General features: G+C 72.5%; 49 protein-coding genes and 1 pseudogene. 20 read left to right on the top strand and 30 right to left on the bottom strand.

Annotated features, from left to right (window positions below):
* Positions 1–1,230: 1,230 nt before the first annotated feature.
* The 3 genes from ABZW10_RS31380 to ABZW10_RS31370 are packed head-to-tail and all read right to left on the bottom strand — an operon-like array spanning position 1,231 to position 3,532.
* Positions 1,231–1,605 (bottom strand): hypothetical protein, encoded by a 375-nt coding sequence (locus tag ABZW10_RS31380; RefSeq protein ID WP_355372668.1) that lies wholly within the window; start codon positions 1,603–1,605, stop codon positions 1,231–1,233.
* Positions 1,606–1,634: 29 nt separating this feature from the next.
* Entirely contained in the window at positions 1,635–3,245 is a 1,611-nt protein-coding gene (locus ABZW10_RS31375) for a restriction endonuclease fold toxin-2 domain-containing protein (protein WP_355372666.1), read from the bottom strand.
* On the bottom strand, positions 3,242–3,532 hold the full coding sequence (locus ABZW10_RS31370; protein ID WP_355372663.1) for a trypco2 family protein: 291 nt from the start codon (positions 3,530–3,532) through the stop codon (positions 3,242–3,244). Before ABZW10_RS31370 ends, ABZW10_RS31375 begins: the two co-directional genes overlap by 4 nt.
* A 943-nt stretch (positions 3,533–4,475) precedes the next feature.
* On the opposite strand from ABZW10_RS31370, the gene ABZW10_RS31365 reads away from it, so the two are divergent.
* On the top strand, positions 4,476–4,628 hold the full coding sequence (locus tag ABZW10_RS31365; protein WP_355372660.1) for a hypothetical protein: 153 nt from the start codon (positions 4,476–4,478) through the stop codon (positions 4,626–4,628).
* Positions 4,629–5,040: 412 nt separating this feature from the next.
* Here ABZW10_RS31365 and ABZW10_RS31360 read toward each other — a convergent pair.
* From ABZW10_RS31360 to ABZW10_RS31305, 12 genes and pseudogenes are all read right to left on the bottom strand, one after another.
* A pseudogene (locus ABZW10_RS31360) lies at positions 5,041–5,316 on the bottom strand (HNH endonuclease); the annotation flags it as partial.
* 82 nt (positions 5,317–5,398) lie between these two features.
* The gene (locus tag ABZW10_RS31355; RefSeq protein ID WP_355372657.1) at positions 5,399–8,752 is read right to left on the bottom strand and encodes a hypothetical protein; all 3,354 of its coding nucleotides are present in this window, start codon (positions 8,750–8,752) and stop codon (positions 5,399–5,401) included.
* A gap of 563 nt (positions 8,753–9,315) precedes the next feature.
* Positions 9,316–9,648, bottom strand: a complete 333-nt coding sequence (locus tag ABZW10_RS31350) for a trypco2 family protein (protein WP_355372654.1) — start codon at positions 9,646–9,648, stop codon at positions 9,316–9,318.
* A 147-nt stretch (positions 9,649–9,795) separates the two neighbouring features.
* On the bottom strand, positions 9,796–10,479 hold the full coding sequence (locus ABZW10_RS31345; RefSeq protein WP_355372651.1) for an HNH endonuclease family protein: 684 nt from the start codon (positions 10,477–10,479) through the stop codon (positions 9,796–9,798).
* Between the two features lie 42 nt (positions 10,480–10,521).
* Complete coding sequence (locus tag ABZW10_RS31340; RefSeq protein ID WP_355372649.1) at positions 10,522–12,534, bottom strand: hypothetical protein; 2,013 nt, start codon at positions 12,532–12,534, stop codon at positions 10,522–10,524.
* The gene (locus ABZW10_RS31335) at positions 12,531–12,866 is read right to left on the bottom strand and encodes a helix-turn-helix transcriptional regulator (RefSeq protein ID WP_355372646.1); all 336 of its coding nucleotides are present in this window, start codon (positions 12,864–12,866) and stop codon (positions 12,531–12,533) included. Before ABZW10_RS31335 ends, ABZW10_RS31340 begins: the two co-directional genes overlap by 4 nt.
* Positions 12,863–13,990 (bottom strand): site-specific integrase, encoded by a 1,128-nt coding sequence (locus tag ABZW10_RS31330; RefSeq protein ID WP_355372643.1) that lies wholly within the window; start codon positions 13,988–13,990, stop codon positions 12,863–12,865. Before ABZW10_RS31330 ends, ABZW10_RS31335 begins: the two co-directional genes overlap by 4 nt.
* Positions 13,991–14,154: 164 nt before the next feature.
* On the bottom strand, positions 14,155–14,598 hold the full coding sequence (locus ABZW10_RS31325) for a hypothetical protein (protein WP_355372639.1): 444 nt from the start codon (positions 14,596–14,598) through the stop codon (positions 14,155–14,157).
* Positions 14,599–15,144: 546 nt separating this feature from the next.
* The gene (locus ABZW10_RS31320) at positions 15,145–16,008 is read right to left on the bottom strand and encodes a Ku protein (protein ID WP_355372636.1); all 864 of its coding nucleotides are present in this window, start codon (positions 16,006–16,008) and stop codon (positions 15,145–15,147) included.
* Entirely contained in the window at positions 15,992–16,225 is a 234-nt protein-coding gene (locus ABZW10_RS31315; protein ID WP_355372633.1) for a Ku protein, read from the bottom strand. The genes ABZW10_RS31320 and ABZW10_RS31315 overlap by 17 nt, the downstream gene beginning before the upstream one ends.
* Positions 16,225–16,944, bottom strand: a complete 720-nt coding sequence (locus tag ABZW10_RS31310) for a hypothetical protein (protein WP_355372631.1) — start codon at positions 16,942–16,944, stop codon at positions 16,225–16,227. Before ABZW10_RS31310 ends, ABZW10_RS31315 begins: the two co-directional genes overlap by 1 nt.
* A gap of 229 nt (positions 16,945–17,173) precedes the next feature.
* Positions 17,174–17,437, bottom strand: a complete 264-nt coding sequence (locus ABZW10_RS31305) for a hypothetical protein (protein ID WP_355372628.1) — start codon at positions 17,435–17,437, stop codon at positions 17,174–17,176.
* A 318-nt stretch (positions 17,438–17,755) separates the two neighbouring features.
* Here ABZW10_RS31305 and ABZW10_RS31300 point away from each other — a divergent pair, with 318 nt between their 5' ends.
* Both ABZW10_RS31300 and ABZW10_RS31295 read left to right on the top strand, forming a co-directional pair.
* Positions 17,756–17,995, top strand: coding sequence for a DUF397 domain-containing protein (locus ABZW10_RS31300; protein WP_355372625.1), 240 nt, complete (start codon positions 17,756–17,758; stop codon positions 17,993–17,995).
* A gap of 182 nt (positions 17,996–18,177) precedes the next feature.
* The gene (locus ABZW10_RS31295; RefSeq protein ID WP_355372622.1) at positions 18,178–19,047 is read left to right on the top strand and encodes a helix-turn-helix transcriptional regulator; all 870 of its coding nucleotides are present in this window, start codon (positions 18,178–18,180) and stop codon (positions 19,045–19,047) included.
* A 13-nt stretch (positions 19,048–19,060) separates the two neighbouring features.
* On the opposite strand, the gene ABZW10_RS31290 is transcribed toward ABZW10_RS31295, so the two are convergent.
* From ABZW10_RS31290 to ABZW10_RS31280, 3 genes are all read right to left on the bottom strand, one after another.
* The gene (locus ABZW10_RS31290; protein WP_355372620.1) at positions 19,061–19,888 is read right to left on the bottom strand and encodes an SAM-dependent methyltransferase; all 828 of its coding nucleotides are present in this window, start codon (positions 19,886–19,888) and stop codon (positions 19,061–19,063) included.
* Positions 19,889–20,082: 194 nt separating this feature from the next.
* Positions 20,083–20,547 (bottom strand): hypothetical protein, encoded by a 465-nt coding sequence (locus tag ABZW10_RS31285; RefSeq protein ID WP_355372617.1) that lies wholly within the window; start codon positions 20,545–20,547, stop codon positions 20,083–20,085.
* 869 nt (positions 20,548–21,416) lie between these two features.
* Positions 21,417–22,220 carry an exodeoxyribonuclease III gene (locus ABZW10_RS31280; protein WP_355372615.1) on the bottom strand — a complete coding sequence of 268 codons (804 nt, stop codon included), beginning with the start codon at positions 22,218–22,220 and terminating at the stop codon, positions 21,417–21,419.
* A gap of 275 nt (positions 22,221–22,495) precedes the next feature.
* On the opposite strand from ABZW10_RS31280, the gene ABZW10_RS31275 reads away from it, so the two are divergent.
* From ABZW10_RS31275 to ABZW10_RS31260, 4 genes are all read left to right on the top strand, one after another.
* Positions 22,496–23,269 carry a GntR family transcriptional regulator gene (locus ABZW10_RS31275; protein WP_355372612.1) on the top strand — a complete coding sequence of 258 codons (774 nt, stop codon included), beginning with the start codon at positions 22,496–22,498 and terminating at the stop codon, positions 23,267–23,269.
* 218 nt (positions 23,270–23,487) lie between these two features.
* Positions 23,488–31,059: an RHS repeat-associated core domain-containing protein gene (locus ABZW10_RS31270; protein WP_355372609.1), complete on the top strand. Its 7,572-nt coding sequence runs from the start codon at positions 23,488–23,490 to the stop codon at positions 31,057–31,059.
* A 2-nt stretch (positions 31,060–31,061) separates the two neighbouring features.
* Positions 31,062–31,496: a hypothetical protein gene (locus ABZW10_RS31265; RefSeq protein WP_355372606.1), complete on the top strand. Its 435-nt coding sequence runs from the start codon at positions 31,062–31,064 to the stop codon at positions 31,494–31,496.
* A complete protein-coding gene (locus tag ABZW10_RS31260; RefSeq protein WP_355372603.1) occupies positions 31,493–31,852 on the top strand; it encodes a hypothetical protein in 360 nt (119 codons plus the stop codon). The genes ABZW10_RS31265 and ABZW10_RS31260 overlap by 4 nt, the downstream gene beginning before the upstream one ends.
* A 40-nt stretch (positions 31,853–31,892) precedes the next feature.
* Here ABZW10_RS31260 and ABZW10_RS31255 read toward each other — a convergent pair whose 3' ends face one another.
* Positions 31,893–33,074, bottom strand: a complete 1,182-nt coding sequence (locus ABZW10_RS31255; RefSeq protein WP_355372600.1) for an ROK family protein — start codon at positions 33,072–33,074, stop codon at positions 31,893–31,895.
* A 333-nt stretch (positions 33,075–33,407) separates the two neighbouring features.
* Complete coding sequence (locus tag ABZW10_RS31250; protein ID WP_355372598.1) at positions 33,408–34,184, bottom strand: SDR family oxidoreductase; 777 nt, start codon at positions 34,182–34,184, stop codon at positions 33,408–33,410.
* Between the two features lie 278 nt (positions 34,185–34,462).
* Here ABZW10_RS31250 and ABZW10_RS31245 point away from each other — a divergent pair, with 278 nt between their 5' ends.
* The 8 genes from ABZW10_RS31245 to ABZW10_RS31210 all read left to right on the top strand — a co-directional run bounded on the left by ABZW10_RS31245 (position 34,463) and on the right by ABZW10_RS31210 (position 41,111).
* Positions 34,463–35,164, top strand: a complete 702-nt coding sequence (locus tag ABZW10_RS31245; RefSeq protein ID WP_355372595.1) for a 50S ribosomal protein L11 methyltransferase — start codon at positions 34,463–34,465, stop codon at positions 35,162–35,164.
* 43 nt (positions 35,165–35,207) lie between these two features.
* Positions 35,208–35,687 (top strand): GNAT family N-acetyltransferase, encoded by a 480-nt coding sequence (locus ABZW10_RS31240; RefSeq protein WP_355372592.1) that lies wholly within the window; start codon positions 35,208–35,210, stop codon positions 35,685–35,687.
* Between the two features lie 298 nt (positions 35,688–35,985).
* Positions 35,986–36,531: a hypothetical protein gene (locus ABZW10_RS31235; protein WP_355372589.1), complete on the top strand. Its 546-nt coding sequence runs from the start codon at positions 35,986–35,988 to the stop codon at positions 36,529–36,531.
* Between the two features lie 113 nt (positions 36,532–36,644).
* Positions 36,645–38,051: a pyridoxal phosphate-dependent aminotransferase gene (locus ABZW10_RS31230; protein WP_355372587.1), complete on the top strand. Its 1,407-nt coding sequence runs from the start codon at positions 36,645–36,647 to the stop codon at positions 38,049–38,051.
* A gap of 198 nt (positions 38,052–38,249) precedes the next feature.
* Positions 38,250–38,771: a hypothetical protein gene (locus tag ABZW10_RS31225; protein ID WP_355372585.1), complete on the top strand. Its 522-nt coding sequence runs from the start codon at positions 38,250–38,252 to the stop codon at positions 38,769–38,771.
* A gap of 22 nt (positions 38,772–38,793) precedes the next feature.
* Positions 38,794–39,573: a class I SAM-dependent methyltransferase gene (locus ABZW10_RS31220; protein WP_355372582.1), complete on the top strand. Its 780-nt coding sequence runs from the start codon at positions 38,794–38,796 to the stop codon at positions 39,571–39,573.
* Positions 39,574–39,698: 125 nt separating this feature from the next.
* Entirely contained in the window at positions 39,699–40,247 is a 549-nt protein-coding gene (locus ABZW10_RS31215) for a histidine phosphatase family protein (protein ID WP_355372580.1), read from the top strand.
* Between the two features lie 90 nt (positions 40,248–40,337).
* Positions 40,338–41,111, top strand: coding sequence for a maleylpyruvate isomerase family mycothiol-dependent enzyme (locus ABZW10_RS31210; RefSeq protein WP_355372577.1), 774 nt, complete (start codon positions 40,338–40,340; stop codon positions 41,109–41,111).
* An 84-nt stretch (positions 41,112–41,195) separates the two neighbouring features.
* Here ABZW10_RS31210 and ABZW10_RS31205 read toward each other — a convergent pair whose 3' ends face one another.
* Positions 41,196–42,005, bottom strand: a complete 810-nt coding sequence (locus ABZW10_RS31205) for a thioesterase family protein (RefSeq protein ID WP_355372574.1) — start codon at positions 42,003–42,005, stop codon at positions 41,196–41,198.
* Between the two features lie 141 nt (positions 42,006–42,146).
* Here ABZW10_RS31205 and ABZW10_RS31200 point away from each other — a divergent pair, with 141 nt between their 5' ends.
* Both ABZW10_RS31200 and ABZW10_RS31195 read left to right on the top strand, forming a co-directional pair.
* Entirely contained in the window at positions 42,147–42,500 is a 354-nt protein-coding gene (locus ABZW10_RS31200) for a deoxyxylulose-5-phosphate synthase (RefSeq protein ID WP_355372571.1), read from the top strand.
* Positions 42,501–42,709: 209 nt separating this feature from the next.
* Entirely contained in the window at positions 42,710–43,615 is a 906-nt protein-coding gene (locus ABZW10_RS31195) for a helix-turn-helix domain-containing protein (protein WP_355372568.1), read from the top strand.
* Between the two features lie 25 nt (positions 43,616–43,640).
* On the opposite strand, the gene ABZW10_RS31190 is transcribed toward ABZW10_RS31195, so the two are convergent.
* Positions 43,641–43,784, bottom strand: a complete 144-nt coding sequence (locus ABZW10_RS31190; protein ID WP_355372565.1) for a MerR family DNA-binding transcriptional regulator — start codon at positions 43,782–43,784, stop codon at positions 43,641–43,643.
* Between the two features lie 59 nt (positions 43,785–43,843).
* Between ABZW10_RS31190 and ABZW10_RS31185 the strand changes: the two genes are divergently transcribed.
* Together ABZW10_RS31185 and ABZW10_RS31180 are read left to right on the top strand one after the other, a co-directional pair.
* Positions 43,844–45,253, top strand: coding sequence for an MFS transporter (locus ABZW10_RS31185; protein WP_355372562.1), 1,410 nt, complete (start codon positions 43,844–43,846; stop codon positions 45,251–45,253).
* Positions 45,250–46,188 (top strand): aldo/keto reductase, encoded by a 939-nt coding sequence (locus ABZW10_RS31180; protein WP_355372559.1) that lies wholly within the window; start codon positions 45,250–45,252, stop codon positions 46,186–46,188. Before ABZW10_RS31185 ends, ABZW10_RS31180 begins: the two co-directional genes overlap by 4 nt.
* Before the next feature lie 22 nt (positions 46,189–46,210).
* On the opposite strand, the gene ABZW10_RS31175 is transcribed toward ABZW10_RS31180, so the two are convergent.
* The 5 genes from ABZW10_RS31175 to bioB all read right to left on the bottom strand — a co-directional run bounded on the left by ABZW10_RS31175 (position 46,211) and on the right by bioB (position 50,955).
* Positions 46,211–46,861 (bottom strand): hypothetical protein, encoded by a 651-nt coding sequence (locus ABZW10_RS31175; protein ID WP_355372556.1) that lies wholly within the window; start codon positions 46,859–46,861, stop codon positions 46,211–46,213.
* A gap of 36 nt (positions 46,862–46,897) precedes the next feature.
* Positions 46,898–47,344, bottom strand: a complete 447-nt coding sequence (locus tag ABZW10_RS31170; RefSeq protein ID WP_355372554.1) for a hypothetical protein — start codon at positions 47,342–47,344, stop codon at positions 46,898–46,900.
* A 129-nt stretch (positions 47,345–47,473) separates the two neighbouring features.
* Positions 47,474–48,265 carry a dethiobiotin synthase gene (gene bioD / locus ABZW10_RS31165; protein WP_355372552.1) on the bottom strand — a complete coding sequence of 264 codons (792 nt, stop codon included), beginning with the start codon at positions 48,263–48,265 and terminating at the stop codon, positions 47,474–47,476.
* Complete coding sequence (locus ABZW10_RS31160) at positions 48,262–49,566, bottom strand: adenosylmethionine--8-amino-7-oxononanoate transaminase (protein ID WP_355372549.1); 1,305 nt, start codon at positions 49,564–49,566, stop codon at positions 48,262–48,264. Before ABZW10_RS31160 ends, bioD begins: the two co-directional genes overlap by 4 nt.
* A 123-nt stretch (positions 49,567–49,689) precedes the next feature.
* On the bottom strand, positions 49,690–50,955 hold the full coding sequence (gene bioB / locus ABZW10_RS31155) for a biotin synthase BioB (protein WP_355372546.1): 1,266 nt from the start codon (positions 50,953–50,955) through the stop codon (positions 49,690–49,692).
* 326 nt (positions 50,956–51,281) lie between these two features.
* On the opposite strand from bioB, the gene ABZW10_RS31150 reads away from it, so the two are divergent.
* Positions 51,282–52,046: a hypothetical protein gene (locus ABZW10_RS31150; RefSeq protein ID WP_355372543.1), complete on the top strand. Its 765-nt coding sequence runs from the start codon at positions 51,282–51,284 to the stop codon at positions 52,044–52,046.
* Positions 52,047–52,108: 62 nt separating this feature from the next.
* Here ABZW10_RS31150 and ABZW10_RS31145 read toward each other — a convergent pair whose 3' ends face one another.
* The 3 genes from ABZW10_RS31145 to ABZW10_RS31135 form a co-directional block, all read right to left on the bottom strand.
* The gene (locus ABZW10_RS31145; RefSeq protein WP_355372691.1) at positions 52,109–54,601 is read right to left on the bottom strand and encodes a DUF3516 domain-containing protein; all 2,493 of its coding nucleotides are present in this window, start codon (positions 54,599–54,601) and stop codon (positions 52,109–52,111) included.
* Between the two features lie 67 nt (positions 54,602–54,668).
* Entirely contained in the window at positions 54,669–55,283 is a 615-nt protein-coding gene (locus ABZW10_RS31140) for a hypothetical protein (protein WP_355372541.1), read from the bottom strand.
* Positions 55,284–55,287: 4 nt separating this feature from the next.
* The gene (locus tag ABZW10_RS31135) at positions 55,288–57,564 is read right to left on the bottom strand and encodes a hypothetical protein (protein WP_355372538.1); all 2,277 of its coding nucleotides are present in this window, start codon (positions 57,562–57,564) and stop codon (positions 55,288–55,290) included.
* Positions 57,565–57,671 lie beyond the last annotated feature (107 nt).

The following is a 57,671-nucleotide window of genomic DNA, read 5'->3' as shown; positions in this document are numbered from 1 at the left end:
CTCACCGTACTCACCGCAGTCCATGCACCTGCTGGGCCACGGGTCGTTCACCCGGCTGAAGAGTGCGACAGGCCACCTTCTCTTCTCGATCATCCGCGCCTTAGCGAGGGCTGGATCGATCCGTCGTCCCACGTGCTGACTCCCCTCGATCTTTGACTGCCGGCGTGTCAGATGGCCAGCGGGCCACACATATTAGATCGCTTGTCTGGCGATTGGCTCATCGTGCAGCTCAGAGACGCAGTTCGCGATCAAGCGTTCGAGATGCCTCTGTCGACCGGCCGCAAGATCATCCCGTCATGACACCGGAGATCCACTTCGTTCGATCACACGCTCACGTGATCTTGGTAGCCAATCTGCTGCTCTCGGCAACGTACCCGTGCGGAGCCACGCCACATTTGGTTTCCCGCACTGCCATCCCCGGGCCAATCTGAAGGTTGAGCCATCGGGCGGCGCGAGCGTAGTTGGCGGCCATCCCGGCGGTGACAGCCAGGCTCTCGGTCGCGTGGGTGGCAGGGTCAGAAGCGCTCTGGCGCTGAACAGCTCTGCCGTTGCTCTGCGTTACCTGCTGAGTCTCCTGGCGCTTTCGGGACCCAGGGATTCAGTCCCGACCACAGTCATTCGTGGTCGGACGGAGCCTGCCCTGGTTGCCCGTCAGTCCGACCACCCTGTTCTAGGGAGCGTCGACCCGGTGGATTCCACCATCATCCTTTCTGTGCTTGCTGGTGCCGGCGTGCGGAGCATCCTCCTCTTCGCCGTCAAGGGCGTGCTGGACCAGGTACCGAGCGTGGTGGAGTCCTGGAGCACCGTTCGCCGTGCCTGGCGGCGCGCGAACGAGGACGATCAGGAGTAGATGACGGCCGTGGGCCGGGTAGGCGGAAAACCTACCCGCCTGCGAAGACTCCGTCGCCGCCGGGCGACGGGCGTACCGAAACTCCTCCAGGATCTCCGCGACCCTGTCGGCGTGAGAGGGCGCCTCCTCCAGGACATCCAAGCCGAAACGAGGCGAATCCCCGTCGTCGGTCCTGGTCAGAGCGATCCCCAGCGACAGCACCGCGTACCGCAGCTCGCTCATGGTACCCACGGCTTGGCGCAGGTCCACGAGTCGCTGGGTTCGCCCTGGGCGGCATGGGAGGCCGGTCGCTCGACGTTGGTCTCCATGCAGGGCGACCGCAATTTGCTGATCGACCGCCAGAGGGCTGATCTGCCAAAAGATTGATTGTCAGACAGGCCTTAGGCCGGGAAGCTCGCGATAAACGCGTCGAGACCTCCGGCCAGGTCGAGGGGTTGGAGATCCACGTCGTAGTCGACCCACCACGCGACAGGCACCTGCGGTGCGAGGTCGTTCAGCACCGTGTAGATGACGGTCAGGGGCCCGACGGGCGATCCTCGGTCCTCGAACCCGAACACGCCGTGGCGGAGATTGAACGACAGCTCCGCCGGCCGCCCGGGATCGACATCTGCCACGATCTCCAGAAAGCCCTCGAACGCGTTGCTCACCGTGGCGTCCGGCCAGTGCCGCCGGACGCTGTCCGTCACCTGGTCGCCGGTGAAGGTCCATGGCCCGACCTTCTCGCGGTCGGCGCTGATGTAGAAGCTGGATCCCACGGGGTGCTCATTTCTCTGATTGGTGCGGGTCAGGGTTCGATGCGGACGCGGCCGGTGACCCCATGGGTCGTCATGAGGGCCTGGAAGTAGGCGGAGGCCTTGGGGTCGTTCGTGATGAGTTCGAGGTGGTTGACCTTGTTCCGGGGGTCCTTCAGCGCCGATGCGTACTTCTCCAGCTTCTTGGACTCTCCTTCCATGGTGTTCTCGTAGGCGAACTCGAAGACCCCGTCGGCGTTGTCCAGCCGGAACGGGGACTTGCAGCTGTTCTGCTGTCCGATGTACTTGGCGTCGATCGCGGCACCGTCCTCCGGGCGGACACCGTCGGCGTCCATGCCCAGCTCGCGCCCGGTCGCAGGGTCCTCCACGTCGGTGTACAGCCGGTACTCCGTCGAGCCCGCGACCCTGACCTGGTATGCGCGCCTCGCGTTGATCTTGGGGTCGGGCTTGTCTGGTGGCTTGGGCGCATGGGGCCCGTTCGCCTGGAACGTGCGGCCGTCCTGCTGCATCTGCGCCATCCACGCCCGGATCGCGGCCTGTTGGTGCGGGGGCAGTACCGGGAACGGGCTGGTCGGGTCGTGCGGCAGCGGCGGCATGCCCGGGGTGACTGTGAACGGCGGGGGCTTGGGCGCGGGTGCCGCCGCGGCGTCGCCCGCACCGGCCAGGACGACGGCCGCGGTCGTCATGGCCAGGGCCCCTGCTCCCACTGGGATCAGGCTCGCCGCCGCGCCGTCGACCACGGCCGCGGCCTCGGCCAGCACGGCAAGTTCGGCGCTGCCCTCCACCGCCGCGGCCATCGCGACCGCCGCGGTACCGGCCTCGGCGGCGATCGCGGCCTCTCCGCCGGCTGCCGCGAGGTCGGAGCCGCCGAGGGTGAAGACCGTCAGCACGAGCCCGGCGCCCGCGACGATGCCCGCGGCGATGGCGAGGGTCTCCAGGGTGTCTCGCAGGTCCTCGACCTCCTTGGCGTACGCCTCGCAGGCCTGACCCAGCTTGAAAGCCGTGTTGGTGATGCTGTTCAGCAGCGGGCCCTGCGTGGCGCAGCTGTCGTGCATCTTCGCCCAGTTCTGGGCGAAGCCCGTGACGGCGCTGGAGGTGCTCGACGCGGTGACCCGCTGCACCCTCTTGTCACCTTCGACGCCGAGTCGGCTGACGAGGCCCGCGAAGTTCTTCCAGGCCGCCGCGGCCCGGCGGAGCTTGCCCGGGTCGCCTTGGGGCCAGAACTGCTTGAGGAGGTCGTGGATCGCGCTGCCGCCGTTGTGGCCGACAGCGGAGTGGAGCTTCGCTTTGGCGACCTCCTCGTCGCACTCCGGACTGGTGGACGCTGGCAGCTTCTGTGGAGCCATCAGCGAGGCCGCGATGTCGGCATCAGTCTGAATGTAGGCGACCGCCATGGTGTACAAGCCATTGGCGGTACCGCCAAGTTGGCCGACGGCCGCCGCCATCGCGTCGACGATCTTCTGCGAGGCGGGGTTGTACTTGGCGGCGAACTTCTTGCCAGCGTCGTCGTCACCGGCCATACCCGCGACATCGTCCAGGGCGAGGACGAGGCCACGGTAGATCTGCGCGGCAGTGTTATGCAGGTCGGTGAACCCGGCGGAGGAGAGGATCATGTCCGCTGGCTTGACGTGGAAACTGGTCATCGAGCCCCCCGTTGTCCGTCCCCCTGCACGGTAGCAAGGGACGGGCGCTGCCGGCCCGGGAACACGCAGCCGACAGCAAGCGACCTCAGGTACGGCCCGGCGCTGTCCTGGAACCAACCTACGAAGCCTGGCCGACGGCCGGCGCGCAGTTCGACCTCGAACTCCATCTCCACCGGCCCGACTGCGAACACCATCTGCGGGTCGTCACCCGCCCGCGCGGCGGCTTCGAGCAGTTCGTCGCGTACTGCCGCGACGGCGTCCGCCAGCGGAACATCCATCAGATCCATCCCTTCGAGCACCCGACCCTGTGGTCCTGCCGATGCGGACACCGTAGAGCCCGCGCGGCGGCCTGCTCAGGAACGGCGACTTCGGCCGAACCAGCCCGCCGGCCAACCGGGCGCGGCGGGTAGGTCCGCCGCCGGCTACGCGCACGTGTCGAGCATCTCGACCAGAGCGGCCTTCTCCGGCTCGGTGACGGACAGGCCGTAGAGGTGTGATGTCGGTCCAGGCGCGGGAGTAGGTGCACCAGTACGATCGCGTCCTTGATCGGGTCGTCGATTATTGCCAAGTGGGCGCCCTTGCCGGTGAGGCCGCCGCCGACACCGGCCGCGAACAGGCCGCCTTCCTTCGAGAGGATGTCGAACCGGTTCGCGGCCTTCGAGTCGGGGTGGAGGTGCAGGCCAAGCTGTTCGTCCCACGTCGTGATCGCGTCCCTGGTCCACCAGCCGTGGTCGCCGGCCAGGTCGGAGGAGTAGGAGGCGACATCACTCGGTGGTCCGGCCGCTGGAGCGGGTACCAGAGCGGCGCCCAGCGCGCGGCCCGCGGGACTTGCCGTGCCGCGGCGGCATCGTCAGCAGCAGGCGGATCGTTTCTCCTGCCGCGATCCGGCGGAACGCCTGGTCGATGAGGTCTAGGTGTGCGGCCTGCATCTCCCGGCCGTCCGTGAGCAGCCGGCCCGACCGGACGCAATGCACGCTGCCCCGGGCATCAACCAGCGGGCAAAGACCGCCGTAGCGGTCAAAGTGCTCATCTCATCGAGCGTCATCGCCGGGCTGGTCGACGTCGCGCGCACCGAGTACCCCCGCCTGCCGATCCGAGATCGTCGACACGATCGACCGCTCAGATTGGCTGCGTGGCCGCCAAGGTCCTGGCGACGACTACCTCGGGTGGGGGGATGTCCGGCGTGCGGATACAGCGGAACGGCGAACGGCGAGCGGGAACCTCACCGCCGTGCCCTGCGAGTGCTGCGACACGGACTGCGAGCACCCGGGCCACCAACTCGATGTCGGTGTCGCCGAGTCTTTCTCCTGCCTGTTCTGCGGGTTGGCTCTCACGGACAGCGAGGAGGTCGCCCTCGCCGGAGTCGCCCACCGGGACGTCTGACCAGGTCAGCCCAACAACGCCCAGGAGGAGCGGCCCGCCCGATGGGTGTGCGAGCCGCCCTCCCCCGCGCGGGTCGGCGCTCCGCCCGGCCGGACCTCCGACCGGGCGTGTGGAGCCTGTGAGTGCCTTGGGGAAGCAGGCACTCGCCTGCTCAACGAAGGCGCCTCGTCCGGGGCACGGCGGGTTGCTCTGTCCGGGGGGGCGTGGCCTCGACGTCGAGCGGTCGGTTCGCTTTCCTCCGCGGCTAGGCCGGTGCCAACTCGGCCGATGACTCCGGATAGCCTTGACGCGGTGCCCGCCGGTACCGCGAGACGCACAATCTTGAGGGCCATCACCGGCGGGTACCTTCGAACTCTCCCGGCAGCTCTCACCCCGGGAAGAGCGCGGGAGCTGCGAGGTCAGCGCCAGCCGCCTACGCGGCGGGTTCGTACTCTACAGTCGTTGTTGGGCACCGCTGGGCGATGCCCGCGAGCGCGCCGGCCTCGGCCGGGTCGGCCGCCAGGCTCCAGCGGAGCTTCGTGGAGACCCACTCGGCGGCGTAGCGGCAGTGGACAGCGGCGAGCGGCGGGAGCCATTCGAACGGGTCCTTGTCCGCTTTCGATCGGTTCGACTTCGCGGTGACCGCGACGAGCGTCAGCGGGCCGCCCTGGTCGTTGGCGTAGGCTTCACGACGTCCGGCATTCCACGCATATCCGCCGACTGGCAGGGAGCGTCATTCCGAACGTGCCATATTCCTTGTGCCGGAGTGTCGGTGGTGGCTGCCGTGCTGCCTACGGTTCGAGTCCTTCGAGCCAGGCGGTCAGGTTCATTGACTGCTGTAGGGGTTCCCCGAAGAGGTCGGGGCTCGCCTGGGCGAGGGGGCGGAGGATGGCGACGGTTTCTTTCACGGTGGTCAGCCCCTCCGCTCTCCGGCCGGCTCCACCGAGGTCGATGGAGACTTTGAAGAGGGCCATGGCGAGGTTGGGCAGGTAGGCGTCGGGGTTGGCTTCGGCCAGGGTGCGGTAGTAGCCGACGGATTCCTCAGAGGCGGCCAGGCCCTCCGCGCGCCGGCCCAACTCACTCTGCCGACTGGAGAGGTTGGCGAGGGCCATGGCGAGGTTGGGCAGGTAGGCGTCGGGGTTGGCTTCGGCCAGGGTGCGGTAGTAGCCGACGGATTCCTCAGAGGCGGCCAGTCTCTCCGCGCGCCGGCCCACCTCACCCAGCCGAGTGGAGAGGTTGGCGAGGGCATCGGCGAGCTTGGGCAGGTGGGCGTCGGGGTTGGCTTCGGCCAGGGTGCGGTAGTAGCCGACGGATTCCTCAGAGGCGGCCAGGCCCTCCCCGCTCCGGCCCGCCTCACCCAGCCAATTGGAGAGGTTGTTGAGGACCGTGGCGAGCTTGGGCAGGTGGGCGTTGGGGTTGGCTTCGGCCAGGGTGCGGTAGTGGCCGGCAGATTCCTCGGCCGCGGTCAGGCCCTCCGTGCTCCGGCCCACGGCGCCCAACCGGACGGAGAGGTTGTTGAGGGCCATGGCGAGGGTGGGCAGGTGGGCGTCGGGGTTGGTTTCGGCCAGGGTGCGGAGGATGGAGACGGATTCCTCGGCGGCGGCCAGGCCCTCCCCGCTCCGGCCCGCCTCACCCAGCCAACTGGAGAGGTTGTTGAGGACCGTGGCGAGCTTGGGCAGGTGGGCGTTGGGGTTGGCTTCGGCCAGGGTGCGGTAGTGGCCGGCAGATTCCTCGGCCGCGGTGAGGCCCTCCGCGCTCCGGCCCACGGCGCCCAACCGGACGGAGAGGTTGTTGAGGGCCATGGCGAGGGTGGGCAGGTGGGCGTCGGGGTTGGTTTCGGCCAGGGTGCGGTAGTGGCCGGCAGATTCCTCGGCGGCGGCCAGGCCCTCCGCCAGCCGCCTCACGGCGCCCAGCCGGTTGGAGAGGTTGTTGAGGGCGTCGGCGAGGGTGGGCAGGTGGGCGTCCGGGTTGGCTTCGGCCAGGGTGCGGAGGATGGAGACGGATTCCTCGGCCGCGGTCAGGCCCTCCCCGCTCCGGCCCACCTCACCCAGCTGGCCGGAGAGTCTGTAGAGGGCCATGGCGAGGTCGGGCAGGTGGGCGTCCGGGTTGGCTTCGGCCAGGGTGCGGTAGTGGCCGACGGATTCCTCGGCCGCGGCCAGGCTCTCCGCGTTCCGGCCCACCTCACCCAGCTGGGCGGAGAGGGTGAGGCGGGCGCCGACGAGGGTGGGCAGGTAGGCGTCGGGGTCGGCTTCGGCCAGGGGACGGAGGATGGAGAGGGCTTCCTCGGCGGCGGTCAGGCCCTCCGCGCTCCGGCCCATGGTGCCCAGCCGGACGGAGAGGTTGAGGAGAGCCACGGCGAGGTTGGGCAGGTGGGCGTCGGGGTTGGCTTTGGCCAGGATGCGGCGGATGGAGGCGGCTGCCTCGGCGGCGGTCAGGCCCTCCGCCAGCCGCCCCACCTCACCCAGCCGGCCGGAGAGGTCGTTGAGGGCCGAGGCGAAGTCGGGCAGGTGGGCGTCCGGGTCCGCCACGGCCAGGGGGTGGTAGCGCCACGCGATGGTGGCGGCGAGGCGGGCTGCGGTGGTGGCGAGGCGGTGGCTCGTGTGGGGGAGCCGGTCGTGGAGTTCGGTGAGGGTGTCGAGGGGGATGTCGGGGTCGGTGGTGAGGGTGTCGAGGGCGGTGATGAGTGGGGTCGGGTGGTCGGTGCGGGTGGCGGTGGTGATGATGTGCGCGGCCAATGCCTCATGGTGGCGGAGGCAGAGGTCGGTGAGCCGACCGTCGAGGCGGTTTTGGAAGACGGGGTGGGCGGCGGCGCGGCTGTAGACGGTGAGGAGTTGCTCGGCCTGGGCGTCGTCGGCGCCGTCGAGGAGGCGGTCGGCGAGGGCGGGGTCGGTGTCGAGGATGCGTCCGATGTGGCGTTCGGCGAGGCGGTCCGGCTGGAGCGCACCCCAGGGTGAGCCTGGGGCTGTGGTGGGGTAGAGGGCGGTGAGCCAGGCGGTGATCCGGTCACGTCGGTCGCGTGATTGGTCCGCGAGCGCGGGCAGGCGCCGCCAGAGCTGGTCGGCATGATCGCGGTCGGTGGCACCGGTGAGGTGGGCTGCGGCGAGCGTGGTCCTCAGGGTGTCCAGGCTCAGGCCAGGGGTGAGGCCGCAGGCGGTGGCCGTGTCGCGCCAGTAGCGGGCTTCGTGGCCGAGGAGCCGGTCCTCGACGTCCCGCGCGTCCGCGTGCCCGGCGCGGTCCGCGGGTTCGGTGCGTGCGGTGTCGAGGAGGTCGGCGAGGGCGGTCATGTGGAGGGTGAGCGCGTTGCCGTAGGCGTCGTCCAGGCCGAGTCGTGGAGGCGGTCGCAGGCTCGTGGCGTCCTGGGCCCAGTCGTGCCCGGCGAGGCCCTCGACGAACGGAAGCACGGCCGCGAGGGCGTGGGCGGCGTCGAGGTAGAGGCCCACGCGCCGGCCCGGGTGGTCCTCCAGCGCGGTGAGGTGGTGGGTGCGGGCGGTGGTGAGGTGGTCCTCGGCCTGCCGGCTGGCTTGGCGGGCCTGCTGCCACCAGTCGCCGGCGGTGCGGGCCAGCAGCAGGAGTTTGAACGGGCTGGTCCCGGGGTGTTCGGCGGCAGCGTCGACGATCGCGCCGAGTTGTTCGGGGCGGGTCTCGGCGTAGTCGAGGACCACCAGCAGCGGCTTCGCCGCGCGCCGCAGTTCGCGCAGTTGCTCGGGCCCGGCGCCGGAGCGGGGCCACAGCACGGTCCAGCCCCGGCCGGCGAGCCTGCGGCCGAGGTGGTGGGCGAGGCGGGTCTTGCCCTGCCCGGCCGGGCCGTGCAGCAGCCATGCCCCGAACCCGTCCAGCCGGCACCACGCCTCCAGCTCGGCGAGCAGGTCCTCGCGGCCGTGGAAGGGGACGATCTGCCGCCCGGCCTCCAGCAGGGCCGCCGGTGTCACCGGGGCGCGCCGTACCGCGGTGATGGTGGGGTCGGCGATGTCCTGGAACTCGACCGCCTCCAGCCCGCCCGCAGGGCTTCCGCTGTGCTCGGTGAGGGCGGTGCGGAAGGCGGGGTCGTGGTGGAGGACGTAGGAGGGGACGACGTTGAGCCGGCCGTGGGCGGAGTTCGCGCGGTCGGCGGCGACGATGCCGGTGAGGTAGCGGTCGCAGAACACCGCCGCTCCCGACAGTCCCCCCCCACGGCGACGTCCCGTCGCCCGGCCACCCGGAACCCGGGGTGCGCAGGTCCATGACGTACTGGTTGCCGACGAAGCCGCTGCCCGGGTTGATCTCGCCGTGCAGGTGTGCGGCCTCGACCGCCTGCCCCTCGCGCTGGGCCTCGTCGGGGAAGCCCCACGTCTCACACGGGGCGGCGGGGCGGGTGGTGTCCGGACGCCCCCACCGGACCGGAGTGGTGGGTGGCTGCCAGTGCGGGGAGTCGTCGACGAGCACGAGCGCCGCGTCGTCGCGTCCGCCCGGGGCACCGGCCCACACGACCCGGCCTTCCGCCGTGCCGGTGCCGGCCGGGTGGAAGACCGTCACCCCGGTGCCGGCCGGTCCGGTGACGTGGGCGGAGGTAAGGATCAGGCGTCCACCGACCGCGTACCCCGACCCTCGCCCGCCCGGACCGTTCACCCCGGCAAGCCTTACCCGCTCCACCCCAGCCCCCTACCCTCCGGTCCTGTGTACTTCTGCGTGGCCGCAGCCGGGCCAAGGGGCGCCGGCCGCCGTCCCGGTTTCAGTCGGCGATGCGCCCGGACGCGTCGCCGGGGCCCTCCCGGTCCGGGGCAGCCGAGCTGACGAGCAGGTCGCCGCCGTCAGGGCGCTTCGGGGTGAGGGTGAAGGCGACGCGGTGGGTGCGGGCGCGCGAGAGGCCGGCCTCGGTCTCCGCGCCGACCGCGAACAGCTTGAAGCCGGCCTTCGCCTTCGCGTCGGCGCGCAACTCGACCTCGAACTCCATCTCCACCGGCCCCACCGCGAATACCACCTGCGGATCGTCACCCGCCCGCGCCGCGGCCTCCAGCAGCTCGTCGCGTACTGCCGCGACCGCGTCCGCCAGCGGAACATCCATCAGACCCACCCCTTCAAGCACCTGACCGCGTCGTCATGCCGATGCGGACACCGTAGAGCCCGCGCGGAGGCCTGCGCAGGGGAAAGGCGACTTCGACCCGACCAACCCGCCGGCCAGCCCGGGGCAGGCGGGCGGGCCCACCGCCGGCTACGCGCAGGTGTCGAGCATCTCGACCAGGGCGGCCTTCTCCGGCTCGGTGACGGAGAGGCCGTAGACGTGCTTGGTGTCGGTCCAGGCGCGGGAGTAGGTGCACCAGTAGCCGATCGCCGGCGGGCGCCAGGAGTCCGGCGACTTGTCGCCCTTGCTCCGGTTGGAGGCCGCCGACACCGCGATCAGCTGCGAGTGCTGCAGGTCGTTGGCGAAGGCGCGGCGCTTGGTGGTGGTCCAGCCATCGGCTCCGGAGCGCCAGGCGGCGGCGAGCGGTACGACGTGGTCGATGTCGAGGGCCTTGGCGTCGGTGAAGGTCTTGTCGTCGTAGGGGCTCACCCAGGTGCCGGAGACGGCGCGGCACAGCTCGTCCTGGACGACATTCTCACCGTCGCGAGCGAGGACGGTCTCGCGGGTGTCGCACTCTCCGGAGATCTTGATCCAGTGAGGAAACTTCTCCCGGCTGTAGCCGTCCATGGAGTGCGGGGCTTGGACAGTGAGCCCGTCGAGTTCGGCGCGCACGACGTCGACGGGCGGCGGCTCGGGGAGTTCTCGGCGCGCCGGCACCGTGCTGGCGGGCGGGGTGGTCGCCACGGCGGCGGCCGGGACGGCGCTGGGCAGGAGGACCGCGGCGAGCGCGGCCAGGACGGTGGCGCCGCGGCGCCACCCGGTCGTGGTGATCATGAGCTCACGTCTACCGGCGGCGCTGCGGCACCGGGCGGTTGGTCACCCGGTCGGCGGCGAGCCCGGAATGGAGTTGACGGCGGGTTGCCGGTTCCTGGGGCTGCTGGAGCGGCGGGCTTGAAGGTAGGCGGTCCAATCGGTGGCCGCGCGGCGGCGCCATTGCTGGGCGGTGATGACGTGCAGGCCGAGCATGGGGGCGAGGATGGCGGGCGGTAGGTCCTGGGCGAGTTGGACCAGGGCGGTGGTGCGGGCCGCGCGGATGGGGATGTGGTGGGCGGTCAGGCGCCGGCACAGGGCGGTGGCGGAGATGTGCCGGCCGGCCCGGATGCCGGGAAAGAGCCAGCGGCGGGGGGAGTTGGCCGCCCAGCCGGACGGCGGTGGCCGGTCGGCGAGGTCGGCGAGGAGCCGGCCGAGGGGTTCGGGCAGCCGGATCGGGGTCCGGTCGAGGACGAGCACGGGATGGCCGTCGACCGTGTCCAGCGCGTCGGTGGGCAGGGCGGCGATGCGGGTGGCGTGCTGGCCGAACAGGAGCAGGAGGGCGCCTGCGGCGCGGACCTCCAAGGGCATCGCGGTGTCGGTGAGGCACTGCTGGAGGAGTTCCCAGTGGGAGTCCTCGTCGAGGCCCGCGGGTTCGGCCTTGGGCCGGTGGGGGACGAGCAGGGGCCGGCTGTGGCCGCGGCGGGCGGCCCAGACCGCGAAGTCGCGGACCTCGTAGCGGGTTGCGGGGCCGTCGGCGAGCCAGGCGTCGACCTCGTGCTGGGTGACGTCGGCGAGAACGAGGCCGTGCTCGCTCATGGCGGTGAGGAAGGCCGCGGCGAGGTTGATGCGGGTGTAGGCCCAGCGGATGCGGTGCTTGAACCCGTCCCGGCGCCCCGCGGCCCGGCGGGCCCGGGGCAGCAGCGACCAGCGGACGTACGGGCGAAGGAGCAGGGCGTGCTCGGGGTGGCGTGCCATGACGCGGGCGAGGTGCCGCTCGATCCGGGCGGCAAGCTCGTCGCGTTCGGGCAGGGCCTCGTAGGTGACGAGGACGCCGCGCAGGTAGTCGACGCTCTGCGCGCCGCCGCGGCCCCCGGCGAGGGCCAGGCGGTCCAGGTCCTCGTGGGTCAGCGGCCGGCCGGCGGCGACCAGGCGGGTCAGGAGCCGGGAGGAGTGCGCGCTGCGGATCCAGGTCAGGACCGTCCTCGGCTGCTCGCACGCGGCCAGCGCCGCGCGCATCCGCGCGTACTGGTCGCCCGGCGAGGCCTCGGCGGGGCCGAGAACGGCGTCGAGCTCGTCGTGGAGGGTGCAGCGGTCGCACAGCCCGCGGACCTTGTAGGAGCGCGGGTTCGCGCAGCGCGGGCACGCGTACGGGTCCGGGTGGCCGGCGCACGGGCCGCAGACCCGGTGGCCGTCTGCGCGGGCGATCAGCACCCGGGACTTCCGGCAGGCCGGGCAGGTGCCGGGACGGGTTCGGGCCTCGCGGTAGCAGGGCTTGCAGACCGGGCCGAGCGGCCAGCGGGCGCAAACGGGCGCGGTCGTCGGGCACAGCGCGCACGGCTCGGCCGGGCGCGGCCGGCAGCTCGAGCACGGGTCGATCGGGGCGGGCCTGCCGCACGTCGAGCACGACCTGGTCGACGAGAGGTGGGCGCGCTGGCAGCTCGCGCACCGCTGGTGGGAGGGCCGGGGCCGGGTCTTGCCGCACGTGGTGCAGGGGCCGACGTTGCCGCGGATGGCGAGGACGCCCTCGCACCCGAGGCAGACCCGCCCGCCGGGCACCGCGCGCCGTAGGGTGCGCACGCGTCCGCAGCGCAGGCAGGCCGGCGCCCTCACCCCGGAGATGCCGGCGCCGGCCAGCTCGGTGATCAGGCGCTGGACCGAGCGCGGGGCGTCGGAGGCCCCGCTGACCAGGGCGTCCGGGTACCGGCGGAGGTGGTCGCGGATCCGGGTGCGGGCGGGCGGCGTCATGTCGGCGACGATCCGGGCCGCCTCGTCGGCCGGCAGCTCGGGGAGGAACGCGGTGAGGCGGCCGGCGAGTTCCACCCACGCGGGCGGCGGGACGGCCGCATTGCTGGTCACAGGCCCTGCGGACGCTGGATCCGCACCCGCCGGGCCGGCGGCACACTCGCCGGCGAGGCGGTGTCGCCCGTCGCGGTGGGCTTGGCGACCTGCCGGCGCACCTCCTTCACCGTGATCAGGTCCGCCGGCGAGCACTCCAGGATCCCGCACAGCGCGGCGAGCGTGTCCATCGACAGCCGCTGCGGCGGCTGGGTGACCAGCCGGAACACTTGCTCGCGAGACAGGTTCACCCCGTACTCGGCCAGCCTCGGTACCAGGTCCGTCGTCTGGAACATGCCCCGCTCGGCCATCAGCAGGCGAAGGTTCCACTCGACACCCATGCGCTTCATCACCGCGGCCCCCTCCCCTTCCCACCCGCGCGTTCCAGCTGCCGGGCGAGCGCCGCCTCCAGCAGCCGGTTGCGGTACTCGTCCGACACCCACGTGTACAGCGCCGTCGTCGATGCGTAGGCGTGGCCGACCTGCTCCTGGACGAACCGCTCCGGATACCCGAACTCGACCAGGTGCGTGATGTAGGTGTGGCGCAGGCAGTGCAGCTCCAGCTCGTCCGGCAGGCCGGCGTGCTCGCGGACCCGGGCGAACACCTCGTCCAGACGTCGCACCCCGACCCGCCCGCACCGCTCGGTCATCCACAGCGCCGGATGCGCGCCCGGCGAGAACCCGGGCCGGACCTCGTCCACCCACTCTTCGAGGACCGGGACGATCCAGTCGACCTCCGGCACCGTGAGCACCGTGCGCCGCTTGGGCGGGCTGCCCCGCGAGGCCTTGCCGAACCGCACCTCCAGCGCGCCGAACCGCCCGTACGCCTTGGCCCGGGGGTTGTGCCGCAGGTCCGCCAGGTCCAGCATCGACGTCTCGCGCCGCCGGGTCCCGTACGCGTAGACCTGCTTGATCATCACCGCGTCCCGCCACGCGGCCAGCACACCCTTGCGGCGGCGCTTGCGCTTCAGCTCGACCAGGTCGTCGGCGGCGTCGAAAAGGGTCTGCAACTCGTCGTAGGTCAGCGCCCGCCGTCCGGGCCGGCCCTCGAACTCGGCGACATGGTCGGCGGTGTTCCAGTCGTGGCAGACCTGCACCGGGACCTGCCCGAACGCCTCCTCGCAGGCCAAGGCCCAGCCGTAGCGGCCGTCCGTGACGAACGCGCAGAACATCTGCAGGTCGCCCTGCTGCCCGCGCACCGTCGAGTGCGCCAGCGGCGAGGTGCCCGACATCTGGTGGGCGAAGTACGCCTCGACGTCCTCCGGCGTCCACTCCCACGGATACGTCCCCGTGTACAGCGCGAACCGCCGCACCAGCCCCAGCCGGTCGGCGATCGTCTTCTTCGTCAGCAGCCGGCTCTGCTGCTGTTGCTCCCACCCGCGCAGCATCGCCTCGAACATCGCCGGCGCCGGGTCCAGAGCCCGCACATTCCCCGGCACGACCAGCCGGAACGCCCCCGGCACACCACCACTACGCACGCCCACTCCACGGTTGCATGTGATGCAACATCGTGGCGTTCGATGGGTTCCGTTCGAGGTCGGAAGCCTTAACGAGACCCCAACAGGCAACTACTCACCGGCGTTCGACCAGGCCACCCCCGTGCCGGACCGATGCGGCATTGATGCAGCCGCCACAACTCCGCCTACTTCGAATCGTGCACCTCCGCAAGTGGAACAATATGGTCAACGTCCAGGGCAGAGGCGGAAGCTACGGTCACACCGTCGTAGTAGGAGTACCACTCGCCACCGATCAGCTTGCAGCCCGACGCGACCTGCGGCGCGACGACGGCCTCGGAGAGGATGACCTCCGCCCGGGTGTTGCAGCCGTCGGTGAGGTCCTTGCCGCGGTTCCAGTGCCGGTAGAGGCTGCGGTCGTAGCCGTCGCGGTGCTCGTCGGCGATCGGCAGGGAGGCGACCGCGTCGGCCAGGGACAGCGGACCTGCAACGCGCGCGGCACCGGCGGAGGCTTCCCCAGCCGGGGCTGGGGCCGGGGTCTCGAGCGCGCCGGCGGGGATAGCGCCGCCCAGCAAGGGCAGCGTGGCGAGGGCGAGCACGGCCAGGCCACGCAGCCGAAGGTATTTGATCATGAGGCGGCTATAGCGACCCCCTGCCCCCGTCCGGCCCCTATCCGGCAAGAGATCACCGGGCCGGGTGTCGCGCCCGCCCCTCGGTGGACCGCCCGGCTGCCACAGGTCCTGCACTGCGGCATGCCGGACCCGGCCGGTGCAGAACCGGAGCTACGCCGACCGGGTGTAGGAACTTATCCACACCCCGGAGTTGTCCACAGGGGTTGGGGGATTTCCCCACAGGCGTGACCTGTTCGGCGAGCATCCGTGCCGGCGGCCTTGACCAGGAGGCCCAGTACCGAAAGGCGGTCCGCGATGGCACGAGGTGGATCAGCAGTGCGGCGCACCGGCAGGCCCAGAAGGCCGTCCGATCGCCGACGCAGGACGGTCGCGCAGCCGGAAGCACCGGAGACGCGGATGCTGGCGGCGGCCCGGGTCGGGGCCCGGTTGCTCGGAGAGCTCATCGGCGGAATCCTCGGCACGTGACGGTGACTGCGACAGCAGGCCGAGCCTCTGCTTCGCGCGCTCGACGAACCGGCGATCTGGTCCCCGCCGGGCCCACCCCGGTCAGGACGCGGACTTGAGATGCCGACCGCGCGCGACCTTCTCCACGGCCTTCTGCAACTCGTCTCGGTTCATGGTCGAGCGGTGCGCGATCTCGTAGCGGCTTGCCCGCTCGTACAGCTGCGCCTTGGTGAGCGTCGACAGGTCCTCGCCGGTCTTCTTCTTCGCCGTCGGCTTCCCGGTGGTCGAGCGGGAGCCGGCGGTGGTCTTCTTCCCGCCGGCCGCCTTCGGTGTCCGGGTGCTCTTGGGCGCAGAGCGGCCACCGCGCGCCGCTCCGGCCGCCTGTTCCTTGCCGGTACTGGAGGCGGCGTCGAGGCTGGCGCGCAGCGAGTCCATGAGGTCGATGACGTTGGTGGTCTCCGGCGGGGCACCCTGGGAGACGGCGATCTCCTTGCCCTTGGCCTTGGCCTCGACGAGGTCGCGGACCTGCTGCTCGAAGGTGTCCTGGTAGTCCTCGGGCTTCCAGTCGGTGGTCAGCATGTCGATCAGCTGCTCGGCCGTGGCCACCTCCTGCCCCTGGAACGGCGCCTTGCTGTCGGGAAGTTCGGGGATCTCGGCGTGGGGGTCGCGGACTTCGTCGCTCCAGTGCATGGTGTGCAGCTGCAGCATCCCGGCGACGGAGCTGAGCGCGGTCAGGTACTCCTTGCCCCGCATGCTGAACACGGCCAGGCCCGCCCTGCGGGTGCGGTCGAGGGCCTGGGTGAGCAGCTGGTAGATCTTCGCGGTCGCCTTGTCCGCCGGGGCGACGTAGTAGGTCTTGGCGAAGTAGATCGGCGGGATGGCGTCGAGGTCGACGAAGCCGGTGATCTCGATCGTGCGGCTGCGGCCGGGCGCGATCTCCTCCAGCTCTTCAGGCTCGACGACCACGTACTGCCCCCCCCGACAGCTCGTAGCCCTTCACGATGTCCTCGAACGCCACCTCCTCGCCGGTGCGCTCGTTCACGCGGCGCAGGCGTACCCGGTCGCCGGTGCCGCGCTCGATCTGATGGAAGTGCACCGTGTGGTCGTCGGTCGCGCTGTACAGGGCCACGGGCAGCGACACCAGCCCGAAGGTGATCACCCCCTTCCACAACGGTCTGGCCATCACCGCTCTCCTTCCTGCTCGGCGGCCCGGCGCGCCGCCGCGTACTCCTCGCGGGCCCGCACTGCGGCCGCGTGGGCGCCGGCGGCCTCGGCGGTGGCAAGGTCAAGGTCGCCACGGCGTTCGGTGAGCGCGGCGGCCGCGCCCTCCGCCTCGTCGTGGGCGCGCCGCAGGGCCGCCTGGGCGCGGTCGACGCCGTCCTGTGCCTGCTCGTGCCGGGCGGCCAGGTCCTCGACCTGCGCCGCGAGCCGGTCGCGCTGCTCGGCCGTCGTCAGCTCGCGGCGGGCCTCGGCGACCCGCCGCCGGGCTTCCTGCCGGGCGGCTTCCCGCACCGCGCCCGGTTCACGCCCTTCCTCGCACTCCTCCTTCCCGCCGCGCGCCCCCGGCCGCGGGGCCACCGCTGCCTTGTCGGCCTTCTTCACCGGGCCGCCCGCTGCGGCCGCCGGCAGCATGGTGGGCTCCTGGAGCGCGGCCGACAGCCGCCCGGCCGCCACCTCGGCCGCCGCCTGCGGCGAGGCCAGCGCCGCGCGCAGCGTCTGCTCCACCTCCCGCAGATGCCCCTCGCTCAGCCGTACTCCGGCCTCGGCCGCCGTGGCGCGGGCCCGGGCGGTGAGCGCGGCCACCAGCCGGTGCCGCCGGGCAGACAGCTCCCGAAGCGCAGGCCCGGCCAGCCCCTCCTGGGCCTGGCGCAGCGCCCGGCCCAGCTCCAGCAGCTCCCCCACCTCGTCGGGCTGGGTGCGGGCGAGGCGGTTGACGGCGAACGCCGCGGTGGTCGGGCGGCGCAGGGCCTTGATGCGCGCCGCTCCCGCGCGGTCGCCCGCCGCGCGGGCGCGGGCGGCGGCCTCGTTGCGGGCCTTGGTGAAGCGCCGGGCGCCAGGACGAACAGCGCGTCGCCCTCGGCGAGGTCGTCCGGCCGCAGCTGGGTCGGCCTCCCGCCGTCGCTGGCCGCGTTCACGAGGTCCGCAGCGCGCGCTCGCACTCCCGGCACCGGAAGTCGGCCAGCGCGGGCGGGTACCAGGGCTCGCCGTAGGCGGGCTGGTAGTGGGAGTGCTCCATCCCTGCGGTGTCGCGCCCGCACAGGGTGCTCGCCTGCGGGTCCTCCGGCACGTCGGGGTCCGCCCCGGCGGCGTGCACAGCGACGACCGCAAGCTCGGCCCGGTCGGGGTCGAGCACCTTGCCGGGGTGCAGTTCGAAGAGGACGACGATCGAGGCCATGCCCTGAGGATCTGGCACCCGGCCGACCGGCACACCCCGGGAGCGGCCGTTCGGCCCGCGCGGCCACCGCCGCCGACACAAGCGCCGCCGGGGCGGCGCGGGGACGAACCCCGCCAGCGGAAATTTCACGGTCCATCTCATGCTATTTTCTGTCTTTTCCGTTCACTCGCACGGACCATGCGCTGTTCGAATTCGCAGGGGTAGGCTTCCGGTGGTTCTGCAATTGCAGTTTTAATTGCAGAACTCGGTGCGGCCTGCATCTTCGTGCGGGTCGGCGCCGGATCCGGCGCATCGGGAAGAGCAGAAGGCGGAACCTTGATGAGCGATTTCTGGAACGGCATGCCGGCGCAGGCGATCGGCGGCGTGGCGTGGGTGAAGTCGGAGGCCAGCAACGTGACAGGGCAGTGTGTCGAGGCGGCCGCGCTGCCGGGCGGCGAGGTGGCGGTCCGCAACAGCCGGGACCCGCAAGGCCCGGCGCTCGTCTTCTCCCCGGGCGAGATGCGGGCTTTCCTGGACGGCGCGCGAAACGGTGAATTCGATCACCTGATCTACGCCTGACCTGTTCGGGCGATAATTCGATAGGCGACACGCGAGGGCGCGCGCCCTTACTCTATGGAAGACTGGTAAACGTCTTCCCATTAAGGAGGGGGCGCGTGCCTTTCGCATGCGACGATTCAGACGGCCAGGTATACGCGTTTCCGCGGCCGGCCGCCGATCCCGCCCGGAACCCGACCGCGGCGATGATGCTGGTCGGGGTCCAGCTGAAGACCCTGCGGGGAAGCCTGACGCTGGCGGCGGCCGCCCGCAAGGCGGGCTTCTCGGCGGCCAAGCTCAGCCGCCTGGAGAACGGCCTGCAGGCGCCCAAACCGGCCGACATTGCCAAGCTGCTGCGCGCCTACCGGGCCAGCCCTGAGGTGGCCGACGCGATCGGCGAACTGGTGGAGTACGCGCGGGCCGCGCGCTCGCACTGGCTGTACGCTTTCCGGGACCTGGTGGACGGCGACGTGCACCGCCTGATCGCCCTGGAGACCGCCGCGGCGCTGCTGGTCACCTACGAGGCCAAGATCGTGCCGGGCCTGATCCAGACCCCGGCCTACTACCGGGCGCTGTTCGAGGCCGAGCTGCGGCCCCGGCAGGCGGACGAGCTGACGCGGCGCATCGCGCTGCGCGAGCGCCGCCAAGAGCTGTTCTTCGAGAACCCCGCCCGCTGCGTCTTCTACCTGGAGGAGTCCAGCCTCTACCGGCAGGTCGGCTCGCCGCGCGTGATGGTCGAGCAGTTGGAGCAGCTGTACGCGCTGACGTGCCGCAAGGGCTTCGGCATCCGCATCATCGGCATGGACCACCTGTTCGCGAGTTCGATCTCCTCGCTGACGCAGCTCGACTTCGGCAGCAGCGCCCTGCGGGAGCTGATCTACAACGAGACGCTCACCGGCGGCGAGTACTTCACCCACGGCCCCGACGAGCCGCCGGCCCGGGGCCAGCGGTGCAAGCTGTCCGAGATGGAGCAGTACAAGGAGCAGCTGCTGCGGCTGATGCAGATCAGCGCCGGCCGCTTGGACAGCCGCTTCCTGATTCTCAAGGCCTTGCAGCACTGGCAGCGGCGGCTGTGAGGCGCGCCGACGGCTACGCGGTGCCGGGCGCCGGCGGGACGAGGGCGAGGCCGCCGTACTCGGTCCACTCCTGGGTGCGCTGGCGCGGCAGGACCTCGTGGTCGGGCCGCCACAGGCTCACGTCGCCGAGTCCCGGCGGCTGCACGTCCAGGCCCTCGAAGTAGGCGTCGACCTCGCGCGCGGTGCGCACCCGGCCCCACTGTCCGTGGGTCTGCTCGTCCATGAGGGCGGTGACCTTGCGCCGGACCTCCGGGTCGTCGCTGACCAGCTGGCAGATCACCACCACGCTGCCAGGCGCCAGGCGCCAGAGCGTCTCGCGGACCATCGCGGCGGCCTTCTCGTCGTCCACGCAGTGCAGGACGGAGACGAACAACGCCGCGACCGGGCGCTTCAGGTCGATCAGCATCCGCAACCGGCGGTCGGTGAGCAGCCGGTCGGTGTCGGCCATGTCGGCGTCGATCACCGCGACGTTCTCGTTCTCGTCCAGCAGTGCCCGGGCGTGGGTGAGCACCACCGGGTCGTTGTCGACGTAGGCGACCCGACAGTTCGCGTTGACGCGCTGCGCGACCTGGTGGACGTTGTCCTGGGTGGGAAGGCCCGAGCCGTGGTCGATGATCTGGTCGATGCCGTACTCGGCGACGATCGTGCGCACGACGCGCCGCAGGAACGCGCGGTTGTTCACCGCCAACTCCCGCGAGTTCGGTGCGGTCACCAGCAGTTCCTCGACGGCGAGCCGGTCGCTGGCGAAGTTGCTGTTGCCGCCCAGCAGGAAGTCGTACATCCTCGCCGCGCTGGGAACCGTCACGTCGATCGGCCTCTGCGCTGGTGCGGACTCGCTCACGGTGCCCTCCGTGTCCGACAACCCCGGCTCTCCCCAGGGCAGATGATCGCCTCATGGTAGAGGGGCAGCCCGAAGCGCACCACGACGCTAAGGGGCCCGTCACCCCCCAGGGTGACGAAAGATGCGACGTGGCGCTCGGGTGGCGAACGCCGTGGCGGATGGTGGTCGGTCACCCGCCCGCCACGGCGCGCGGCTCAGCGGTCCTGGATCGGGTTCTCCTTCGGGTCGGCGACGGCCAGCCTGCGGCGGGCCATCAGCAGGTCAGCGGCCGTCTCGGCCGTCTCGCGGCCCATCAGGCGCGCGCTCTGCGCCACCGACAGGCCAAGGCGGTGGAGCAGTTCCACGTCCGCCAGGCCGGCCGGCAGAAGCTGGTTCAGCCGGTCGGCGGTGGGATTGGGAGCGTGGAGGCAGGCCACGCTCACAACCTCCCGCAGGGTGCGCCAGGCGCACGCCACGGGGCGGCGCTGGAGCAGCACGCCACCCCACTGCCCGGCGGTGCGCCGCAGGGCGAGCCGGACCGCGTCCTCGCTCAGGCCCGGGTCACCCAGGCGCGCGAGCGCGTACAGGTCGTAGCCGGGCTTCTGCATGAGGACGAAGGCGCTGAAGCCACTCAGATAGGGCTGGGCCGCCGGCGCGGCCCGGTCGCTCTCCGCTGCCACGGGCCTCCTTCGAACGGATGTGGTCGCCTCGGACGGTACGGCCACGCACGCGGCGACCGCCCCTCGCGCGCCGCCCGACCGCCCGGCGATCAGTTCCCGCTCCGGCGCGAGCACCGGCGCCCGAGCAACGGCACCAGCCGCGGCAGGACGTTCAGCACCGCCTCAACGGCCCGCGCACGGTCCGCGTCCATCGGAAGCACCGACACCAGCAGCAGCGGCAGAGACGTCAACACGGCGACCCAGGAAGCGGTCTCGCGCGTGACAACATCGCGCCTCTTCCGCTGGGAGCCTCCGGCACTGCTAGCTTGGACCTTCCCCGCCGAGCTTCGGGCGCGCGCGGGAAAGGGCCGAGAGCGCATGTTCATACATGTTCCTCATGAGCCCTGGACGCCCCGGGAGTACACCACTACTGCCCGGGGCAACTCCTCGACGAGGAGCCGTTGCTCACGGTAGCCGCCCTGCGGCGCTCCACCGGCCTCCAAGCAGCCCGATGCAAATCCATTTTTCCGACGACCCTTTGGTCTACGACATGCCGCTCAGAAGCTGTCCCGGATCACTCTCGCAGTGACGGAACCGGTCCTTCCCGGACAGCTTTGCAGCTTTGTCCGCGGCATTGGGCTCTCCGGCAGGCCAGACGCCTCCGACGGTCGACACCGGGCGCCCGGTGGTCCTCGCGGTCGGCCCGACGATCCGTCCGCGGGTCCGTCCAGGCGCTCGCCGGAACTGACGGCTGATACACGCCTGGGGCCCGCCGCTGCGTTCCCCCAGCCAGGGATAGCGCTACGTCGCCCCCACACCCGATCCGTGACGGACATGACATCTGGTCAGGGCTCCCCAGTCTTCTGAGGAGCCCTGACCATGGAGAGCGGTCAGAACCGGTGGTCGAACACTACGGTCACTGGTGCGTGGTCGCTCCAGCGTTCGGCGTGGGATGCGGCGCGTTCGACGTAGGCCTTGATGGCCTCGTCGGCCAGGTCTTTTGTACAAACACTTAGGTCTACTCTCCAGCCGGAGTCGTTGTCGAAGGCGCGGCCGCGGTAGGACCACCAGGAGTAGGGGCCGGTGCGGTCGGGGTGGAGGTGGCGGACGACGTCGACGTAGCCGGCTTCGTCGTAGACGCGGGAGAGCCAGGCGCGCTCCTCGGGGAGGAAGCCGGCGGACTTCTGGTTGGCCTTCCAGTTCTTGAGGTCCTCGGGGCGGTGGGCGATGTTCCAGTCGCCGCAGACCACGACCTCGCGGCCGTCGGCGGCGGCGCGGGTGCGGAGCTTGTGGAGGTGGACGAGGAACTCCGCCATGAAGCGTTCCTTCTCGTCCTGGCGCTCAGTGCCGACCTCGCCGGAGGGGAGGTAGAGGCTGGCGACGGTGAGGCCCGGCAGGTCGATTTCGACGTACCTGCCCGAATTGTCGAATTCCGCCGACTCGAAGCCGATGGCCGTGCGGCTCGGCTCCGTCCGGGAGAGGATCGCCACGCCGGCCCGGCCCTTGGCGGCGGCGGGGGCCCACACCGTGTGCCAGCCCTCCAGGTCGCGCAGCTCGACGGGGAGCTGCTCGGGCTCGGAGCGCACCTCCTGCAGGCAGACCACGTCCGCCTCGGTGGCGGCCAGCCACTCGATGAACCCCTTCTTGGCCGCCGCCCGGATTCCGTTCACGTTCACACTCGTCACCACGATCACCCGGAGAGCCTACCCACTGCCGGGTGCGGGGCCGCGCCGCGACGCGTCCGCTTGCGGAGCTGACGTGAACGCACCATGAAACTCCGCGGCAGTCCCGCCGGGCCGCGCCATTGGTCTTGACCATCTCCCGATCCAGCCCCTAGGGTCACTTACTGCAAGGTCCTTTAATAAAGAAGGACGGAAAAAGCCCGCTCTCCCACCTGCCGCAACAGCGGGCAGCGGGCCGGGATCCGCCCTCCTTCAGCAGGGCGGAAGACATCAGGGTGGAGGACACGGTGGGAACGACGGGACAGCTCACGGCGGTACCGGAACCGAAGTACTGGCACCTGCGCACGGTGCTGCTCCGCGCCATCGACACGGAGTTCTCCACCGGCCAGATCCTGCCGAACGAGCGCGAGCTCGCCGCCCGCTTCGGTGTCGCCCGGGCCACCCTGCGGCAGGCGCTCGACCAGCTGGAGCTGGAGGGCCGCCTGGTCCGCCGACGGGGGATCGGCACCCTCATCGCCGCCCCCCGGGTCGGCGTCCCGGTGAACCGGCAGGAGGAGGGCTGGCCCGGCGCCGCCCGCAGCCAGGCCTGGCGCACCGTGGACTGCACCACCGCCCCGGCCACCCTGCGGCTGGCGACGGCGCTCGGCGTCGCCGAGGGCGCGTCGGTGCACACCGTGCGCCGGGTGCGGCTCGTGCAGGGCCGGGCCATGGCCACCGAGTCGCTGCACGTGCCCGCCGCCGCGCTGCCGCACCTGCCCGGCTTCCGCGCCGAGAGCGACCGCGCCCGCTCGGTGCTGCGCCAGCTGGAGCGCCTGGAGGTCGACGGCGAGTCCCGCTCCGTCGAGCTGGGCGTCGCCGAGGCCGAGCAGGCCGCACTGCTGGAGCGCCCGCCCGGCTCGCCGGTGCTGGTGATGACCACGCAGTACGCCGCGGCCGGCCGGCTGGTCGCGCTCGCTGTCTCCACCTACCGTGCGGACACCTGCAAGCTCACCTTCGGAGAGACCGGCCTCGTCGAGGTCACCCCCGTCGGCGCCGCCCCCGTGGGTGCCGCCGCCTCCTGAACCATCTCCGAAAACCCTCAGGCCCAGGCCCGGACACCCCGCCAGGTGTCCGGGCCTGGGCCGTTTCGTGCCCGGATGTCGTGAAGCGGGCGCAGATCACGGATTCCTGAACGGGGGGGAACCGTTCGGGTTCACCCCTGGGCCGGCACCGAGTCGATCGGTAGGTTCCGAACGATCTCTGTGCAACCGAAGTGTCCGTGGATTCAGGGGTGGGGGCCGTGAACGCGCACTGGTACCGCAAGATCGTCCGGAGACCGATCGGCCGCAGGGTGGCCCAGCTGCTCATCCTCGCGCTGGTCGCCGTCGGGCTCGGTATTCCACCGGCCGCCTGGGCCGTGCCCAAGGACCGCGCCGTGGTCTCGGCGCCGCTGCCGCCCGGCCGGGTGAGCGCCGATGCGGGCCCCGGCGGCCCCGGGGCCGGCGAGTCGACGGCCACTCAGGAGCCGATCCCGGACGACAGTCCGCTCGGCCGGGAACGGGCCGCGATCGCCGCGGAGGCGAAGGCGGCCTCGGAGCCGCCCAGGCCCGCACCCGGACCGGCCCCGGCACCCGACGCCGAGGAGTACGAGCGGCAGCTGGCGGCGCTGAAGGCGGCCGGACCGCTTCCCGAGCACCGCATCCCGCCGACCGAGGTGGACGACACCGGCAAGCGCCGCCGCGCGACCGGCCCGGCGCCGCTGACGCTCGACCAGCTGGCCGACCCGCCCGCCGCGAAGGACTCCGGGCGGAACGGGGCCGCAGCCCCGCAGGGCGTGGCCGCGACGCGGCACTACGGCGCCACCTACGCGGTCGGCGCGATCCAGGTGGCCCCGCGCTACAACGCGATCGGCTACCAGCGGATCACCGTGGACAACACGTCCGACTTCACCTGGACCACCAGCGGGCAGATGCTCGTCCTGCACCTGTACCGCGACGACAAGACCCTGATCAACTTCATCGCCGCACTCACCGCCCTGCCCGTCGACGTGGCGCCCGGCCAGTCCATCACCTTCGACGCGGTGATCCCGGAGCTCGGCCCGGGTGCCTATCTGCTGTCCTACGAGATGACCGACCTGTCCGACGGCGCCTACCCGTTCTCCCACTACCAAGTGCCCGCCTCGCAGGCCTCCCGGATGGTCGTGCCGCACTACGCGCCGACCGCGAAGGACGGCTGGCCCACCTACGGCGGTACCGTCGCCACCCGCACGCCGACCCTCTCCGCCTTCGTCGGAGACGACCGCAGCGTCCAGGTCCAGTACGAGATCCAGGTCTGCCCGACCAGCGACCCGGCGCAGCCCGGTTGCTGGGGTTCCGGCATGGTCAACCTGCCGGCCCACCCGGGCGGATGGGGCGCGGTCGCGACCTTCACCCCGTCCGCCGACGCGCTGCACTGGAACACCACCTACTGGTGGCGGATCCGGGTCCAGGACCCGGGCTACACCTCGCCGTTCAGCGGGATGAGCCCCTTCACGACCGTCGTGCCGCCGCCGAACGACTCCGCCCGCCTCGGGCTGGACCCGGGCGCCCTCGACGAGGTCGGCGTCAACCTCTACCTCGGCAACTACACCCGCCGCGAGACCGACTTCGACTTTCCGGAACCCACCATCGGCCTCCAGGTGCAGCGCACCTACAACAGCGCCGCCACCGCCAACACCTCCTTCGGCATCGGCTGGAGCTCGCTGTGGGACATGGGCGTCGCCGACGCCGGGAACGGTATCTTCACGCTCAGACTGGACGACGGACGGAAGGTCAACTTCGGCCGCGAGCCCTACCCGAACAGCGGCTTCGTCGCCCAGTACGGCAGCGGCGGCCTCGGCGAGTGGGTGGACGCGAGCCACATCCGAATGGGCGCCCGCGACTACTACTTCACCGGCCAGGACCTCCAGGTCACCGACTGGACGGGAGGCGGCAACCTCCAACTGGAGCACGGCGACCCCAACGGCCAGACCTCCCGGATGTACCTCGCGTCCTCGAACCGCGCCCTGTACGTCCGATGGGACGGCCGCGGCCACATCAGCTCCGTCTCCACCGAACGGGTGTACGACTCCCCGACCGCGATCACCTGGTCCTACACCTACACCGACGACTACCTGACCAAGGTCTGCGACCCGGCCGGCGGTTGCACCACCTACACCTACGAGAGCAGCCGGCCCGGCGGGGGCACCAAGCGCCTGGTCAAGGCGCAGCGCGCCCGAGCCGAGAACGTCACCACCGTCGTCTACGACGGCGACCGGGTGTTCCACGTCGGCCGGGCCGACAACAACGCCACGGGTGTCGACAACGGCTGGACGTACGACCGCAGGATCGACACCTCCGGCCCGAGCCCGGTGCCGATCGTCCACCGCACCGACCCGCGCGGTGTCCACACCTACTACCAGTACAACCGGGAAGGCCAGCTCGCCTACCGCTGGACGGCGACCCCGACACCACCCGCCAACCGGTTGCGGATGTTCACCTACGACATCTTCGGTGAACTGACCGCCTCCGTCGACGAGAACAGCAACGTCACCCGGTACGGCTGGAGCAACTTCGGCATGCGCACCCGGGTCATCCGCTACCGCACCCCCCTCCAGCCGTTCCAGGAGAGCACCGAGTACCACCTCGACACGAACCGGATCGGTGATCCGGTCAACGGCAAGCCGACGAAGGTCACCGACGCCAACGGCCACTCCATCGCGTACGACTACGACCCCATGGGCCGCCTCGTCACCGAGACCAACCCGGTCGGCGGCACCACCGGAATGACCTGGGCCTGCGGCGCGCCCATCACGAACGACATTCACCCCAATCACCGCGAGGGCGACCGCGGCACCTGTTACAAGGTGGTCGGTGTCACCGACCCGGGCAGCAGGCTCACCCGCTACGGCTACAACCGCGAGGGCGACCAGACCATGGTCGTCCTCCCGGGCGGCGGGCGTACCGACACCTTCACGGACGACCTCGGGCGGGTGACCCGGCGCACCGTCACCGACCCCGCCCAGCCGAACGGCGCGACCACCACCTACACCTACGACAAGTTCGGCCGCCTCGCCACCGAGACCGCGCCCGCGGTGCCGAACCCCGTCAGCGGCGTCACCCACCAGGCCCGCACCAGCTACACCTACGACCCGGACGGCAACGTCGCCACGAAGACCGTCGCCGACCTCACCCCCGCCGCCCAGGGCGGCGACGCCGCGCGCACCACCACCTACGGCTACGACGCCCAGGACCGGCTCACCAGAGTCACCGAGGACGGCGTCACCACCAAGCGCGTCGTCTACGACCAGATCGGCAACGTCACCGACAGCTGGAGCCCCAACGGCGCGCACTACGTCTACGGCTACGACATCAACGGCCGCCTGAGCCAGGTCGACCTCCTGGGCTTCGTCGACGACCCGACCGCCAACTCCCCGCCGCGCCAGGTGCGGCTGAAGACCTTCGGCTACGACGACGCCGGCCGCCTCGCCCACGTCACCGACGCCATGCAGCACCTGGTGACGTACACCTACACCAACGACAACCTGGTGCTCACCGAGAAGTTCTCGCTGGTGAACCAGCAGGGGACGAGCACCCGCGAGATCACCCTGCACACCTTCACCTACGACAACGCCGGAAACGTCGTCAAGGACGTGCGCGGTGACGGCGCCGCCGCCCGCACCACCGTCTTCGCCTACGACGCCGCCAACCGCGTCACCTCCACCACCGGCGACCCGGGCGGCCTCAACCGCACGGCCACCACGGCCTACGACACGGCCGGCCTGGTCACCTCCACCACCGTGACCGACGGCACCCGCACCGAGACCAGTGAGAACGTCTGGGAGGCCGCGACCGGCCGGCTCGCCGCCACCGTCACCCGCCCCGACGCCGCCACCGCGCTGGTCACCGGCTACCTGCGCGACGCCGGGGGACGGGTCCTCGCCACCACCGACCCGCGCGGCATGCCGCAGCCCGGCGCCCCCGGCCAGGCCGACCCGGCGTACACCACCACGAACGCCTTCGACCAGCTCGGACGGCTCTCCAGCACCACCACGCCCGCCACCCCGGTCGAGGACGGCACGCCCGGCGCCGTCGCCACCGCCCAGCAGGGCACCACGACCCGCGGCTACAACACCTTCGGAGAGGTCACCGAGGTCAAGGACGCCACCGGCGCCGTCACCCGCTTCCTCTACGACAAGCAGGGCCACCGCACCGAGGCCCGGCTGCCCGCCTACACCCCGCCCGGTGCCACCGCCGCCCTGAACCCGGTCGAGAAGTGGACCTACGACGCGGACGGCAACACCACCTCGCACACCGACGCGCTCGGCCGCACCACCACCTACACCTACGACCTGCGTGACCGGCTGGTGCGCACCACCCTGCCGCCCGCCACCTCCGGGGCCGCGCCCGGCGTCACCGTGGTGCGCCGCGACGACAACGGCAACGTGCTCTCCGTCATAGACCCGACCGGCGCCCAGACCCTCGCCGTCTACGACGGCATGGACCGGCGGATCTCCGCCACCTCGGTGGTCCGCAACGGCACCGCCACCCCCGACAGCTACACGACCGCCTACACCCACGACGACTTCGGCGACGTCCTCACCGAGACCCTCGGCGCCACCTCCACCACCTACACCTACAACAAGCTCGGCGAGCGCGTCTCCAGCACCCCGGCCGGCCGCGGCACCACCCGCTACACCTACGACCTCGCCGGCCGCACCGCCACCGTGACCGACCCGCTCGGCCGCAAGTCCACCACCAGCTACGACCTGGCCGGCCGGGCGACGGCCAGGACCGTCGCGGACCCGGCCGGCACCGTCCTCGCCCGCACCGGATACGGCTACGACGCGGTCGGCAACACGGTGAGCGTCACCGACCCCGACGGCCAGGTCTGGCGCACCGCCTACGACGCCCGCAACCGGCCGACCACGCTCACCGACCCCGCGGTGCGCCCCGGCGATACCGCCTCCGCCCCGGTCACCGGCCTCGGCCACGACCTGCTCGGCCGGCTCACCCGGATCACCGACGCCAACGGCAACGCCACCCACCAGCGGTACAACTCCCTCGGCCTGGCCGAGGCGCAGTCGCTGCCGGCCGTCCCCGCCGACCAGTCCGCCGCCGACCGGACCACCACCACCGGCTACGACGCGGCCGGACAGGTCACCGCCATCACCCAGCCCGGCGGCGTGCGGCACACGTTCGGCTACGACGGTCTCGGCCGGCTGACCAACGAGTCCGGCACCGGCGGCGACGGTGACGCCTCCCGCACCTTCGGCTACGACCTCGCCGGCCGGGTCACCTCCGCCTCCGCCCCCGGCGGCGCGCAGACCTTCGCCTGGGACGACCGCGGCCTGCTCACCGGCAGCCAGGGACCGCTCGGCACCAGCTCCTTCACCTACGACGCCGCCGCCCGCCCGCTCACCGAGACCGCCCCCGGCGGTGCCAAGGTCAGCTACACCTGGAACGGCAACAACGACCTCGGCACCGTCACCGACAACCTCTCCGGCCTGACCCGGACCCTCACCCACGACCTCGCCGGCCAGGTCACCACCGAACAGCGCAAGGCCGGCCAGAGCGCCGGACCGACCCGGAGCCTCGGCTACGACGGCCTCGGCCGGATCACCACCGACACCGTCACCGACCCCGCCGGCCACCTCTCCACCCAGCTCACCTACAGCTGGGACCCGGCCGGCCGACTGCTCACCAGCGGCTCCACCGGCACCGCCGACCCGCACGGCGAGACCTACGACTACGACCCCGCCGGCCGCCTCACCCGGGTCACCGACACCACCAAGGGAACCGGCACCGACTACGGCTGGGACGCCGCCGGCAACCGCACCTCCGTCACCGACTGGACCGGCACCGCCGCCCAGCACACCGCCACCGGCACCAGCACCGCCGCCTACGATCCGCGCAACCGCCTGACCTCCAGCACGGCCGCCGACGGCGCGACCACCAGCTACACCTTCACCCCGCGTGGCACCCTCGCCACCACGACCACCAAGGACGCAGCGGGCGCCGTCACCGCCACCTCCACCAACCGCTACGACGCGCTCGGCCGGCTCACCGGCGTCGACGGCCGCAGCTACGCCTACGACGCCCTCGACCGGCTCACCGCCGCGACCGCCGGCACCGCCGCGGCGGCCTCCTTCAGCTACGCCGGACTCGCCAAGGAACCGGACTCCGACGGTAGTTGGTCCTACGCCCGGGCCCTGGACGGCACCGCGATAGCGGCTGCCCCGAGCGGCGGAGGCACCGCCCGCACCCTGCTCACCAACGCCCACCACGACGTGCTCGGCGCCACCGACACCGGCAGCGGCGCGCTGGCCGCCGGGCGCTCCTACAGCCCCTTCGGCAAGCCCACCGCCACCAGCGGCGCGGCCCCGGCCCTCGGCTTCCAGGGCGGCTGGACCGACCCCGCCACCGGCCGCGTGCACGCCCAGGCCCGCTGGTACGACCCCGGCACCGGCCGCTTCACCTCCGCCGACGACCGGGTCCCCGGCCTGCGCACCGCCGCCACCGCCAACCGCTACGGCTACGGTGCCGGCGACCCGGTCGGCCGCTGGGACCCCGACGGCCACTTCGACCTCGGCGCGCTGCTCGGGCAGGGCGCCCGCGCGGTCGGCAGCCTGGCCGGGGACGGCCTGGAGCTGCTCGGCACCGCCCTGCGGGCCGGCGGCGGCCTGGCCGCCACCATCGCGGAGGAGGCGGCGGCCGTGGGTGGCGAGATCGTCGCCGTCGGCGCCACCGTGGCCGAGGCCGGTGCCGCCGCGGTCACCTGCTCGGTCGCCTGCACCGCCGCGCTGGTGGTCGGCGCGATCGTGGTGGTCGCCTTCGCCGGCTACGTCGTCTACGAGGTGGTCAACGCCGACGGCAGCCTGAGCCCCGTCTCCACCGGCTCCGGCACCGACGGCGTCACCGTCACCGACCCGGGCACCAACCAGCTCCCCAAGCCCCCCGTCGGCGCCCAGCCGCCCAAGCCCAAGCCGCCGCAGTCCGCCCCGCCCCGGCCGTACGTCGTCAGCACCAGCAAGGCCACGACCACCGACGTGCGCACCGAGGTGACCACCTGGTGGGACGACACCTACCTCTACGAGCGCACCGACACCTGGATCACCGACACCACCCGGGTCACCTCCTACTACTCCGACGGCTCCTGGACCAAGAGCGGGCCGCAGGTCAGTGTCCGCCACTACTGGGAGACCGTGTGGCGGGCGCTGATCGACCTCACCAATCCGATCCAGCTGCCCACCCCCACCGACACCAGCAGCGCCGACCCGCACCTCGACGAGCCGAGCGACCCCGAAGCCGGCTGCGGAACCGGAGGCCCCGCCGACGCCTGCCTCGCCGCCAATGCCGACGGTCGCCTCCCCGCCGGCGCCCTCGACCCCCGACCGGCGGACGCCGGCCAGGGCGGCAAGGGGGGTGGCAAGGGCGGGAAGGAAGCCGCCAACTGCGCGCCGGGACCGCAGGGCGGCCAGAGCGACGGCGGGCTGGAGTGGGTCGACCCCGAGACCATCAACTTCTCGCAGCGGACCATCAGTCCGAACAACTACGTCGGGGCGATGCGCAACGGGACCTGGGACTGGACCCGGCCGGGCACCGCACTTCACGTGATCGAGGTCGACGGGCAACTCGTCAGCTACGACAACCGCCGGCTCGACGCGGCCCGGGAAGCGGGCAAGCCGGTCGCGATCGAGCGCGTCGACCCCTGCGCCCCGTCGATCAAGAAGGGCAAGAACTGGGAGGAGGCGTTCGACGCGCGGATGAACGACCCGCGTAACATCGAGCAGGGCGGTCCGGTTCCCCCGAAGGGCCTGTACGAGCGGCCGGCCCCGATCAACGGTCAGGGGTAACGATGCGCAGGGCGTGGGTCGCCGATCTGTGGCAGGACGGTCGGATGCCGGTCGACTGCGGTCTGTTCTGCGCGGACGGCACCGGGCGGGAGGCCGACTGCGACGGCGCGGAGCTGACCTGGTTCAGGCTGGGGGATCCGATCGACATGGAGGCCCTGCGAACGGCACGCCCCGGCTGGAGCGCCTCCGCCGACGTCTTCGCCGAAGTGGTGCTCCCGGACGGCTCGGGGCGCTTGCTGAGCGGGGGCGGCTCGCACGGGTCGGACGGGTTCTTCGCCCGGCTCGACGCGCGGGGCGACCTGCTGTGGCTGGTGCACCTGCTCTGCAACGAGCTCGTGGAGATCACCGTCGACTGGCCGCTGGCCACCTTCACCAACAACTGCGACAACAGCCTGACCGTCGACCTGAGCGGTCCCGACTTCGGACCGGCCCGATGACGCAGGCCGGTGCCTTCTGCCGGATCTTCGTGGACGGCGGCCTCCGGCAGACCCGCGTGCTGCTGGAGGCCGCCACCGGCGGGCGGTTCGACGACGGCGTCCTGGAACTGCCGGACGCCGTCGTCGAGGTCCGGCGCAACGAGGACGCGGCGCCGGGCGCGGAGGAGTTCCTGTGGTGGCCGGTCACCGTGGAGATCGACCTTCCGCCCGGGCCGGCGCCGGGCGGGGTGGTCGAACTCGTGGCCCGGATCCTCCGCGCCCTCGACGGTGCCGGCCGGCCCGCCGTCGCCGCCTGCGACTTCGAGGACGAACTGCCATGGCGCGGCGGGATCGCCCGGTACGGGATCGGCCGGTAGGGGCCGGTCGGTCGGTAGGAGGTCGGTCGGTCCGGTTCGCTCAGGCCCGGGCCGAACCGGCTTCCCCCGTCGGGGGGTTGACGGCGAAGAGCTGCTCCTCGACCTGGTCGAGGGCCACCCGCAGGGCGCCCATCGCGACGACCTCCGAGCCCAGGGCCGCCAGTGCCACCTCCGGGGCACGCAGGGTGAACTCGGCGAGGCGTTCGCGCAGCGGGTCGAGGACGCCGTCCAGGCCGGCCGCCCAGCCGCCGATCACCACCAGCTGCGGGTCGATGGCCAGGACGAGGGCGGCGACGCTCTGCACCAGGCGGGTCAGGAACCGGTCGGTGGCGACCCGTGCCACCTCGTCGCCCTCGCGCGCCAGCCGCAGCACCCGGGCGACCGCCGCCTCGTCCAGCGGGTTGAGCGGCTTGCCGGTGGTGGAGAGCAGACGCTCCGGCGTCACCTCCTGCCCCAGCAGGTGCAGTGCGCCGATCTCGCCGGCCGCGCCGCCGAAGCCCCGGTGCAGGCGGCCGTTGATGAGCGAACCGGCCCCCGGGCTCAGCCCCGCCATCACGAACACCACGTCGTCGGCGCCGACCGCCGCGCCCTGCCAGTGCTCGGCGATGGCGGCGAGGTTGGCGTCGTTCTCGATCATCACCGGGCAGCGGAACGAGCGCCGCAGCCGGGCCCCGAGGTCCAGCCCGGTCCACCCGGGCATCGCGGTGCCCAGCTGCACGGTGCCGTCCCGGTCGACGATGCCCGGGGTGCCGACGCCCACCGCCCACAGGTTGTCCCGCGACACGCCCGCCTTGCGCAGCACCTCCGCGACCACCGACCGTACGGCGGCGAGCCGTTCCTCCGCGTCCAGCGACTCCTCGACCGGCCGGAAGTGGCTGCCCACCACCTCTCCGGCGAGGTCGGCGAGGACGATCCGGATGTCGTGCACGCCGATCTCGATGCCGAGGATGTGCCCGGCCTCGGCGCGGAACCGGAACCACCGGGCCGGCCGGCCGCGCCGTCCGGCACCCGCCTGGCCGCCCGACTGCGGCTCGACCTCGGCGACCAGGCCGGTCTCCACCAGTCCCTCGATCACGCCCTCGACCGTCGGCCGGGACAGCCCGGTGTCGCCGACCAGTTGGGTCAGGGTCACCGCGTGGCCCTCGCGCAGCGCCCGGAGGGTCACCGCCGCGTTGATCCGCCGCAGGAGTGAGGAGTCGCCACCGGTGAGTCTGTCCGCCAAGACGCTGCCCTTCGCCGTTCCGCGCGACTGCCCTTGCGCGCGTGCCGTGTAAACGGGCACCGCCGGGCGGCGCCGCCGGAGCGTCACACCCGGGGCCGCCCCCGGGCGGACCCGCGGGAGTCGGCCGCCCGGCGGAACCGGCACGGCGGTGCTGCGCCGCCTGGCCGGTCCGGGTGGCCTGAGCCGGATGCTACCGGGGCCCGCCCCGCCCGGCGAGCATCTTCCCAGCTCATCCAGGCTTCGGTATCGAAATGGTACGGATCGGGTGGCAGTGCGTGATCCTGCGTGATCACGGACCTACCGCCCCGCCGCCCTGCGGTCACCGCAGCGCCGTCAGCGCAGGCCGCCCGTCGCGCCGAGGTTCTGCCCGGAGACCCACCGGCCGTCCGGGCCGACCAGGAACGCGATCACGTCGGCGACGTCCGCCGGCTGCCCGAGCCGCCGCAGCGGGGTCATCGCGGCGACCGTCTCCAGCGCCTGCGGGGGGTTGGTGGAGCGCAGCAGCTCGGTCTCCACCGGCCCGGGGGAGACGGTGTTGCAGGTGATCCCGCGCGGCCCGAGCTCCAGCGCCGCAGCCTCCGTCAGCTGTTCCAGGGCGCCCTTGCCGGCGAGGTACGGGGCGATGCCGGTGGTGGGGCGGCGGGTGTTGAGGGAGGAGACGTTGACGATCCGCCCGCCGTCGCGCATCCGGCGCGCCGCGTACCGCAGGGTCAGGAAGACCGCGCGGGTGTTGACGGCGAGCACGGCGTCGAAGTCCGCCGCCTCGGTCTCGGCGAGCGGTGTGCGGGTGAAGCCGCGTGCCGCGTTGTTGACGAGGATGTCGAGGCCGCCGAGCTCCTTCTCGGCCGCCGCCATCAGCTGCTCCGCGCCGTCGGGTTCGCCGAGGTCGGACCGCACGGCGTGCGCCCGTCCGACCCCGCGCGCGGCCACCGTGCGCACCACCTCGGCCGCCGCCGCGTCGTCCTGCGCGTAGCCGAACACGACGTGCGCGCCGTCCGCCGCCAGCCGCTCCACCACGGCTCGCCCGATCCCGCGTGAGCCGCCCGTGACGACCGCCGCCCGTCCTGCCAGCACCCCGTCCGGCAGTCCGCCCGACACCGCGTCCGACATCCGGCCCACCCCGCTTCCCCGCCGGCCGCACACCGGCTTCGGGGAGAACCTACCCTCCGTCGGATCCCCCGGCCACCCGCTTCCGGTCGAACTGAGCGGACGTCAAAGAGGGTGCTGCTGAGGCTTTTCGGGGATGGCGTGGCTCCTTGCGCCACGGCCGGGCCTCCGGCTGGATCGTTCACAACGTGCCAGGTGAGAAGGGAAGTTCAAAGGCATCCCGCCGGCCTTGCGCCACGGCGTGGACGGAGCGGCTGGTCAGGGGCTCTATGCTGGCGCGCATGCTGAGCGAGACACGCCCGGTGAGTTCGGGGGCGGCCATCTTGTCGGACCAGGAGTTCGTGCGGGCACAGACCCGGATCGGGCCGGTGCCGTTTGTGCCCGAGGTGCGGTTGCACATGGCGGAGGACGCCATCGAGCTGTGGGAGACCACGGAGGCCGCGCGTGGCGAGGTCGGGCTGCCGCCGCCGTTCTGGGCCTTCGCCTGGGCGGGCGGCGTCGGGGTGGCCCGGTACGTGCTGGACCACCCGGAACTGGTCGCCGGGCGCACGGTGCTGGACCTGGCGGCGGGCTCCGGGCTGGTCGGCATCGCGGCGGCGCAACGCGGCGCCCGGTCGGTGCGGGCCGCCGAGATCGACGCGTACGCCGTCGCCGCGATCGGGGTCAACGCGGCCGCCAACGGGGTGGAGGTGGCGGCGGCCGTCGAGGACCTGCTGGACGGGGACGGCGCACCGGCGGAGGTGGTGCTCGCCGGGGACGTCTTCTACGAGCGGGCGATGGCGGCACGCTTCCTGCCGTTCCTGCAACGCGCCCGGGCGCGGGGCGCGGTCGTCATCGTCGGCGACCCCGGCCGCGCCTACCTGCCGCGCGAGCGGTTCACGGCCCTGGCGGCGTACGACGTCCCGGTGATCGCGGACCTGGAGGACACGGCGCTGAAGACGACGACGGTGTGGGAACTGGCGGGAGGCCCGTCCGGCACCTGAAATTCCCGGCCGGGCGGTGCGCGGCCCTGGTAGACACGCCCGCATGATCGATTTCACCCTGCGCGCCGCCGTCCCCGACGACATCCCCGCCGTACTGGGCCTGTGGGCCCGCGCCGCCAAGGGCACCAGCATCACCGACGACGCCGACGGCGTGGCGGCGCTGCTGGCCCGCGACCCGCAGTGCCTGCTGCTCGCCGCCCGGGCGGACGACCCTGCCGTCCTGCTCGGCACGGTCATCGCCGGCTGGGACGGCTGGCGCTGCCACCTGTACCGCCTCGCCGTCGACCCGGACCACCGCCGCCGCGGCATCGGCGCGGCCCTGCTGGCCGCCGCGGAGGCCCGGTTCGCCGCCCTCGGTGGTCGCCGCGCGGACGCGATGGTGCTGGACGACAACACCCTCGGCCACCGCACCTGGCAGGCCGCCGGCTACGGCTCGCAGCCCCAGTGGACCCGCTGGGTCAAGCCCCTGGCGGCGGACCGACCCGCCCGGCCCGGGGCCGGAAACCCTCGCAGCGGGCCATGAAGGTCACTCGTCCCAGCCGAAGGCGAACCGGCCTGTGTTGCTGTCGCGGCCGACGCTCCAGGGGCGGGGCGGGGTGTCGGCGAGAACTCCGCCTCGGCCCACCCGGCGATCGCCGGGGCGATCTCCAGGGCGCGGACCGAAATGACGGGGCGGGTGCCATGTGACGGGGGACGACCCTCGGCGGGCGGCGGACTGAGCCGTACGGGTGGGGGTGCGGTGGCGCCGGGGCGGTGGGGGCGGGCTCGGGCGGGAGGCTGGTTGCTTCGGAGCGGGCAGGTGGTGTTGGTCGGGAGGGCGTGTGAGTGGTCGTGGTCGTGGTCGCGGTGGTGCGGCGGGCGCGGGCCCTGATGCCGGGGTGCTCGGTACGGCGCTCGGTGTGGTGCTGGCGTTCTCGCTGGCGGAGGGTTCGTGGGAGTGGTTCTCCACGTACCTGGGGCTGACGTTGCTCACGGTCGTGTTGGCCTTCGGGCGCGTTCCGGGGCGGGGGGCTGCTGGTTTCGGGTGGAATCTGGCGGCGTACTCGCTGGTGGTGGGCCTGTGCGTGGCGCTCGCGCTGGCGCCGGCGTTGCAGCGGTGGGAGTGGCTGTTCCCGATGCCGGGCACGCGGGACGGGTGTGTGCAGGCGGGCCGGTACGAGAACCTGCACGCGCAGGCCGCGCTGGGGGACCTGGCCGGGAAGGATGCGGCGGCGCTGGCGTACGCGCAGGAGCAGCAGAGCCGGGTGGCGGTGGACGACTGCCTGGCGGCGACCACGACGCGGTGGCTCCCGGTGTACGCGCTGGGCACGGCGCTGCTGGTGAGCGGGGGCGTGGTGCTGCGGGGGAGGGCGCGGCGGGCCGGGTGAGCGCCCCCGGTCGCCGGATGGGCGCGGATGGGTGGCGGGTGGCAGGGGGGCGTGATGCGGTGGGGCCATCCGCATGCGAACCGTCCGCAACCTCGGAAGTGAGCCACGCCGTCATGACCGTTCCGACCGGGCCGATCGAGCCCGCCGAGCTGATCGCCCGGATCCCCGACTTCGAGCAGGCCCTCGCCCTCCACCGCGACCAGGAACCGCCCACGGCCATCAACCTGTCCGTCGCGGAGAACGTCCTCGTGTACGAGGACTCGATGCAGAAGAGGGTGTTCAACGAGATCGAGCTGCTGCCGGAGACGTACATCCAGTACAAGCGCCCGTACGGTGAGGACAGGCTGCGCCAGGAGGTCGCGGCGTTGCTGAGCAAGGCCTTCGAGGTGGACGTCGCCTGGGGCGACGTGTTCGGCGCGGGCGGCGTCGGGTCGGCGCTGGAGTGTCTCGCGTTCGCGCTCCAGGACCCGCCGAAGACGGGGGAGGCCGGTCCGCCGCCGTTGAAGGAGGGCGACGCGGTGCTGCTGCCGGCGCCGTACTGGCAGGGGTTCAACTGGTCGTTCGAGCAGCGGCCGAAGCTGACGTGCGTCCCCGTGCCGCTGCCCACCGAGGGGCCGGACCGGTTCCGGCTCACGCTGGACGCGATCAGGGACGAGTACTTCCGCTACTACCGCGTGCACGGTGAGTACCCCCGGCTGCTGGTGCTGACCAACCCGCAGAACCCGCTGGGCGTCAACTACGGGAAGCAGCTGCTGGACGAGATCTACGCCTGGGTGCTCGGCGAGACCGAAATGCACATCATCTCTGATGAGATCTACGCACATTCGCAGGTCGACGGGGTGCGGGTGCCGTTCACGAGTGCGTTGGCGCTGGAGGCGTACGGGCGAGCGTGGAACCGGATCCACGTGGTGTGGGGGTTCGCGAAGGACTTCGGGCTCTCGGGGTTCCGGACCGGGTTCGTGGTCTCGAAGTACGGGCCGGTGCAGCGGGCGATGCTGGGGACGTCGGGCATCGAGGAGAAGAAGAACCCGATGTCGTGGTTCACCCCGGTCGACTCGCTGAAGCACTACGTGCTCGGGGAACTGCTGGAGGCCACGGTGAACGGGCCCGGCGCGGAGCTGTACACCAGCTATGCGATGCGGCGCTACAAGGAGCTGCTGAGCGAGAGCTTCGTGAAGGTGCGGGAGCGGTTGGTCACGAGGGGGATCGAGTTCGTCTATACGGAGGGTGACAACCCGGCCCAGTTCTTCTGGCTGGACCTGACGGCGTACCTGGGGAAGCGGAAGGAGAAGGAGCCCTGTAGCCCGCTCCCGTTCACCCCGCCGAACGAGATGGACCCCGATGAGCAGTGGCTCTTCGAGTACCTGCGCTGCGCACCGACCGAAGTCACCCTCCTCCCGGGCCAGACCATGCACAGCCCCGCCCCCGGGTTCTTCCGCCTGTGCTACACGGCCTACCAGCCGGAGGTGGTGTGCACGGCGATCGACCGCGTGGCGAAGGCCCTGGCCCTCCTGAAGTAGGGGACCATGCGGCTGGTCGGCCCCGGAGGAATCGTCCTCCGGGGCCGACCACTTCAGGAGACACCGCCGCCGAGCCCTACGTGCGCTGCGCCGCCACCTGCGGCGCCCGCCACTGACCGCGAACACCCCCGGCGCAGGAAATCGGCCCGGCCGATTTCCTGCGCCACGACCGCTTGACCCGTGCTGGACGATGAGAGCGTGATCGACAAGGAACGCGCCATCGAGCTCGTCGAGTGCTACCTGGCGGGCGACGGGCCAGCCTTCGAGCGGGTTGTCCACGCCGTGGAGGAGTACGAGGTCGGGTGGCTCGTGTTCTGGGGCCCGGCCGCGTCGGCCCGGGCCGGGGACGGGGGCGGCAGGCCTGTCGGCGGGAACAGTCATGTGCTCGTGGACCGGTACGACGGAAGCCTGCACCACGTCCCCGATGCCTGGTGGCCGACCGAGGGGTGGGAGGACCACTACCTGCTCCAGACCAAGGGTGTCCGCCGCCCCGATCCGCTGGCCGCCGCCGTCCGTGAACTGGTGCGGTCCGCCGGGGCCGTGGCCGCGATGAGGCATCTGCGCAGGCAGGCGCCGGGGTTGGGTCCGCGGGAGGCCAAGGCCTACCTCGCGGCCGTCCGGGACGGCGCCGAGCCTCCGGAGGAGCTGGCGGCCCTCACGCGCAAGAAGCCCACCTCGCCGCTGTGGCCGGTCGAGACCCTGGCCGGCCCCGTCGAGTAGCGGGCCGAGGTAGCGTGCAGATATGGATCATGACGAACAGTCACTGCACGCATCGTCCTTCGGCTCCGCGGCCGTCGCCTACGCCGAGCACCGGCCGGACTACGCCCGGGCCGCGGTGCGGTGGGCGCTGGAAGCGGCGCCCGGGCCGCGGGTGCTCGATCTCGGCGCCGGGACCGGGAAGCTGACGGGAACGCTGGTGGCCCTGGGGGCCGACGTCGTCGCCGTCGAGCCGGACGCGGCGATGCTGGGCGAGCTGCGCCGCGCGCTGCCCGCCGTCCGCGCCCTGCCGGGCAGCGCCGAGCGGATCCCGCTGCCGGACGCCTCCGTCGACGCCGTCGTCGCCGGAAACGCCATGCACTGGTTCGACATGGCCGTCGCGGGACCGGAGATCGCCCGCGTCCTCGCACCCGGCGGTGTGCTGGCCGGGCTGTGGAACCTGCTGGACGACGAGGTGGACTGGGTCGCCGGGCTCGCGCGGGTCGGCGGGACCGAGGCGATCGGCGAGCGTGACACGCCCGCCAGTTGGCGCGCGGTGACGGCGGGCATGCACCTTCCGAGGAACGGTGACGCCGCCCGCTTCGGCTCGCCGGAGCAGTCCGCCTTCCCGCACGGGCAGCGTCGCACCGCCGACTCCCTCGTCGACACCCTGGCGACGCGCGCGGGCATGCTCGTCATGCCGGAACAGGAGCGCGAGGCCAGGCGCAGCGCGATCCGGGCCTACCTCGCCGGCCGGCCCGAGCTCGCCGACGGCGAGTTCACCCTCCCCATGCTGACCGGGGTGCTGCGCGCCAAGCGGCTCTGACGGCACCCCTGCCGACGGGGCGGTGGCGGCGAGTTGGGCCCGAGCCCGGCTGGGGTAGCGTTCGTGTGCAAAGGACCAACGATTCCGTCGGCCGTGGCGCGCTCGGCGGACCAGGGGAGGACAACGTGACCACGGGTACCGGCCGGAGGGTCGTCCTGATCCGGCATGCGCAGGCCGAGCGGGAGACGCCGGTCGACAAGGAGCGGCGTCTCGACGAGCGGGGGCGGGCGGAGGCGTCCGGTGCCGGGCGATGGCTCGCGGATTCCGGCATCGCGCCGGATCTCGCGCGGGTGTCCGGGGCCCGCCGGACCGGGGAGACCTGGGAACGCGTGGCCGCCGCGTTGCCGCAGGTTCCCGAGACGATCCACGAGGAGCGGCTCTACGACCTGAGTGTGGAGATCCACCGGGGGGAGGGAGGGATCGCCGAGCTGGTCGCGATGGTGCGGGACACCTCGGACGGCGTGCGCGACCTGGTCGTCGTCGGACACAATCCGAGCCTGCACGAGCTGGTCGCGCTTCTGGCCGGGGCGGCCGACGGTGACCTCGCGCAGCGGGCGGCGGAGTCCGGCTTCCCGACCGCGTCCGTGGCCGTCCTGGAGTTCGATGGTTCCTGGCAGGCGCTCGGACCCGGCGTCGCGAGGCTCACCGCGTTCTGGACGCCGCCGCAAGGCTGAGGCCCCGCGGCGGCGCCCCGCCCGGCCGTCGACGCCCTCGGCCGACAAATTCGCTACCCGGCGGCGGGAGCGCCGTGATACACAACCGGCGTGCAAAAAATCTTGGAGTTCCCCGAGGTCCTGCGGCTGATCGAAGACCGCTCGGCCGCGTTCCGCACTGCGATCGCGTCCGCCCCCGACCTTGACGTCCAGGTCCCGACCTGTCCGGACTGGACACTGCGCGAACTGGCGCAGCACCTCGGTGACGGCCGGCGCCGCCAGGCCGCCATCGTCGCGGCGGGCCCGGGCGCCGAGCCCCCGGCGAGGACGGACCCGAAGGGCGCCCCGACCGCGCCCCGCGACCGCGAAGCCCTGGACGCCTGGCTCGCCGAGTCGACCGAGCTCATGCTCGACGCGCTGCGCGAGGCCGGCCCGGACCGCGGCTGCTGGACCTGGTGGGGCCGCTCGCAGGCCCCGGAGACCAGTGGAGCGGTGGCCCGGCACCAGATCCAGGAGATCGCCGTCCACACCTACGACGTCCAGCTCATCCAGGGCGCCGCGCAGCCGCTGCCGACGGACGTCGCGGTCGAGGGTGTCGACGAGTTCCTGACGACCGTCTCGGCGACGACCGTCCCCTGGCCGTTCAAGCCGGCGACCATCGACCTGCACGCGACCGAGGGCCGTTCCTGGCGCCTGACCCTCGACGCCGACGGGGTCCGCTGTGACGACCTCGCCGCCGACGCGGAGCCGGGCGACCTGGTGATGCGAGGCGCAGCGAGCGAACTGGTCCTCTACTTCTACGCGCGCGTCCCGCTCGACGGCCTGGACAACACCGGGAACACCGAGCCGATGGAGCAGCTCGCAGAGTGGGACCCGAACGCGTGAACGCGCACGTCGACGGCGGCCCTTGCCCGGGTCACGAGCTGGTGCGGGCAGGACTGCCGGAGGCGAGCGCCACCGGGGCGGCGGTCAGCCCAGCGGACGGGGCTGCGGGCGGACGGTGAGGATCTGTTCGGCCTGGCCGACCGGCCCGTTCACGTCGTGCAGGACGGTGCTGGTCAGGCCCTGGCCGGTCGGGCCGAAGGTGACCGTGGTGTCCAGGCCGGTCCAGGGACCGGTCGGCGCGCGGTGCAGGTGGATCGTCAGGTCGACGTTGGGGAACATCCACTCCGTCGGATCCTGCTGCGGGGCGATGCCGTTGGCGGTGTCCACCAGCGCGACGAAGGTCGCCAGCGGGCTGCTCGGCTCGCCCGCGACCAGGTCGACACGCGAGGTCAGCCACGCCGTCGTCCGGCCCCGGCGGGCCGGCGGCATGCGGCGCACGTCGATGGAGGCGATGTAGCCGCCGTCCCACGCCTCGCCCATCGTCCACAGCGGGAGCGAATCGGGCGCGGGCAGCGGCTCGCGCGGGCTGTCGGCGACGGCCGAGGTGTCCAGGGTGGCCAGCAGCCAGGCGCGGGCCCGCACGACGGCGCGCCCGCCGATCGTCACCGTCGCCTCGAGGAGCTCGATGGTGCGGCCGGGGCGGACGGTCTCCACGGTGATCTCGCACTCGTCGAGCGCGATCCGGCCGAGGATGTCATAGCTGATCCGGGAGAGCGCCAGGCCCCCGGCACGTCCGGCGAGGTGCTGGTCGAGGGCGTGCACGACGAGGCCGGCCAGCGGGCTGAAGTGCTGCTCGTCAACGCTCCACGCACCACCCGCGTGCGCGGTGGGCTTGAACGTGTGCTCGCCCGTCCGGTGGTAGTAGCTCTCGCGCTCGATCGTGCTGGTGGTCACGGGTGGCGTCTCCTCGACCGGGGCAGGTGCATCGTTCCCGAATCGTAGGCGGCGGGGGCGGTGGCGGTCGCCGTGATCTGTCGCACAGTGGGGCGAAAAGGGAGATGAAGGGGATGGCGGTCGACCCCTAGGCTGGCGCGCATGGGCTACACCAGGACCTCGTACGTCTGCCTCCCCTGCCGGGCCTCCTACAAGCAGCGCCACGGGTGGGAGAGCGAGGAACGGCGCTGTCCGCGCTGCGCCGGGACGCTGGTGTACGCGGGCTCCGGCTTCGCCGCCCCGCCCCGCCGGGACGTCGCCGCCTGGCGCACCGTCACGCTGCTGCTCAACGCGGGCATCGGCTTCCCCAAGACCAGCTGCGGCGAACCGCGCTACCGCCCCCGCACCCGACGCGAGGTGCGCGAGCGCCGGCTCTGGGCCCACCGCTCCGGCGAGCCGCTGGAGCGCGCGCTGCTGCGCCGGGAGATCCCCTGGGAGCCGGTGACGGCCCGGTGAGCACCGCGGGGGCTCCGGCGGCACGCGCGACGAGACGCAGGACGCGGCACAGGAAGTCGGCCGGTCCGACTTCCTGTTCCTGACGTCCGGCTCGGTGGCGGCCCCGCCCCCCGCGCGGGGCCGGCACCGAGCGGCGCCCGTCCAGGATGGGGCCGCGGCACCGGTGGATCCTTGTACAAAAGCGAACTCCGTGGGCGAGGGGAGAGGCCGTGGGCTCGGAGGACGTCATGACGGTGGACGACCGGGGCGAGAGCGTCGTGCGGCGCCCGCCGGAGTGGATGCGCGGTGACGTGGTCAGCTGCCGCGGCTACCGGTCGGTGGGCCGCCAGCACCCGAGGATCACCCTGCCCAGTGCGGGCGTGACGCTGCTGGTCGGCTGGGGCGGGCCGTTGCACATCCGGCATGGGCTGGGCGGCGCGGAGCGCGAGCAGACGCGGCACGCGATGATCGCGGGCCTCCAGACGGCCCCGGTGCTGGCGGGCTACCGGGGGTCCGGCTACGCCGTGGAGGTCGAGTTCACGGCCGTCGGGGCGTCGCGCTTCCTCGGCCTGCCGCTGCACCTGCTCGCCAACGCCGCCGCCCACCCGGACGAGGCCATGGGCCCCGGCTGGACCGCGCGGCTCACTGAACGGCTCGCGGAGGCACCGGACTGGTCCGCCCGCTGGGCCGTCGTCGACGCCGCCCTCGCCCCACGGCTCGCCGCCGCCCCGCCCACGCCGGGCCTGGCCGTCGAGGCTTGGCAGCGGCTGCGCGACGCGCACGGCGGCCTGAGCGCCCGGCAACTCGCCGCCGCGACGGGCCGGGGCGAACGCCGGATCCAGCTGCTCTTCCGGGACCACGTCGGCGTCCCGCCGCAGACCCTCGCCCGGATCCTGCGCTTCCAACGCGCGCTCGCGCTCTCCGGCCTCGGCCGCCCCTCGCTCACCGACGTCGCGGCGATGAGCGGCTATCACGACCAGGCCCACATGAACCGCGACTTCCGTGCCCTGTCCGGTCGCACGCCCGGCGAACTGCGGGGCATCGCCGCCCGGCTGTCCGCCCCCGGCGCGGCCGCGGCGGCGCGGGAGGTCGGCTGCTTCAGCGACTTCTTCGACCTCTACGCCGTCGACTGGTAGCACCGCCGGCGGCTGATCCGCGGAGCTACCTGGAGGTTCGTGGAAGGGTGTTGATCGGCTGGAACGCCTCACCGGGGGCCGCCAGCAGCCCGCGCTCCTCCCAGTAACGCAGCGCGGACGCCCGCACCCGCGCCGTCCGGGCCAGTTCGCCGATCCCCAGGTACCGCACGTCGACGCTCCCCAGAACGGGTTGACTTCACGCGAGCTTGAAGCGCGAGTGTGACGTGCATGTTCTCATCTCCGCGGCGTGTGCTGCCCGAGTCCTGGCGCCCGCTGTTCGCCGTCCGCCCGTTCCGTCGACTGCTGCCCGTCTTCGCCCTGTCGGACCTGGGGGACGGCATGAGCGCCGTGGCCGTGGCCTGGCTGGCGCTCTCGCTGGCCCCGGACGGTCGGGAGGGCGCGCTGGTCGGGATCAGCGTCGCCGCGTACACGCTGCCGGGCGCGTTCGGCGCACTGGCGCTGGGCCGCTGGCTGCGGCCGTTGCCGGCGCAGCGGCTGCTGGTCGCGGACGCCGCCCTGCGGGCCCTGCTGCTGGGCGCGATCCCGATCGCGTACCTGGCCGGCGTGCTCGGCCCGACCGGCTACGTCCTGCTGCTGGGCGCCTCCTCGCTGTTCCACGCCTGGGGCAGGGCCGGGAAGTACGCGCTGTTCGCGCCGCTTCTGGACGACGGTCAACGGCTGGCCGCGAACAGCCTGCTGAGCGCCAGTCTGTCGAGTGCGACCGTGCTCGGCCCCGCGCTGGCGGGACTGCTGGCGGGCACGGTGTCACCGGCGTGGATCATCGGCCTGGACGCGGTCACCTTCGCGGTGCTCGCGGTCCAGGCCGGCCGGGTCGCACTGCCGGCGCCGCCCGGGGTGACCGGGACGACCGGGCCGGCCGGGGCCGGTGGCGCCCGGCAGGGGCTGAGGGTGCTGCGGCACTACCCGGAGCTGCTCGGACTGCTGGTGCTGACGTGGCTGTTCAACCTGGCCTACGGGCCGGTCGAGGTCGCGCTGCCGCTGTTCGTCGTGCACTCCCTGGACGACGGCGCCGGCCTGCTCGGCGTCTACTGGGCCGCGTTCGGCCTCGGATCCGTCGTCGGGGCCCTCGGCGCCGGAGCGGCCGGGCGGCTGCCGCTGTGGCCGACCGTGATCGCCATTGTCGCGGGCCACGGAATCGCCCTGTTGCCCTTCGCGGCCGCCCACACCGCCGTGCCGTCACTGATCGGCTTCGCCGCGGCGGGAGTCGTCTACGGACCGTACTCCGCGCTGTCCCTCGCACTGTTCCAGAACAGGACGCCGAGCGGCTCGCTCACCACGGTGCTCGCCGCCCGCAGCGCGGTGCTCATCACGGCCGCACCCCTGGGCGCCGCACTCGGCGCGCTGCTCCTGAACCGGGTGGCCGCGCCGGTCCTGCTGAGCGGCTGCGGCCTCGCCATGATCCTCACAGCGGCCCTCGCCGCCGTCGTCCACGGCTGCCACGCACTTCGACGGCGTCGGCGGGACATCACGCTCGCGGACCCGGCCCCGGGGGCAACCTCGGCCGATCGTGGCCGGGCCGGTGACGTTCGTGGCGGTGTGAACGGGGACGTTGTTGTGGGTGATGGTGAAGGAGACTTGAATGGTCCAGACCACAACGGGAGGGATGCACAGCCATGACTGTTCCTCAGCGCACCGTCGTCCTCGGGACCTTGGGCTTCGGCACGATCGTCGACGAGGAGACCTCGTTCCGCCTCCTCGACCACTTCGTCGAGAGCGGCGGGACGGTCCTGGACACCGCTGACAACTACGCGTTCTGGCTCGACGGCGCGACCGGGGACGAGAGCGAGACCGTCATCGGGCGCTGGCTCGCCAGCCGCAAGGCGCGGGACCGGGTCGTCATCAGCACCAAGGTGGGCGCCCGGCCCGCGGTGCCCGGGGCGGGGCTGGAGGCGGCGGAGGGGCTGTCGGAGAAGGCGGTCCGGGCCGCCGTCGAGGGCAGCCTGCGGCGCCTCGGCACGGACCACGTCGACGTGTACTGGGCGCACATCGAGGACCGCTCGGTACCGCTCGCCGAGACCGTGGAGACCCTGGCCGACCTGGTGACCTCGGGGAAGGCGGGCGAGGTCGGGGCCAGCAACCACGCCGTGTGGCGGGTCGAGCGGGCCCGGGCGCTCGCCGGGGACGGTCCGCGCTACGCGCACCTGCAGTACCGGTACTCCTACCTGCAGCCGCGTTTCGACGTGCCGCTGCCGTCGTCCGCGCACGTGCACGCGACGCCCGAACTCCTTGACTACGTGCGCTCCGAGGGGGACCTGCGGCTCTGGGTGTACAGCCCGATCCTCTCCGGCGGCCTCACCCGCGAGGACGTCGGGATCGGCGCCGCCTACGACCACCCCGGCACGCCCAAGCGGCTCGCCGCCCTGCGCGCGGTGGCCGAGGAGACCGGCGCGAGCGTCAACCAGGTGGCGCTCAGCTGGCTGCTCGACCACGAGGCGCGGATCCTGCCGCTGGTCGGCGTGAGCAAGGTCGCCCAGCTCGACGAGGCGCTCGGCGCCCTCGACCTGACGCTCACGGCCGAGCAGCGGCGGACGCTGGACGAGGCCGCGCTGTAGGCCTGCCCCTCGGGCCGTCGGGTCAGGCCACCGGGTAGCCGATCTCGGCCATGTCGTCGGCGAGTTCGTCCAGGTCGAGCTCCGGGTTGAGGGCGGACACGACGGCCTCGGTGAGCGGGCGCAGCGCCAGGACGTGGGCGATCGGCGCGGGGTCGAGGCCGTCCTCCAGCTCGTAGTACTCCTCGGCCCACGCCCGGTACGCCTCCACCAGGTCCTCGGCGGCGAGCAGGTCGAAGAGGGCCACCCCGCCGGTGGGCGCGGCCGACGGCGCCCGCCACGCGGCGTCCCCGGGCTCGCGCCAGAAGCAGACGGTCGCGAGCGGGGCGCCGTCCTCCTCGCCGAACGCCGGCTCCGTCACACAGGAGCGGAACGCCGCCGGGACCTCCGCGAGCAGCCGCGCCCCCGCGTTGGGCGCGGTGTGGTCGAAGCCACGCGCGTACGCTCCGGCGGGGGAGAAGACCACGAACCAGTCGTCGCCCTGACCGTCGCGCATCGACGCCAGGTCCGCGCCCTCGCTCCAGCGGGAGTCGAAGGAGTAGTACCGGTCCGCCCAGTCGGGGCCGAGGATCGCTTCGAGCATGGCCAGGCCCCGGCACCGTTCCCGCAGCGTGGCGGTGTCGGGCAGGCGGGTGAGGAGTCCGCGCAGGTCAGAGGTGCCGTGGCTGTCGTGCATGCCTGAAGTGAAGCAGACGGCACTGACAGTCGGCCGTCACGGGGTGTTGCTCAGCGCGTAGGTGCGGAAGGTGGCCAGCAGCGGCAGCACGTCGGTCTTGTTCGGCTCCTCGGTGACGGCCCGCATGGCGTCGATCACCGCGTGCGCGATCACCTTCACCACGGCGAGGTCGTCCCCGGCGGTCTCGCCCCAGGCGCACAGCGTCCGGGTGAGCAGGGCGCTCATCCGGGCGCCGATGTTGGAGCTCACCGCGTCGGTGAGTTCGGCGAGTTCCTCGTCGGTCATGCTGGAGCGCAGCCCGAAGGCCAGCGCCATCAGCGTGTCCACTGCGTGCTCGCCGTAGGTCGCGACCAGGGCGGCGAGCGGCTGCTCGGCCGGTCCCCGTGCGGCCAGCGCGGCCAGGGCCTCGTCGTCGTCCTTCCACGCCGCTTCGAGCGCGGCGAGGGCCCGCAGGGCCTCGTCCACCATCAGGCCATCCGTCATGCGGAGAACCGTATTGAGCCCTCCCGCGCCGCGGGCCGGGACGGGCCCGGATCTCACCCGTTCGAGCGATAACCGGCGGGTTCGGCCGCGCGGGCGGCGGGAGGCTGCGTCGGTGGGTTCCCGAAGGCCTCAGCCGGCCCCGTGGGCGGTGGTGAAGGCGGCGGCGTCCCAGTGGCCGTGCAGGGCGGGCGCGAGCGCGGCGGCGGCGAGTGCGGGGAAGTCCCCGGCCCGGCCGGCGTGTTCGGGCAGCGCGCCGAGCAGCGGGGTGCCCGCCGCGCGCGGCAGGTCGGCCAGGTTGCAGCGGTCCGCGAGGCCGGGGGAGTGCGGCCAGGCGCCGACCACCACACCCAGCAGCGGCAGTCCGCGCGCGGCCAGCGCCTCCGCCGTCAGCGCGGTGGTGTTCAGCGTGCCGAGCCCGGCCGAGGCGACCAGCAACACCTCGGCGGGCAGGCCGAGTTCGCGCGTCGCGCGGGCCTGGTCGGCAAGCGTGCGGCCCTGCTCGTCGTAGCGGACCAGCAGGCCGCCCGCGCCCTCGACCAGGACCAGGTCGTGCCGCTCGGCGAGGCCGGCCACCTCCTTGGCCACGTCCTCCGCCGCCAGGTACGGCAGCCCGGACCGGCGGGCCGCCGTGTCGGGCGCCAAGGGCTCGGGGTAGCGGGCCAGTTCACGCAGCGTGAGCCGGTCCGGGGCCGGGGCGGCGGGCCCGGCGAGCCGGCCGACCTCCTCGGCGTCCCCCGGCTCCTCCGGGCCGACGCCGGTCTGCCCGGGCTTGAGCACCGCGACCCGCAGCCCGGCGCGCAGCGCGCTCGCGGCGACGGCCGCCGTGGTCACGGTCTTGCCGACCTCGGTGCCCGTCCCGGTCACGAAGAGGACCCGTCCCACCGCTGCCGCCTCCGTCCGCTCCTCCGCCGACCCGCTCATCCGGCCACCGCCGCCGCCGTCACGGCCGCGGCGATCCGCGCCACGTCCTCGTCGCCGGTCACGTACGGCGGCATCGTGTAGACGAGGTCCCGGAACGGGCGCAGCCAGACGCCCTCCCGGGCGGCGGCCGCGGTCGCCGCCGCCATGTCCACCGGGTGGTCCAACTGGACGACGCCGATCGCGCCGAGCACCCGGACGTCCTTGACGCCGGGCAGTTCGGCGGCCTCCGCCAGGCCGGTCCGCAGGCCGGTCTCGATCCGCTTGACCTCGGTGTGCCAGTCCTGCGCGAGCAGCAGGCCGATCGAGGCGTTGGCGACCGCCGTCGCCAGCGGGTTGCCCATGAACGTCGGCCCGTGGGCGAGGACGGGCATCTCGCCGCGGCTGATGCCCTCGGCGACCTCCGCCGTGCACAGCGTCGCCGCCAGCGTGAGGTAGCCGCCGGTGAGCGCCTTGCCCAGGCACATCACGTCCGGCGCGACGCCCGCGTGGTCGGCCGCGAACAGCGCGCCGCTGCGGCCGAAGCCGGTGGCGATCTCGTCGAAGACCAGCAGCACCCCGTGCCGGTCGCACAGTTCGCGCAGCATCCGCAGGTACGCGGGGGAGTGGAAGCGCATCCCGCCGGCGCCCTGCACCACCGGTTCGACGATCACCGCCGCCAGCTCGTCGGCGTGACGCTCCATCAACTCGTCGAAGGCGCGGGCGTATTCCTCGTCGAGCGGGGCGTCGAAGCCGGCCGGCGGCTCCGGCGCGAACAGCTGCTCGGGCAGCACCCCGCCCCACAGGTGGTGCATGCCGCCCTGCGGGTCGCACACCGACATCGGGTGGAAGGTGTCACCGTGGTAGCCGCCGCGCCAGGTCAGCAGCCGCCGCTTCCGCGGCCGGCCCACCGACTGCCAGTACTGCAGGCACATCTTCATGGCGACCTCGACGGACACCGAGCCCGAGTCGGCGAGGAAGACGTGCCGCAGCGGCTCCGGGGTGATCTCCACCAGGGTGGTGGCGAGCCGGACGGCGGGCTCGTGGGTGAGCCCGCCGAACATCACATGGCTCATCCGGTCCAGCTGCCCGCGCACCGCCTCGTCGAGCACCGGGTGACCGTAGCCGTGGATCGCCGCCCACCAGGACGACATGCCGTCGACGAGTTCGCGGTGTCCGCCGGGCGCCGGGGCGGCCAGCTTCAGCCGCACGCCGGAGGCGGACTCCACCACGTACGGGGTGGCGGTGCCGGGCATCGGCCCGTACGGGTGCCAGACGTGCGCCCGGTCGAGGGCGAGCAGGGTGTCCGTGGACAGCTGGGTCATGAGTGAGGGTCTTTCCGGGGTGTTCGTCGGGCCCGGGCGGCCGGGCCGGCGGCCGGGCCCGGGCCGTTGGGCTGGGAGGCCGTGCCGGGTGCGGGCCCGGGCCGGGGGTGGTGCGGACGGGGCTCAGGCGTTGGGCGCCAGCTCGGTGCCCGCGCCGCGACGGCGCACCCGCACCAGGTCGGTGCGCGCCTCGTCGGCGGCCGTCTCCGGGGCGTCGTGACCGGCGTCGGGGTGACCGGCCTCGGTGGCAGCGTCGCCGTGGGCGTGGCCGTGGGCGTGACCGCCGCACGGGCCGCAGCCGCCGCCCGTCCCGCACCCGCCCGCCGCCGGGGCCGTCCCGCAGCCGCCCGCCGCCGGCGCCTGCGCCGCGTCGGCCGCGACGTCCGCGCGGTGCCGCGGCAGGGTGCTCTCGCCCATGCCCTCGACCTCGAACCCGGCGTCCCGGATCATGTCGAGGTCGGCCTGCCCGGCCTGGCCCTCGCTGGTCAGGTAGTCGCCCAGGAAGATGGAGTTGGCGATGTGCAGGCCCAGCGGCTGCAGGCTGCGCAGGTGCACCTCGCGCCCGCCGGCGATCCGCACCTCGGTGTCCGGGTTGACGAACCGCACCATCGCCAGGATCCGCAGGCAGCGCTGCGGGGTGAGGTTCCACTCCTTGGCCAGCGGGGTGCCCTCGAACGGGATGAGGAAGTTCACCGGGACCGAGTCCGAGCCCAGCTCGCGCAGCGCGAACACCACGTCGACCAGGTCCTCGTCGCTCTCGCCCATGCCCGCGATCAGGCCCGAGCAGGCCGACAGGCCCGCGCCGTGCGCCTTCTGCACGGTGTCCACCCGGTCCGCGTAGGTGTGGGTGGTGGCGATGTCGCCGTAGGTGCCCTCGGAGGTGTTGAGGTTGTGGTTGTAGGCGTCGACGCCGGCCGCCTTCAGCCGCTCCGCCTGGTTGTCGGAGAGCAGGCCCAGGCAGGCGCAGACCTCGACCGCCGGGTCGGCCTCCCGGATCGCCGCCACCGTGTCGGTGACCCGGTCGATGTCACGGTCCGTCGGGCCGCGGCCGCTCGCCACCAGGCAGACCCGCTTGGCGCCGCCCGACACGCCCGCCTTCGCCGCCTCGGCGGCCTGGTCCGGCTTGAGCCAGGTGTACTTCAGGATCTCGGCCTTGGAGCCCAGCCGCTGCGAACAGTACGAGCAGTCCTCGGGGCACAGTCCGCTCTTCAGGTTCACCAGGTAGTTGAGCTTCACCCGGCGGCCGAACCACCGCCGACGTACCCGCCCGGCGGCCGCGACCACGTCGAGCAGCTCGTCGTCGGTGGTGGCGAGGAGGGCGAGCGCCTCCTCGCGGGTGGGGGTCTCCCCACGCAGGCCCTTGGCGGTGAGGGTATCGAGCAGATCCATGGGGCTGATCCTGCCTGTTGCCCCGCGACGGACGCCAGAGGAAACCCACCAGAAGATCCCGGGGAAGCTGTGCGAGTTGTCACAGTGTCGAAGCTCACCGTAGTGGTGCAGGTCACGTCGGGCGCCGGGCCGTCCGGACGGGCTCCCGCCGGGTCCGCGCCCCCGTGATCTCCACCACTCGTGACCTGCATACAATCTGCCGCATGACCACGCAGGGGGAGCGCGCCCCGTCGCCGGCAGAGCGACCGGACGGACCATCGGCAGAACACACGTCACAGCATCCGGTGGGGGTGGGGGTGGGGGCGGGGGCCTTCCGGGCCAGACGCGTGACCACCCGACGGGTCGTCGGCTGGATCACCGTCGCCGGCGTGGTGGCGGCCGGCGGCTGGATCGTCACCCGCCCCACGCCCGGCGACTACATACCGGGGCTCGGGCCCTCCAGCAAAGAGGCCTCCAAGACCCCGCCGATCGTGGGCGACCCGCCGCCGCGCACCGTCGCCGACCCCGAGGCGCTCGACGTCGACGTCTACTTCCCGGCCCAACGGGTCGTCGAGTCCGGCGGGTACAAGGGCAAGCGCTCCGGGGTGCGGCGCGGCGAGAACTGCACCGAGGTGCTCCAGGACCGCACCCTGGAGCTGCTGCGGGAGGCCGGCTGCAAGGGCTACCTGGGCGTCAGCTTCACCGCCCAGGAGAAGCCGGTGCTCAGCAGCATCACCCTGCTGCGCTTCGCCGACGCCCCGGCCGCGGCCCGCGCCGCCGAGTCGCTGCGGGCCAAGCCGGGTTCGGTCGCCTTCATCCTCCCGGACGCCTCCACCGCCCCCGCCCTGCCGGCCGCCGCGGCCCGGCCCGCCACCGAGGCGCGGGTCGAACTCGTCGGCCACTACGTGACGGTGACCAGCTCGCGGCCCGCCGACGCGCACCCCGGCTTCGGCGCCGCCACCGCCTCCGGCACCGGCTCGCCGAGCCCGTCCGGCTCCCCGGTGAGCCCGCTGCCGGTGCCGTCGATGAGCGCGGCCAACCTCGACCAGCTGCTCGACGAGGCCACCCGGGCGATCTCGTTCACCGCCGGCGCGCCGTTCGTCTGGATGTAGCGGGCCCCGTGGCTCCGGCGGAGCCGCCTTCGGGCGCTCCGCCGGGCCGGGCCGATCTCGCGTCAGCCGCCGAGTCGGTCCACGGCGGTGACCCGCAGCACCGCGCGGCCCTCCTCGTCCGAGCCGTACAGGTCGACCTCGGCGCTGATGCCCCAGTCGTGGTCGCCCTCCGGGTCGTCGAAGATCTGCCGGACCCGCCAGGCGGAGTCCTCCTCCTCGATGATCAGCATCTTCGGGCCGCGCGCGTCCGGACCGGTGCCCAGGTCGTCGTACTCCTCCCAGTACCCGTCCATGGCGTCCGCCCAGCGGTCCGCGTCCCAGCCGTACTCGCCGTCCAGTGCGCCGAGCTCGTCGTAGTGCTCCAGCGCGCACAGCTCGAGCCGGCGGAACATCTCGTTGCGCACCAGCACCCGGAACGCCCGCGCGTTCGCCGTCACCGGCGCCGGCTTGTCGTCCAGGGTCACCTCGGCGGCCTGCGGCTCGGTCGGGTTGGCCAGCTGCTCCCACTCGTCCAGCAGGCTGGAGTCGACCTGGCGGACCAGCTCGCCGAGCCAGGCGATGACGTCCTTGAGGTCGTCGGTCTTGACGTCCTCGGGGACGGTCTGCTCCAGCGCCTTGTACGCGCCCGCCAGGTAGCGCAGCACGATGCCCTCGGTGCGGGCCAGCTCGTAGTGGCCGACGTAGTCCGAGAAGGTCATCGCCCGCTCGTACAGGTCGCGCACCACGGACTTCGGCTGGAGCTGGTGGTCGCCGATCCACGGGTGCGCCCGCCGGTACACCTCGTAGGCGTGGGTGAGCAGTTCCTCCAGCGGCTTCGGATAGGTGATCTCCTGGAGCCGCTCCATCCGCTCCTCGTACTCGATGCCGTCGCGCTTCATCTCGCCGACGGCCTCGCCGCGCGCCTTGTTCTGCTGCGAGGCGAGGATCTGGCGGGGGTCGTCCAGGGTGGCCTCGACCACCGACACCACGTCCATCGAGAACGACGGCGAGGTCGGGTCCAGCAGCTCGAAGGCGGCCAGCGCGAAGGTGGACAGCGGCTGGTTGAGCGCGAAGTTCTCCTGGAGGTCCAGGGTCAGGCGCACGATCCGGCCCTCGGCGTCCGGCTCCGGCAGCCGCTCCACCACGCCGCCCTCCAGCAGCGAGCGGTAGATGGCGATCGCGGTGCGGATGTGCCGGCGCTGCGCGGGGCGGTCCTCGTGGTTGTCGGTGAGCAGCTTGCGCATCGCCTCGAAGGCGTTGCCGGGCCGGCCGATGACCGACAGCAGCATCGCGTGGCTCACCTTGAACCGGGAGACCAGCGGCTCCGGGTCGGCGGCGATCAGCTTGTTGAAGGTCTCCTCGGACCAGCCGACGAAGCCCTCCGGCGCCTTCTTGCGGACGATCTTGCGCTTCTTCTTCGGGTCGTCGCCGGCCTTGGCGACGGCCTTCTCGTTCTCGATGACGTGCTCGGGCGCCTGCGCCACCACCTGGCCGACGGTGTCGAACCCGGCCCGTCCGGCGCGGCCGGCGATCTGGTGGAACTCACGGGCGCGCAGGATCCGCACCCGCTGCCCGTCGTACTTCGACAGCGCGGTGAACAGCACCGTGCGGATCGGCACGTTGACGCCCACGCCCAGCGTGTCCGTCCCGCAGATCACCTTCAACAGGCCGGCCTGGGCGAGCCGTTCGACCAGGCGCCGGTACTTCGGCAGCATGCCCGCGTGGTGCACGCCGATCCCGTGGCGGACGTAACGCGACAGGTTGCGGCCGAACTTGGTGGTGAAGCGGAAGTTGCCGATCAGGTCGGCGATGGCGTCCTTCTCCGCCTTCGAGCACATGTTGATGCTCATCAGCGACTGCGCCCGCTCCACCGCCTCCTTCTGGGTGAAGTGCACCACGTACACCGGCGCCTGGCCGGTCTGCAGCAGCTCCTCCAGGGTGTCGTGCATGGTCGTGCGCCGGTACTCGTAGAACAGCGGGACCGGACGCGTCGCGTTGCGCACGACGGTGGTCGGGCGGCCGGTGCGGCGGGTCAGGTCCTCCTCGAACCGCCGCACGTCGCCCAGCGTCGCCGACATCAGCAGGAACTGCGCCTGCGGCAGCTCCAGCAGCGGGATCTGCCACGCCCAGCCGCGGTCCGGTTCGGCGTAGAAGTGGAACTCGTCCATGACCACCTGGCCGATGTCGGCCCGGGCGCCGTCGTGCAGCGCGATCTGCGCCAGCACCTCCGCGGTGCAGCAGATGATCGGCGCGGTCGGGTTCACCGAGGCGTCGCCGGTCATCATGCCGACCTGTTCGGTCCCGAACATCTTGACCAGGTCGAAGAACTTCTCCGACACCAGCGCCTTGATCGGCGCCGTGTAGAAGGTCCGCTTCCCCTCCGCCAGTGCCGCGAAGTGCGCGCCGGCGGCGACCAGGCTCTTGCCCGAGCCGGTCGGCGTCGCCAGGATCACGTTGTTCCCCGACACCAGCTCGATCAGCGCCTCCTCCTGCGCCGGGTACAGCGAGATCCCGCGCTCTTCCGTCCAGGCGGCGAACGTCTCGTACAGCGCGTCGGGCGTGGCGGGCTTCGGCATCAGATCAAGGAGGGTCACCCGGCTATCTTGCCTGCTCGCCGCCACCCCCGGCAAAGCCCGGCGCCCATCAGCCCGCCACCACGGGCGCCCGCTCGGCGATCCGCACGTCGGGGCAGCCTTCCTGGCGGACGATCTCCTGGGCGATGCGGTGGGCCACGTCGACGAAGACCTGTGTCCGCTTCTTCGCGGACAGGTCGGACAGGTAGAAGTCGCCGGCGACCGAGAGCTGCCGGTACGCGTTCCGGGCCAGGGGCTGTCGGCCGCTGTCGCAGGGGAACATCAGCATCGGCTGGAGACCGTCATCCAGCCAGCCCACGACACCGGCACCGAAGTCGATCGGCAGATCGCGTTGGTCCGCCTCGTACTGCTCGCGAATTGAGCGGTACGAACTCTCGTCGATCTGGAATATCCGGGCGACCACGACGGTCGCGCCGGGCAGCCACGAGATGCCGCAATCCGCCCGGGTACTCCTTCCGGACAGGTCGCCGAAGACCTCGCGCTCGATTCCCTTCCCCTCATCACCCACCAGCGGCCGGACCTCCTCCCGTTCGATCAGCCCCCAGCAAGCACTCGCCGGCAGTTCCACCGACTGCCACGGCTTCCACGCCCACAGCCCGCCCCCGATGAGAACCAACGCCGTGACCAGGGCTGTGACCGCAAGTCGCCCGTTATCGCGCCGCACCGTTTCAGTCCTCCTTCTTCGGATGGGTGACCTGCCAAGCGGTACCCGTGGCGCCGGCGAACGCGCCCCCGATCTGGCCTTCCACGGCGGGGGCCAGGTCGTTGAGGTACTTCCGTTCGAGGCCGGTCCGGTCCGCCGCGTCACGGATCGCGTCCTGGACGGACCCCTGGGCGCCCGCCAACGCGTGGTTCTGCGCCGCTTGTGCCTTGTTGGTGGTCTGCGCGTCGGTGTTCACCTGGTAGCTCTCGGCAGTGCCGTCCATGATCTTGTCGACCGCGTCGTTCGCGTAGGGGCCGACGATCGGCGCCCTGGTCTCCAGGACCGATCCGAGCGTCGCGTCCCAGATGGTGCCCGCCCAGTCGCGGGTGGTGTTGACGGCCGCGTTGAACTCCTCGTCGTTGTTCTTTCCGGTGCTGAAGACCTCGTCGACCATGCCCTTGCTGAGGAGCCCGGCGACCGTGCCGCCGGGTTGCGCGGATGCGACGGCCGCGGCGGTCAGGTCGCCGTGGTCGGAGGCGTGCAGCAGGACGTCGTTGATCGCCCCGGTGGTGTAGGCCTGCTGCGCGGCGGCCACTGCGGCGTAGGCCTCCGGGTTGTGGCCGAGCGTGACCAGCAGCCGCTGCGGGTCGAGCTTGGCGATCTCCCCGTTGATCGGCAGCTTGGTGGACGGCGGGGCCAAAGCGGTCTGCACGTCGCCCATGTAGGCACCGGCCATCTTGCCGAGCGACCCCTGCAGATCGCCGAAGAGCGCCTTGTCCTTGTCGTAGAGCAGCGCGGACGCCTCGTCCCCGCCGAACTTCTGCACGGTTCGCTGCATCACGTCGGCCATCGCCCTGCTGTGCGGCGGCAGCGGCCCCGTCTCGTCGTCGTACGCCCGCCCGGTCGCCGCCGCCTCCAGGGCGTGGCCGAGCGCCTCGACCTGGAGCGGGCCCGCCTTGCCGTTGTTCGGTGCGAGCGGGTAGTAGACGTCGCGCAGCAGCGAGCGCGGGCCCGTGTCGGTGAGCAGCGTGAAATAGGTGTTCGTCCCGCCGGTGCTCCTCACCGAGCCGTCCGGCCAGTACGTCGTCGGCGGGTCGGTGAAGAACCTGGTGGCGGCGTCCGGGCTGTGCCCGAGCGCGTTCAGCACCGAGCCCATCGGGTTGAACCCGTGGTAGTTGCCCTTCTCGTCCGGGGTGCCGGTGAACCAGAAGTCCTGGAACGGCGCGCCGCCCTTCATCGCCACCGCGTCCCAGCGGGCCGGGTTCTCCTGGGTGAGCTGGGTGACGTGCTCGGCGATCGGCTTCAGGAACGCCGCGTCGTAGTTGCCGTACCGCAGGACGTTGCCCAGGATCTGGTAGCCGTAGGGGCTGGACTCGTAGTCGGCGCCGGGCCCGAGCTGGATGTGCCGGCTGCCGGCCCGGCGCAGTCGCTCGCCCCAGTCCGGGGGCAGGTGGGGTTGACCGCCGCTGTTGGTGGCGGTGGCCAGGGTGAGGCCGAGCCCTTCCTGGATCCCCCTGACGGCGGCCGCGCGGACGGGGCTGCCAGCGAAGTCGCCGCTCTGCGCCAGCGCGCCGTAGGAGGCGAGGAAGGTCCCCGGGTCCTGGCCGCCGTAGAAGGCGGTGGCGAACCGGGGGTCGCCGGAGTGGTGCTGGAGCAGGGCCTGCAACTGCGTGAGCTGGGCGTCAGTGGCGGCGCTGCCGAGGCTGAGGATCTGGGCGGCCTGCTTGGCCTCGGCGTCGGCGACGCTGCCCAGCGGGGTGCTGTTGAAGCTCGTGGTGTCGTTGCCGGTGTCCATCGCGAGGGCCAGGGCGGCCGCGGAATCGGCTTCGGTGGCGCGGTCCAGCGCCTTGCCGATCTCCTGGGCGGCGGCCTGGGCGGCGACCTGGGCGGTCTCCCGCTGGGTCCTGGCGTAGTCGGGGTCGTGCTTGTCGGCCGGGTCTGTGGCCGGCGGCCAGTGCACGCTGCCGTCGGCGGCGACGGTCAGGCCCTGCTCGGTGGCGTGCTGGACGGCCACCTGGAGGTCCTTCCTCGCGGCGACGAACTCGTCGTGCGCGTCGCGCAGCGTGCGCGCGATCGCCGAGGCCTCCTCGAAGGCGGCGCGGATCTGGTCGCGCGCCTGGGTGAGGGCGGTGGCGGCGGACTCGGAGCTCGGCCCGGTCCAGCCGAACTGCTGGACCGGGCCGATCACCTCGTTCTGGATCCTGGTCGAGAGGTCCCAGGCGCGGACCATCTTCTCGAAGTCGCCGGCCGCGGCGTTGAGGCCGGTGAGGTCGACGGTCTGGAGCTGGGTGTACGTCACCATGTCGGGCCCCGCCTCAGAAAGTGTTGGGTAATTGATCAACTGCGTGCCGTGATGCGTTGGCGGTGATCTTCGCGGGCGTGGCGTCCGCGAAGATAACCGCCATGTGT

Origin of the sequence: Kitasatospora sp. NPDC004723 (assembly GCF_040609255.1) — a bacterium.
Classification (GTDB): Bacteria; Actinomycetota; Actinomycetes; order Streptomycetales; family Streptomycetaceae; genus Kitasatospora.
This window is presented reverse-complemented; position numbering and strand designations above follow the sequence as displayed.

Coding starts and splice junctions, on each gene's coding strand:
- ABZW10_RS31370 (WP_355372663.1), bottom strand. CDS start 3,532: ATGGATCTGATGGATGTTCCGCTGGCGGACGCCGTCGCGGCAGTACGC.
- ABZW10_RS31300 (WP_355372625.1), top strand. CDS start 17,756: ATGAGCGATTTCTGGAACGGCATGCCGGCGCAGGCGATCGGCGGCGTG.
- ABZW10_RS31345 (WP_355372651.1), bottom strand. CDS start 10,479: ATGATCACCACGACCGGGTGGCGCCGCGGCGCCACCGTCCTGGCCGCG.
- ABZW10_RS31160 (WP_355372549.1), bottom strand. CDS start 49,566: ATGACCCAGCTGTCCACGGACACCCTGCTCGCCCTCGACCGGGCGCAC.
- ABZW10_RS31200 (WP_355372571.1), top strand. CDS start 42,147: ATGGGCTACACCAGGACCTCGTACGTCTGCCTCCCCTGCCGGGCCTCC.
- bioB (WP_355372546.1), bottom strand. CDS start 50,955: ATGGATCTGCTCGATACCCTCACCGCCAAGGGCCTGCGTGGGGAGACC.
- ABZW10_RS31295 (WP_355372622.1), top strand. CDS start 18,178: ATGATGCTGGTCGGGGTCCAGCTGAAGACCCTGCGGGGAAGCCTGACG.
- ABZW10_RS31175 (WP_355372556.1), bottom strand. CDS start 46,861: ATGCACGACAGCCACGGCACCTCTGACCTGCGCGGACTCCTCACCCGC.
- ABZW10_RS31265 (WP_355372606.1), top strand. CDS start 31,062: ATGCGCAGGGCGTGGGTCGCCGATCTGTGGCAGGACGGTCGGATGCCG.
- ABZW10_RS31315 (WP_355372633.1), bottom strand. CDS start 16,225: ATGGCCAGACCGTTGTGGAAGGGGGTGATCACCTTCGGGCTGGTGTCG.
- ABZW10_RS31180 (WP_355372559.1), top strand. CDS start 45,250: ATGACTGTTCCTCAGCGCACCGTCGTCCTCGGGACCTTGGGCTTCGGC.
- ABZW10_RS31260 (WP_355372603.1), top strand. CDS start 31,493: ATGACGCAGGCCGGTGCCTTCTGCCGGATCTTCGTGGACGGCGGCCTC.
- ABZW10_RS31375 (WP_355372666.1), bottom strand. CDS start 3,245: ATGACCAGTTTCCACGTCAAGCCAGCGGACATGATCCTCTCCTCCGCC.
- ABZW10_RS31145 (WP_355372691.1), bottom strand. CDS start 54,601: ATGCCGAAGCCCGCCACGCCCGACGCGCTGTACGAGACGTTCGCCGCC.
- ABZW10_RS31230 (WP_355372587.1), top strand. CDS start 36,645: ATGACCGTTCCGACCGGGCCGATCGAGCCCGCCGAGCTGATCGCCCGG.
- ABZW10_RS31240 (WP_355372592.1), top strand. CDS start 35,208: ATGATCGATTTCACCCTGCGCGCCGCCGTCCCCGACGACATCCCCGCC.
- ABZW10_RS31325 (WP_355372639.1), bottom strand. CDS start 14,598: ATGATCAAATACCTTCGGCTGCGTGGCCTGGCCGTGCTCGCCCTCGCC.
- ABZW10_RS31220 (WP_355372582.1), top strand. CDS start 38,794: ATGGATCATGACGAACAGTCACTGCACGCATCGTCCTTCGGCTCCGCG.
- ABZW10_RS31350 (WP_355372654.1), bottom strand. CDS start 9,648: ATGGATGTTCCGCTGGCGGACGCGGTCGCGGCAGTACGCGACGAGCTG.
- ABZW10_RS31250 (WP_355372598.1), bottom strand. CDS start 34,184: ATGTCGGACGCGGTGTCGGGCGGACTGCCGGACGGGGTGCTGGCAGGA.
- ABZW10_RS31305 (WP_355372628.1), bottom strand. CDS start 17,437: ATGGCCTCGATCGTCGTCCTCTTCGAACTGCACCCCGGCAAGGTGCTC.
- ABZW10_RS31185 (WP_355372562.1), top strand. CDS start 43,844: ATGTTCTCATCTCCGCGGCGTGTGCTGCCCGAGTCCTGGCGCCCGCTG.
- ABZW10_RS31170 (WP_355372554.1), bottom strand. CDS start 47,344: ATGACGGATGGCCTGATGGTGGACGAGGCCCTGCGGGCCCTCGCCGCG.
- ABZW10_RS31135 (WP_355372538.1), bottom strand. CDS start 57,564: ATGGTGACGTACACCCAGCTCCAGACCGTCGACCTCACCGGCCTCAAC.
- bioD (WP_355372552.1), bottom strand. CDS start 48,265: ATGAGCGGGTCGGCGGAGGAGCGGACGGAGGCGGCAGCGGTGGGACGG.
- ABZW10_RS31245 (WP_355372595.1), top strand. CDS start 34,463: ATGCTGAGCGAGACACGCCCGGTGAGTTCGGGGGCGGCCATCTTGTCG.